The organism is Mesorhizobium sp. WSM1293, from assembly GCF_000513875.1.
GTDB lineage: Bacteria > Pseudomonadota > Alphaproteobacteria > Rhizobiales > Rhizobiaceae > Mesorhizobium > Mesorhizobium ciceri.
In genome coordinates this window covers 1,003,315-1,060,247 of sequence record NZ_AZUV01000001.1, presented here as the reverse complement: position 1 = coordinate 1,060,247, position 56,933 = coordinate 1,003,315, and the positions used below count along the sequence as shown (strand labels likewise).

The following is a 56,933-nucleotide window of genomic DNA, read 5'->3' as shown; positions in this document are numbered from 1 at the left end:
GCTGGCCGATCGCCGCAGTTCCCGAAAACAGTGCCGGACCGATCGAGCGGGCCGGGTTGAGCGACGTGCCGGTCACCGGGATGATGGCGAAGTGCAGCCCTGCCAGCGTCAGGCCGATGACCAGTCCGGCGAACGCCGTCGAGTGCTTTTCGGCCGTGACGCCAAGGATCACGGTGACGAAGGTGAAGGTGCCGATCACTTCCCACAGGAAGGCCGAACTGACACCCCATTTCGTCACATCCCAGCCATTGGCGCCGAAGCCGGTGGTGTGTCCGCCAACCTGGCCGGAGACGATGATCCACAACGCCAGTGAAGCAAGGACGCCGCCGATGACCTGCGCGATCCAGTAGGGGATGACGTCTTTGGCCGGCAGCCGGCCGGCAAGGAAGACGCCGAGCGTCACCGCCGGGTTGAGATGCGCGCCCGAAATGGGGCCGATCGCATAGGCCGCGGCGATGAGGCCGATGCCGAACGCCAGACCGATGCCTTCCTGGCCAAGCGGCAGCGCGCCGCCGAAGCCGCCCGTCACGACAGAAGCCGTACCGATGAACACCAATAGAAATGTGCCTAGAACTTCCGCCAGATAAGTCTTCATTGCCCTCTCCTCGTGTCGATCCGCCGGTTCACCTTTTCGCGCCGCGAATCACAATCGGAAGAGTATTCGCAACCAGAAAAGTTGGAAAGCAGAGCGGTTGTGCCGGCCGACCTGCTTGTGCGCGCCGGTTGCGCGCTCTAGAGCAGGGCCGGAATAATTTTCTGCGTGACGGAACAAGACAATGCGACTGGGCGGAAGGCTGGCTGCGGCCATCGAAGTGCTGGAAGACATCGGCCGGCGCCACCGGCCGGTGGCGGACGCGCTGAAGGATTGGGGCCTGTCGCATCGCTTCGCCGGCGGCGGCGACCGTGCGGCCATCGGCAACATCGTCTATGACGCCTTGCGCCACAAGCGTTCCGCGGGCTGGCTGCTGGGGCAGGACACGCCGCGCGCCATTGGCTTCGGCGCCCTGCTGCTCGAATGGGGGCAGACGGCCCAGTCGCTCAACGAGGCGCTGGATGGTGACAAGTTCGCACCGCCGCTGCTGACCGCCGCCGAGCTTCAGGCCATCGCCGACGGTCGGCTCGCCGATGCGCCGGACGCGGTGCGGGCGGATGTTCCCGACTGGTGCGCGCCGCTTTTCGAGCGAGCCTTCGGCTCGAGCTGGGCCGACGAGGGCGCCGCGCTGGCAACGCGCCCGCCGCTCGACCTCAGGGTCAACACCTTGCAGGCCAACCGCGACAAGGTGCTGGCCGAACTGACGGGAACCGGCGCGAAACCCGCGGCAATCGCCCCGCACGGCATCCGCATTCCGCCGATCGACGGCGATGGCCGGCACCCGAATGTGCAGGCCGAACCGGCCTTCCAGAAGGGCTGGTTCGAGGTCCAGGACGAAGGCTCGCAGATCGCGGCCGCCCTTGCCGGGGCCGAAGCCGGCATGCAGGTGCTGGATTTCTGCGCCGGCGCCGGCGGCAAGACACTGGCACTGTCGGCTTCGATGGAAAATCGCGGCCAGATCTTTGCCCACGATGCGGAGAAAGCACGGCTGGCGCCGATCTTCGACCGCATCCGTCGTTCGGAAAACCGCAATGTGCAGGTGGTCACCAAGCCCGCGGAACTCGCGCCGCTCGGCAACCACATGGACATCGTGCTGGTCGACGCGCCCTGCACCGGCAGCGGCACGTGGCGGCGCCGCCCCGACGCCAAATGGCGGCTGACGCAGAGGCAGCTCGATACCCGCAAGGGCGAACAGTCGGCGATCCTCGATGCGGCCAAAGCCTATGTCAAACCGGGCGGCCTGCTGGTCTACATCACCTGCTCGGTGTTTGATGAGGAGAATGGCGAGCAGATCGCGGCCTTTCGGGACCGTAACAGCGGCTTTGTTCCCGTCGACCACCGCCAGCTCTGGGACAGCCGTTTTCCCGGCCATCCGGCAGCCGCGCGCATCGGCGCCAAAGGCGACATCTCGCTGTCGCCGGCGCTGAGCGGCACCGACGGGTTTTACTTCTGTGCGTTGCGCAGGTCGGCCTGAATCCGATCGGATGTCGCCAATTCCTGACGGATGCGTGGCGCCAGCAGGCAGGCCAGGTCGATTGTGCAGTGCAGCAAAAGCATTTGCCTGCCGTCCATGCCTCTGCAATAAGCTTATCCGCATAAAGGAAGGCAGCGGCCATGGCAGCAAAGATCGTACCCGCCCCGGATTATGAGGATCGCGTCAGGACCTCCTTCGCGCGCCAGAAGGCGATGGCCACGATCGGCGCCGAACTGACGCTGGTGACGCCCGGCATCATCGAGATCGAGATGCCTTATTCGGCGGCACTCACCCAGCAGCACGGCTTCCTCCATGCCGGCGTCATTTCGACGGCGCTGGACTCGGCCTGCGGCTATGCCGCCTTTTCGCTGATGCCGGAAAATTCCGGCGTGCTGACCATCGAGTTCAAGGTCAACCTGCTGGCGCCGGGCAGGGGCGAGCGCTTCCTGTTCCGCGGCTCGGTGACCAAGCCAGGCCGCACCATCATCGTTGCCGACGGCCAGGCCTACGCCTTTGCCGCCGACGGCGAGGCCAAGCTGATCGCCACCATGACCGGAACGATGATGACGGTGGTCGGGCGTGATGGCATAGAAGGGTGAGTGGCCGGTTCGCCGCAGGCGAATTCATCGTGCCGGTGGCACGATGAAAGGCCACGGACGCCGGGAGCTGCCGGAGGCAGCGGGTCCCGGCGAGCGGCGGCGCAGATAAGCAGGTGATCGGGCGGAGAGGAGCAAATCATCATGACCGATAAAATTCGCCGCCTGTCGGGCAAGGACGTCCTCTTCGTCATGGCGGCGCAGGCCGAATACGGTCCGCATCTCAAGCAGCTGTTCACGCCATTGATGACAGGTGTCGGTCCGGTCGAGGCCGGCGTCAGGCTAGGCGCTGAACTCTCCTGGCTGAAGTCGCAAAAAGCCCTGCCCGACCTCGTCGTGTCGCTCGGCTCAGCCGGCAGCCGGACGCTGGAGCAGACGGGAATCTACCAGGCGGTTTCGGTCAGCTACCGTGACATCGACGCTTCGCCGCTCGGCTTCGAGAAGGGTGCCACACCCTTCCTCGAACTGCCGGTGATCGTGCCATTGCCCTTCAAGATACCTGATATCAAGCAGGCGACGCTATCGACCGGCGGCGCGATCATCACCGGTGCGGCCTATGATGTTGTTAACGCCGACATGGTCGACATGGAGACCTTCGCCTGCCTGCGCGCCTGCCAGTTGTTCGACATTCCGCTGATCGGGCTGCGCGGCATTTCCGACGGGGCGGCGGATCTCAGGCATGTCGGCGACTGGACCGAATATCTTGAAGTCATCGATGAGAAGCTGGCGGAGGCCGTCATGCGGCTCGAACAGGCCATCGGTTCGGGCACGCTTCTGAAAGATTCGCCGCATGAAGACGCCAGACGGCTCTGAAACTCGCAACCCATTGCGTCGACTCATTTCTTTCTCTAAACGCTCGCCATGAAAACAGCCAATCATCCCGATACCGTCCTGATTGTCGATTTCGGCAGCCAGTTCACCCAGCTCATCGCCCGCCGCATCCGCGAGGCCGGCGTGTTTTCCGAGATCGTGCCGTTCCAGTCGGCCGAAGCGGCATTCAAGCGCATCAATCCGAAAGCCGTGATCCTGTCCGGCGGCCCGGCTTCGACCGGCGATATCGGCAGTCCGCGCGCGCCGCAGATCGTCTTCGACGCCGGCGTGCCGGTGCTCGGCATCTGTTACGGCCAGATGGCTATGTGCGTGCAGATGGGCGGCGTCGCCGAAAGCTCCGACCATCGCGAATTCGGCCGCGCCTTCGTCGAGATCCAGAAGGACAGCCCGCTGTTCGAGGGCCTGTGGGCGCCCGGCCAGCGCCACCAGGTGTGGATGAGCCATGGCGACCGCGTCATCTCCTTGCCCAACGGCTTCGAGGTGTTCGGCAAATCGGAGGGCTCGCCCTTCGCCATCTTCGGCAACATCGAGCGCAAGATGTACGGCATCATGTTCCACCCCGAGGTGGTGCATACGCCCGACGGTGCCCGGCTGCTCAGGAACTTCGTCCACAACATCGCCGGCATCGAGGGCGACTGGACCATGCGCGCCTACCGCGAGCACGCGGTCGAGGCGATCCGCAAGCAGGTCGGCAAGGGCAAGGTCATCTGCGCGCTGTCGGGCGGCGTCGATTCCTCCGTTGCCGCGCTGTTGATCCACGAAGCGGTCGGCGACCAACTGACCTGCATCCTTGTCGACCACGGCCTGATGCGCAAGGACGAGGCCGCGGGCGTGGTGGCGATGTTCCGTGAGCACTACAATTTGCCGCTCATTCTGGTCAACGCGTCGGACCGTTTCATCGACGCCCTCGAGGGCGAGTCGGATCCGGAGAAAAAACGCAAGACCATAGGCCGGCTGTTCATCGAGGTGTTCGAGGAAGAGGCCAAGAAACTCGGCGGCGCCGAATTCCTGGCGCAAGGCACGCTCTATCCCGACGTGATCGAAAGTGTCTCCTTCACCGGCGGCCCGTCGGTGACGATCAAGTCGCACCACAATGTCGGCGGCCTGCCGGCGCGCATGAACATGCAGCTGGTCGAGCCGCTGCGCGAGCTGTTCAAGGACGAGGTCAGGGCGCTGGGCAAGGAGCTTGGCCTGCCCGAAAGCTTCATCGGCCGGCACCCGTTTCCAGGTCCGGGTCTTGCCATCCGCTGTCCCGGCGGCATCACCCGCGAAAAGCTGGAGATCCTGCGCGAAGCCGACGCCATCTATCTCGACGAGATCCGCAAGGCCGGCCTCTACGATGCCATCTGGCAGGCATTCGCCGTGCTGCTGCCGGTGCAGACGGTCGGCGTGATGGGCGACGGCCGCACCTACGAGTTCGTCTGCGCGCTGCGCGCCGTCACCTCGGTCGACGGCATGACGGCGGATTTCTACCACTACGACATGGCCTTCCTGGGGGCTGCTGCCACCCGCATCATCAACGAAGTCCGCGGCATCAACCGCGTCGTCTACGACGTGACGTCGAAGCCGCCTGGAACAATCGAGTGGGAATAAATATTGGTCGTTCGCCAGCATTCGGCGGCTATCGAGGAAGCCTCACTAAGCATTGAATTTTATCTGCTTTCGTCTCTACGTCTATCGCTGACTATCGCCCCTAAGCGGAATCATTTGGCGGTAGATCTGACGGCATTCCTTTTCGCGCCATCGTCCCTTGCAGACTGATGCCGTCACTGCACCGACTCAAGCATGTTGGCGTCTTTCGAGCTAAGGCATTGAATTCAATGGGCCGTCACAAAGCCTTGACGGTAAAACGAATGACGGTAAAATTAGGCATTGGACAACCCTAGATGCGCGCACCTGTCTCCCACTATGCTAACCGACATCGCACTTAAGAAGCTGAAACCAAAAGATAAAATATACAAAGTCACCGATCGTGACGGTATGTACGCGACCGTGGCTCCCACAGGGCAGATATCGTTCCGATATGACTACCGAGTGAATGGTCGGCGAGAGACAGTGACGCTGGGTCGCTATGGTGAGGGAGGCATCTCGCTAGCAGAGGCGCGTGACCGCTGTCTTGCCGCACGAAAAATGGTGGCAGCCGGAAAATCGCCTGCCCAGGAAAAGCAGCGTGACAAGCGGCGCCTGTCTGCGACGGCTACGTTCGGCGATGCCGGCAGAGTATGGTTTAAAGAGGCGAAGATGGCGGACAGCACGCGCTCCATGCGCAAAGCCGTCTTCGATCGAGACATCTTGCCGATTTGGGATAAAAGACTCCTGACAGAAATCACGTCGGACGACTTGCGGGCGCTCTGCGCAAAAGTCAGGGACCGTGGCGCACCAGCAACGGCCATTCACGTCCGGGATATCGTTAAGCAGGTCTATGGTTATGCCATTCTGCACGGCGAGAAGATAGCCAATCCGGCGGACGAGGTAGGACCGGCGTCAATAGCCACCTTCGAGGCGAAAGACCGCGCGTTGTCACCCGCAGAGATTCGAACCATGCTGAAAGAGTTGGAAAATGTGCCGACTTTGCCAACCATTCGGCTGGGCCTAAAGCTGATCCTTCTCACGATGGTTCGGAAAAGCGAGCTTCTGGACGCGACGTGGGATGAGGTCGACTTCGAGAACGCGGTATGGAGCATTCCCAAAGAGCGAATGAAGCGGAAGAAGCCACATAACGTCTACCTGTCCCGCCAGTCCGTCGACATCATGATTGCGCTCAAGACCTGCGCTGCTAACTCTCGATACGTGCTTCCATCTCGCTACGACGCCGACGAACCGATGTCGCGCGCGACTTTCAATCGGATCACCATGGCGATTGTGGACCGCGCGAAAAAACAAGATCTGCCGCTTGCTCCCTTTACGGTGCACGATCTACGGCGGACCGGTTCCACGCTCCTCAACGAGATCGGATTCAATCGCGACTGGATCGAAAAATGCCTCGCCCACGAAGACAGTCGCTCCTCCCGTGGCGTCTATAACAAGGCTGAATATGAACCGCAGCGGCGCCACATGCTGCAGGAATGGGCCGACATGATTGAAGCATGGGCGGCTGGCAATAAACACGCACCCACACTGCAGCCGATTTCCGGGGCAGTCGTCATCCTCGATCCGATTTGACGGGTCTCGTCTTTCGCGACCGCACGTCTGGTCCCCGGGTGAGTTCGATTGAACCAGCAGAGGACGCATTCCGCCGTTCCTGAATCCACGCTTCGACTTCTCCCAGGTCCCAAACAACGCAGCGGGGGGTCAGATTGAACCTTCGGGGAAACTCGCCTCGTTGTTCCATTTCATAAATGGTCGTGTCCGATAGTGGGACGATGCCTCGCAATTGCGATCGGCGAACAGTTCGCACGACCTGTCGCGCCTCAATGTGCGGTAGAACGGGAAGGGGGCGATCCGCTGGCGCGGCCTCTATGCCCTGGCAGCTTTCGCGTTGAGTTTGCTTCTGCCGTTTGACCATTTGCATACCGAAGGGCTCCTTCGGGCCAATGATCGCGCATCTGCTCCGATCTGTGTATAGCTCTCAACTACGACCCATCGTCTCTTTTGACCAACCGGCGAACTTTGCGATGGTCGGCAAGCCTAGGTCTTGCTCACGAGCACACCGACTTCGCGACTGTGTCTCGAAGGCTTCTGCCTCTTGGGTCTTTTAGGACCCGTTCTCTTCGCTCACGGTCAACCCTTTGCATGGCTCCACGTCGGGTGGATTCATGTAGTCCCGGAATCCAGGTCCTCATCGCTCGGATTCTCGGCTTGCTGAATGAACCTGATCGTCTCGGCGAAGTCGCGGCGCGTGACGGCCGATGATCGGGCCGACGTTGCTCATCTCATAACTGCCTCGCCGTGTTCGAGGACTGGATGGAGCACTAGGCCATCATTGCGGACTGGATCACGCGCTCCTAGAGCTGGGCCAGGTTCACCTGAAATATCCGAGGGACTTTGCTCACCCAGGACGGCCATGGCGTTCGCCACCTCCAGAGCGGAAACCAGAATCGTTTCCAGCAGAGTGCGGCGACATTCATCACGGTGATTGAGCGGACGGCGAACACGCCCTGGACATCGGTGGCGTCCAGCTTGCCCTGATCTCAATGCAAAGCAGGTCGTAGCTATAGGTGCGCGGCGGCCATGTCGAAATCCCCAAGTGACCATAAGCTTGCGCGGGACGCTCAGAAAGGTCGCTTGCGTCGCGCGATTGCGTGGGCTGGCAGGCCGCGGGAAGCGACCTCAGCCGCGATCAGCCGGCTGACCGTTTCCCTGACGCGTAAATCTCGACCGGCCGGAATGATCGGCGGCGGTAATCGAAAAAGCAGACAGGCCGTTTGAAGTCATGGTTCAATCCCTCGATCGGTTGGGGGCGAAACCCGGCCAGTAGTGGCCGTCAGGCGTCGGCCGTTTGCCGAAGATGGCCTGACCAACGCGCACGACAGTGGCGCCTTCCTCTATGGCTTCCTCGAAGTCTCCGGTCATGCCCATGGAGAGCCCGGTCAGCGCGGCGTTATGCTTCACGGCTTTGTCCCCGCAGCCCGCGCAGCAGAATGAAGCAAGCCCGCACCTTAGCCATGTCGGAGGAAAACAGCGCAAGTGTCATCAACCCGCATGGCCGGAGACGGGGAAGCTGATCGAGAGTCTCCACGAAGGGCAGCACTGCGTTCGGATGGAGGCCGAACTTGCTGTACTCGCCAGACGTGTTGACCTGCACATAGACGTCGAGGAAGCGATCTTCGCGCTCCGGACTGGAAGCGTATCTCGCTTGTCGTTTTTCATGCAGGGCTGCTGCCGCTCATTCGCCCTTTGGTCGACGAGCACCCACCTATGGCTATCGCCGCATCACCGCGCCAGCGCTCAGAAAGGGCTTCCCGAGGGAGTTCATTCGGGCACAAAGCCACTAGGAGCGTGTGGGCTGGTAGTCGGCAAGTGGTTTCAGCCCTTGAGCTGAACGCAGACGCAGCCGGAAAGCAGACATGGCTGGAAGAGGTGGTGCGACACGGATAGCAGCCAAGCAATTTCTTGAAAACATACCTGCAGCCGCTCAACGCCGCAAGCGCTTGTGGCTTTCGAACTTTCAATTCATGTTCAGACATAGAACTTGAACGGCTGGCGTTTCTCGCCCTTGGCCGACCCCATTGTCAGGACATCGCCGACCATCTTCGCAAAGCGAACCGTAACCGGCAGCCCATCGTTGAAGTTGCACGAGTTGTAGTTGATCTTGGTGAGACCCATGATGTCTTCAAGCACGGTGCTGATTTTCGGTTTGGGTTTCTTGGACCGCATCACCGTGATGTGAAGCGGGTTGGGCGTCTCGGGTCCAATGTAGGTGTCGAGCTGCGGCACGTAGCCTGTCGTCCACAGATACGCCGTCTGATCGTCGAGCAAGAGCGCTGTGCCGCGCAGCACCGGATAGTCGCCATCCCGAAAGAGCTTGGTCTCGCCCCCAGTTGGTCGGATCCTCACGCCGACGACATTTGTCTCCTTCGGCGCGGCCGCGACGAACGCATTCCACTCTTCATCGTTGAAATAGGTCTGTCCGTGAATGAACAGCTCCTTCGGCGGGCCGCCATGCTCTTCACTGTAGGTTTTCAGCACGAGTTCAAGCAAGTCCTTAGCCGCCGGCGCCTTGAGATGATACTCGTAGTCACCGGTCTTCCACGGACCATTGGCGCCGCGGAAAACGACGCCGTCACCCTCGTTGAGGAACATCTGAGCGGCGGAGCAGGCGTGCCCGTCAGGATCGTTCGGCAGGCTCTTGTAGACCATGCCGATGTAGCAAACGCCGGGCCGCACGTCCGCCAACCGCCATGGCGGTTTCGGCTGCGTCTTATAGTAGAGCCCGGTGGCGAGATTCCATGCGACCGTTGCTGCATCCTGCGTCTTACGGGTGGGGTAGTTGGCCTTGTTGAGGAAGGCGCCGGGCGCGAGCGTCGTCTCGCGCACCAGCTGCGTCGGCGCGATCCTCAGGAACTCGGCCTTGATCCTGCGATGGAAGTCGGGGACATCCTCGAAGATCGCCTCGTCGGACTGATCGATGGCGCCCATGGCGGACAACAGCGGCAGGTTTTCTTTCGCCTTCTGTCGCTTCTTGAAGTCGCCCAGCTCCATCGCAAGGCCGGTGCGCTTAGATTGCCGCCGGCAGCGCTCATAGACGATGTCCGGCAGAACAAGGACCCAGACGTCGATTGATCGCTCGTCGTTGCGGCGATGCTGCTCGACACGATCGATGTAGAGGCGGGCGACCTTGTCGACGGCCTCATTGAGATTGAAGATGCGCGTGGCGCGCTCAATATCCTTCAGCTGGATCGACAGCGCACTGCATTCATCCGGATCGAACGATATCCCGAAGGCCTCCTCGAGCCCAGGGAAGTTCGCCAGATGCAGGCGATCGGCCTTCTCACCCTTTCCGGGCGGTGGAAGCGGAACGACGGACTTCAGCTTGCGCGCCCAGGTACGAAAATGCGCAATGCCATCGCTGGTGCCGACCACCCCGACACGGATTTCGCGCGTCCTCTTCGCCTTAGCGTGAGGCCCGTAGAGGAACAAACCATCCTTCGGGTGAGGACTGCGCTGCGCATAGGCGAATTCCAGTAACGGCTCGTTGAAGTGTTCAACCTGGAGCGATTTCTCAGGAAACTTCATTCATCGGCCTCGTCATCGTTATCCGGGCGACCCAGCGTGCTGACGTCGGCCTCTTCTTCCTCGGGATCGAGAACATCGGGAAGTGCTGTGCTCACCGGCGATGTAAACAGCATCGGCGCGGCCTCGATCACCAGCTCGGCGTTTTGCGCGAGCGCCAGGCGGATGTTCGCGCTGTCGCCGGACAGGAGCTCAAGGAAAGCAAGCATGCGGCCCTGCCATTGCTTGTTTCGCCATCCCTTGCAGACGCTGCGTCGCAGGCGATGCAGCTTCTTGGGATCGTCGATATGGAGCCCGGCCGGCGTGTCGTTGTCGAGGGAGAACAAAACCCGCGCCTTTAGCTTCATATGCCAGAACGGCCAGAAATAGGGCAACGCGGTGACGCCGAACTGCCAGATATGCCCCTTGGCCACGTTGCGCAGCACCGAGGACCGCTGATCCCCCTGCCTGCCCCAAGGAATGCGTTGGCCGGTCCGTACCTGCGCGGCCGACGCGTGGAAGCCGATCGCGTTGGAGTAGTGATATTCGACGAAGCCCTTCTCCCTGCAGAAGGAGAACCAGGCCTGCTTGATCATCACAATGACCAGGTTCGATGCGACCTGACGCCCGATGCCAAGCCTCGAGTAACCGTTCTCGACGAAATCCAGCAACGGGATCTCGTGCTTCATCTGAAAACGGCCAGCGGATACGAACGCGATGTTGATCTCGGTCTGGTCCGCAAAGGTGATGAAGCCAGTGCCCTGCAGAGTGCATGGATACTTGAACTGTTCGATCGCCCGATCAAGCAACCGACTGTCGATCGCTCCAATACTCTCGTAGTAGCGAATGACATCGGGCGCCTCTCCGGCGCGCAGCCAGTTCGATGTCAAGCGCTCAGCTTCGTCGACGATCGGGACCGCGCCGCGGCGGCGGAAGGTTTCCCAGTTCGGATCGATCACTGCGGAACCGCCGGATCGCGGAACTTTCTGCCTTTGCAGGGCATCAAGGAGGCTGGCCACGCCTTCTCCCCAGCCACGGGCGAAATCGACTGGCATCGCATCCCCGAGACCTTTGACCTTCTTCCCCTGCTCGAGACGCAGCGGGATGATGAAGCGCGGATCGTCGATTTCCTTAGCCACCTCCAGGGCAACGTCGAGATCGTCCTGCACGTGCTGATCGGCGAGAGTCGCGTCGCGCAAGACGAGGAGGACTTTCGCCGCGCGATACTGCAAAGCCTGATTCACCTGTCGCCGCAATTTGTCGCCCGGCTGCAGAGTCAGGATGTCGGCGAAAACCCGATAGCCTTCAGCCTCGAGCTTGGGACCCAGCCACAGCGCAAGTTCGTCGTCGATCAGCGAGGCCTTGAGCAGAAAGATCGTGTCGCGCACCGCTGGCGCGGCAGCCGCGCCAGGCGCGGTTCCTTGCGCCGGCGGCAGCAGATTGGCGAGGACAGGAGGTACCGGTCCTGACTTCCCGAGCGCCTCTTCGAACGCTTCTTTGATCACCGATTTCAGAACGGGAGTGCTTTGCGCCCAAAGCTTCTGATGAGCTTTCTCGATCTCTGGATATTTGCGCAGCAGCGCATTGAGATCGCCGGGTCCGAATATGTCGCCGGGACCTTGCAGCGCAGGCCCGACGATCTCCGCCAATGCCGTTTTGTTTTTTGGCGTGAGCGAAGCCGACGTGACGAGGATGTATCGCGACGGCGCTAGGTCATCGATGGCTGTGCGCTCGCTCTTCATCTTGGATTTCAGCGCCGAGAAGCCCGACCGCTGGTAGTGCTTCGCCTGCAGCACAATGTCGCCGCCGGCAAGGGCATGTCGACCATCCATCGCGTCGTCCGGTCCCTCGGGAAAGGCCTCGAAACGCTTGTCGATCTCGCGACCTACGAGGTCGCGGGCTAAATCCTCAAACTCGTTATGGGACAAACTCGAGAAATCATAAGCCATGCGCCCAGATTGAGTGCCCATTTCGTGGGCAGTCAAGCAACCGAGCGCACAATTGCGTCGTGCGTCTGCATTACCAACAAAAAGATAAGCGCGCTTTCCCTGGCGATGCGGTCGGATGATCGTTCGCGCTTGGCAAAAGCGAACGGATTAGTCTATGGCTCTCGGCAGGGGGCGAGTTATGCGGCGGGTGCGAATCCTTCAAGTTGGCGATATTCACTATCCGGACTGGCATCCTTCCTCCAGCAACATCGATGCCAAGGATAGCAAGTTCGCTCCGAAAATAACGCAGAAGCTGCGCGCGTCTTCGCTGCGTGCCGTCTTGACGAAACTTCGGCGGCTGACGACTTCGAAGCCCCTGGATTCGATCGCCTTCATGGGGGATTTCACGAGCCGTGGCGACAAGACGTTCATCGCTTCGGCATTCCAGCATTTTACGTTGCTTTGCCGCGCACAGGGACGCAGTTCAAAGGCGCTTCCGTTGATATTCGTACCGGGAAATCACGATGTGAACCGTGATGACGCGCGCGAACTTGGACCGACTGAGAAATTCAGCGAAATGGCGAGTTTAGCCGCCCGCTTCGGTTGGCAGACCGTTCCCGTGGACCAGCCCGTGCATTTCAGACTTCCGACAGGATCCACTGGCGCAAACTTCATCCTCGTCAACACAGCGATAGGCAGTTGGGAGCTTCAGAACCTTCCTGCGTTCCTTCGTGATCGTCTCGAGGCACTCAGTCCTTCTACAGAACCCGTAGATCTCGGCTCGCCGGACACCTCTGGACATTCGCCCGCGACACCTCCCAGCGATCCAGACAAGGAGGCGTCCGACGACGAGTATTACGGTCAGATGGACACGCCATACATCTCGCGTGAGATGCTAGCAGGCCTACAGGAATTGCTCCAGCAGCCCGGCATACGTTTTGGCATCATGGTCGGCCATCACAATCTGCTGCCACAGAAGACTCCGCGCATTACGCCATACGCGGAGATGCTCAACAGCGGATTTGTCAGAACTCAGCTGCTGCAGGGCAACAAGCCTATCGTCTATCTGCATGGGCACATACATGCCGATCCGGTCGAGATCGTCAACGATCCAAGGTTTCCGGACGGCAAATTGATCTGCATCTCAGCACCAGAGATACAGTCAGGTTTCAATGAGCTCGTCTTCTTCACGACCGATCAGGGAGAGCTCGTCGGCATCCGACTTATACCCTACCGGACCAATGTCGCCGACGGGACGGTCATTGAAGGCGAACATTGCTTTATCTCGACAATGTCCAACGGCAAGGCCTTTTTGAACAACGACACGTTTGACCTGCTGCGCCGACTCCGCGACCATGCCAACAGGCGCGGGACTGGGTTACTCTTCTGGGACGAGATCACTGAGATTGCCGCCTCCGCCGAGCTCGGGCTAGATCTGGAAGACTCTCTTCTGATGCTCCAAGCGGCGCGCGCCGTCGAGATAGATGGCCTCACGAAGGCAAACTCGGCTTGGCGCATTAAGGTAAGGGACGAATAGCGATGCAGAATCCGTTCGGCCCCAACAGGATCGAGTACGAAAGCCGCCCGATACTGTGGTTCAGTCAGAAGTCGGCCTTGATTTCTGCCGCTGCCAAGCCGGTCTTCGTCGCAGGGACGAGAGGCAGTGGCAAGACCAGCATTCTTCGCTCGCTTTCCACAGTCCATATCCTCGAAGACAAAAGTCTCGCGGACCAAGTTGGCAAGCTCGGCTGGTATGGCGTCTTCTTCCAGCTCAATGAGACATTCTCGCCCCTAATCGACAACGCGGTTCTGAACCTCATTCCGGAGCACATACGGTTCGATACGGCCGCCGTGATCCCGCGGCAATTTGTAATCTTCTCTCACTATCTGGAGCTCAAGATAGTCGAACGCCTGCTCGACAGCATCGGCCAGCTCAGACGCGACGGCCACTTGAAATACCGGGCCTCCGAAGATAGGGACGTCGCCCTGGCACTGCATCGCGAAGTGCTGCACTTCATACCCCAACCTGCTCGTCTCGACTTCTTCAGCATCGATGAGCTGCGGGGTGGGGTGACCCGTTACGTCGACGAATGCTTCAACGCGTTCTTCTTTGCCGCCGATGCCGGAGCGGCCGGCTTCAGAGCGACAGACCCTGGCGCTATCATTAATAAGGTCGCGACCGCGATCACTCCACTTTTGAATGGCCCATCTTTCGCCGGTGACAGGGCGCCCTTCTTCAAAATCCTAATTGACGACTGTGAAGCACTGACACCGCTCCAGCAGCAGTTCCTGAACACGTTGGTGAGGAAGACGCGCGGCAACGTGAAATGGGTCCTCGCCTACATCGGCGGCCTCTACGACACGATCCGGACGATCATACCCGGCCAGTCGCTCTCGAATGCTGACCGGGACGTCGAGAATCTTGATTCAGTCGATCCGAGGGAGTTCGCCACGCTGTGCGAGAACGTGTCGTCGCTTCGGCTCTACTATGCGCTTCCTGACCATCTGCGGAGTGATCTCAAACGCAACGATGCGCTCAGCGCGTTTTCGCTCAAAAGCCGGCTGGGGCGGCTTTCCGTCAATGACATCATCGAGCGGGTTATCATATCGGGTCATTCCGAGGGCAGAGAAGAGCTTGTGGCACTCGCTGATGCAGCACGTGAATTCCTCTCCGTGAATTTGAGGACGGTGGATCAGCAGCAATTTCTTCTTGATCGAAAAGCGCGCCCTTATGCCGAAGGACTGGCGCTCGCGCTCATGAACCCGGAAATCAAGCGCCGGCCCATGAGCAAGGCGGATGCTTCGAATCTGAAGAGGTCGATCGCCCGGAAACAGGGATGGGCTTTTCTGAAAGCGTGTCAAATGCTCGGTCTGCATGACTACCCGTATGTAGGGCACCAGATCATCACATCATTGAGCGATGTCTGTATACGCGATTTCCTCGATATAATGGGAGAGATCTTCCGCCGCAGTGTTCCGAATTCCAGCGATCCACGAAAACTGGTGGAATTCATCAACTCGGATTTGCAGATTCATCTCGAACAGCAGAGACAGGCTGTGAACGCCGCCTCTCAACGGAAGCTTGATGGACTTCAGGCGCTTTCACATCCGTACGAAGAAGAGAGCGTGCGTATGGTGCGGGCGTTAGGTTACCTGACCGCTCGCCTCCAGACAGAGTTTGCCGAAGAAAATGCTCTAGGAACGACAGAGAGAGGCATTTTCAGGGTCGATCTAAATGAAATGCGCTCGCTGGTGAACCGACTAGAGCAACCCAGCGGAAAACTGGACGAGGTCCTGCGTCGGGCGGAAAGGGATGGGTTTATCCGGGAGGTCTCCGCCGCCGGCAACCTTGAGGTGGACCGCGCCGATCCCGCATCGAAGGAGATGATGATCAGATTGCATCGGCGATTTGCACCTTACTTCGGGTTCTCCTATCGCGGCCCGTACGAAATCAACACAATCCCTGCGGCGCGGATGGTCGACCTGCTTTTTACCAGGCATCGGCTCCCAGAAGACTGGGCCGACTCGGTGTTTAAGGAGCTCGTCGCGCGGCCCGCACTCAAGACCGAATTCCAGCACTCGCTTTTCGAGAACGATCTCGAATGACCGCTTCAACTGTCGAGTATCGAGTCTTCGGCCATCTGGCCGTCACCGAGAAGGCGAGAGATCCCGGTACATGCGAAACGATAGAGGCAGATATCGCCATCGTCGCGCTTGGCTGGGAAACGCGCTTCGCCGCGTTCGAAAACCATCTTGACCTGAAGGTCGGCAAGATCGTGGTTCTGGACTTTGCTCTGAAGGAAGCGAACGTCCCAGCCGTCGAAGAAAACCGGCGAAGGCTCATCGCAATGGGTAACCGATGGGGCGTCGAAGTGACTGTGATCACCCTCGAGCCTTCCATCGAGTATCAGAAAAACATCAATCTCCTCGACCACCTGCTCACTCAAATGGCCGCTTCATGTGGCTCATACGAAGGAAGCCTGCGGAGGGTTTTCGTCGAGTGCTCGACGATGCCGCGAATCTACATCCAATGGCTGATTGCGGTGGCATTCAAGAAAATGTCGATTCAGTCTCTCGAGTTCGGGTACGCCGAAGGTATCTACGGGAACGCGAGCGGCAAAGAGGATTTTTCCAGCGGCTTGGACCGATACGTCACCGTCCCTCATCTTCAAGGCAGCGGAGGAATGGGCGAAGAGAAAGTCCTGCTCGTGGGGATCGGAGGAGATGCCGACGTATTCTACGGATTGATCGATATCGTCAGTCCGGAACGGATCTCGCTCCTCGTGCCAAGAAGCGAAAAGAATGCGCATATCGATGCTTTGCTCGATCAGCAGGTGGCCAAGGTACGTGAAACCCACCGGCTCGAAGATGGCGAAGTTCGCGACATCCAGGCTTTCGGGCTGATGGCCCACCTCGATGCTTTCGAGACCTATCTCGACGGGTTCGGCTCGCGTGCGGTGGTGAACGTTTTTGTCAGCGGCCCGAAGGTTCAGGCCATCGCTGCTGCCGTGCTCGCCTGCTCCGACAGCCGCGTCCATCTCAAAGCAAGAATTCCCACCTCCTATACCCATCGCGAAGTCTCGGCGAATGGGCGGTACCATATCTACAGGCTGATCGACCTGACATCCCCTGCCTGCAGCCTTCCCGGGACGTTCTGACACTATTTTGCATTCGAGTAGCATCATGGTCCCAGTGGCCGTTCCTTCAGCGCATGTTCGTGTCGGCCCGATCCTGGGTACTAATTCTCACTTGGAAGCTGCTCTACATCAGGTAAGGGGGGGAAATGCAGACTGGCAGGATTCCGTCTAATTAGCGACTAGCTAAAACATATACTCAGGCGAGACTGTTCAGCATACAAATAGTGAGCGCTAGTCAATATGTTAGAGCTCTGTCGCAGTAGCGCACCAAGCTTTGGTGGGGTGGATGAGAAAATGAGACGACTGAATGTGTACAAGCTCAGTCTTTTCATCGAAGCTCTCGTTTTCGTCGTAAGTGCGTTCGGTGCGACGTGGCTTACCAGCTTTGTGAACGCGCCATGGTGGGCATATGTGATTGTCGCGGCCATCGTTATGGGCATGTTCGCAGCTGTGCGTTGGGCCCATTCTGAGCCACAACCTATGGGACTTTTGGCACACAATACCCTAGCGGACAAATTAGCGGACGCAGCCGTCTCATATGGCGTGACAGATTTGTATAACATGCAGCGGCTTGCAGATCAGAACCGGCGCAACAATGACACGGCGCTCACAATAAACAATGCCCCACACGATGTCGCTGGCGGCGAACTCAGGAGCGTCTTATTTATCGATTGGATTGCAACGTCACTGGCCAGCCGTCAGACAGCGGTTGTGCGAAAGGGTTCCGTTCCGGGTTATCCTGCTGGATCCATTCTGCCATGAACGCGCGCTGCGAAATTCCGTCAACGTTGCGGGGGAGCGCGATGACAGCAAACTGCCGTTTGGCGATATCATCCAAGCGCCGCGTCTGAAGAGAAGCGCAATCGGATTTTCTGCGAACGCTTCGAGTGATCCTTCTAATCCAGACGAGTTGACTGCTTTGCGCCTCATTGCGGACGTTCAGGCAAACTGTGTCTTCAGCCGAAAGCGGACGTTGCAGCCGAGTCTCCGGAAGACACTCGGCGCAGCCAGCGCCAGCCACGAGAAGTCTCGCGTTTATCCCACCACCTGTTTTCCGGGGCCGCGCGAACCGGGAAACTGCCAGCCCATATGACCAACAGTATCCATTACTGCGCATGCGAGCTCGACGACGTGCCCACGAACCTGATCGAGATAGGCGACGTCGATTGGTGTTTCGAAGACCCGGTTCTTACGGTCAACGTAGAACGGGATTGATCGACCTGCAGAATCCGGAATGCGCCAAGAGCCGTGGCACAGCACGTTGCGCAGCTCCGCGGCTCTTCGCAAATCATCGAGAAGATCCTGGAGGTTGGTAATTGTCGTATTGGGATGTTGGCGCGCGGCCTTGCCGTAAGCGTCGATCAAACCTCCCAAGGGATCGCTCAGCGCCTTTTGCAAGGTTGACAGCCACTTCTCGAATTCCGCCTCGATCTCTTGCGCAGGTACGTCGCGCGTGCCGGTGAACGCGAAGATCGCTTTAGCAATCGTCTCTTCGAGGAAGCCAAAAGTCGCAACGGTCCGGCCTAGTACTTCCCAGAAGGCTCCTGCGTGACGATGCGTGGGGAAGTCTTCCGGGAGTGCGTCCTGATCGATGATCGAGCGTCTCAAGTCATAGGGCATGCTGTGGACCTTGTTTGAACATTGAGGGTCTCCTGCGGTCCATTCCGCATCGCCGCCAGCTACAGCATGCGCCAATGAGCCGAGTGCGTCCGCTTAGACTTTGCGTGGATCCGGCAGTAGTCTGCTCCCAACCTGCGACCTAAGCCGTTCCAACTGTGACGGGTCGCCAACGATCCAGCGCCGCGAGCGGGCAGCAGTCTCAATATTGAGGTTTTGGACGTCATGGTCCGCCGCTGCAACTGAGGAAATGCCCGGCTTCGGATTGTCGGATGGCGTGAGAAGCAGGGCCGCACCGCGAGATAGAGGAGCCGATAAGGTCTGCATTGCACCTTTGTTGTAAAGCACCCCGGTGTCACCCAGGATGAAGCGAGCGGCAGCATCTGTCTTCAGGGCCCAGTCTAGCGAGAGGAGATGGTCGCGAATGATGTTTCGGCTGTCGGGACTGCGCACAGCGTCCGTGAATGGAAGCTCAGGCAGGCCTTCGCTGTCATCGAGAGCTGCAATGATGGCCTCAAGAGCATTTTCGGCGCCCTGCAAACTCAACGAGTGAATATGATTAAATTCGGCTTCGGTGACTGACGCGCCGGGATATTGGGCCTCCCATGCCTTACGAAACGTGTCGAAGTCCGGGGCGTCGAAGGCGGCCAACAAGTTCAGGGTCAACGCCTGAGCACGGGGATTGTAAGACGTTACAATGTCGGGGTCGCGTAGAACCTGGGCGGCCAGGAAAGAGGCAAACGCCTCCTTCGCCGGTTGGGTTAGATCGCCCTTGAGAATGCGATCGAAAACCGCGCTGCCCTCGGAATCGATCCGGTTGAGATCGACGGTTTCCAGCGTCGTGTCGTCGGCGCCTGACGGCTGAACAGTGTAGAGGTTGAAAATCTGCATCAACTGCTTGGAGGAGCGTTCGCTGATCCGGCCATTATCGTGATCATATGCCCAGAGCTTTCCATCCGTGCCGGCGAAGCGGCGTATCCAAAATTGCGGGACGAAGTGGTGCTTGCGCGGCTTGTCGTTCACGGTGGCTTCCTCAGGGAAGGATATGACAGGGTTGGTTTTCGGGCGTCATGATGGTCACGGCGCGCCGTGCACGGGTGGCGGCGACGTGGAGGTTGAAGCGCGCAGAACGCTCGCCGTCGGCGCTGGGTCTCTGCACATAGCGGGAGAACAGGCCCTCGAAGACTATGACTTCATCGAATTCCTTCCCCTTCGCCTTATGGATGGTCATCACGGTCACGCCCTGCTGGGGGCGGGTGGTGGCGGCGAACTGGTCCTCGACTACGGCGGCGGCCAGCAAGGCTCGAGCATTGTTGTAGCTGCCATAAGTGCGCCAGTCCTCGGCGAGTCTGGATTCGATTTGGGCGCCGCGCCTCAGCAGACGCATGTGGCGGGCTTCCTTCGCGAGCGCCCTGAGCTCGTCGCGGCCGCTCGCGTCGAGTTGGGCGCGCACGGCCCTCCAATCCGTCATGGGATCCCCGGTCAGCTGGATCGCCGCCATGCTGGTCAACAGGCTTCCGACGCCCGGGCCGATACCACGTGCTCCGAGCCCGTCCAGACCCCGACCCCGAACGGCTTGGGCGATCTCTCTGTACCGGCCTGCCTTTCGGATCGCCGTCGCGGATGCCTCTTCTGAGCGACCGAGTTCGAATGCAGCCAACCCCTCCAGGATGGCCGCGGCATGGGCCTGCTCGCTTGGTCGCGGTTCCATCAGCAGCGCAATCAGGTCTGCAGCCAGCATTGGGCCTTCGGCTGCTACCAAGATGTCGACCGGATAGGACGGAAATCCATGCGCCGCCTCGGCCATGTAGTCAAAGACCCTGACGGCCAGGACGTTGGCGGGTACGAGGACCGCCAAGGACCATTCCGCGTTCCGGCGCAGCCGAGCAACGGCTCGCAGGATTTCCTGTTTGAGCGGGCGGAGGCTGCGCCCACGATAGCGCGAAACTGAAACGCCTGCATAAGCAGCAGCCGTATATTCTCCGGCGACAATGTCATTGGCGAACTGAGCGATTGCCGTGCCGGGGCTACGATTGTTCTCCCCGGCGAAATCAAAGGGCGTGGGGTTGAACGCTGCGACAAAATCATCGAACCGGCCCGGGTGCGCGCCTTTGAAGTCGTAGATCCTCTGTTTCGGGTCGCCGAGCGCGATAAGGCGGCTATGCTGTCCAAGCTGGCTGATCATTTGCCACTCTTCGGCATTCGTGTCCTGAAACTCGTCGACGATGATCAGCGGATAGGCCCTGGCGTAAGCTCTCGCGAGCAGGGGCGCTGCTTGGAAGAGCTCGGTCAACAAGACCGGAAAGAGGTCGAAGGCGATCAGACCTTGCCTGTCGAATAACTCCCTTTGCCGGGCCGATCGGGCGTTGCCATCGAGACCTGCGAGATGCGCCCGGGCCTGGGCAGGCAAAAGTAGAGACACGCCTTGTTTGGCGCAGATCAGGTAGCCGTGGCTCTTCAGTATCGTCCAGGCGAAGCCGTGATAGGTGTTGATCTCGATACGTGACATCAGTGTGCGAGGCAGTGTGGCGGTCGCCTGTTCCGCGACGCGCGCTACAGTCGCCCGCGCGAAACTCAGGAATAGCGCCTTTCCCAGCGGGCCCAACCGCGCCGCATCGAGATCGGCACATGCTTTGGCGAGTGCGATCGTGGTCTTGCCCGATCCGGCGCCGCCCCGGACCAGGATATTGCCCTCTGTCCGGAGCAGGCGTTGTCTGTGTTCGCATAGGACCAACGCCATTGCGGTCACTCAAAGATATCGGGTTGTGCCGGCGGAGGTGGCGGTGGCGGGGGTGGTGGCGCGGCCAGATTCTTGAGTGCCGTGATGACCCGCAGCATGGTCGGCGGAAAATGCCCGATTTGGCATAGATCCAGGAAGACGGTGAGATAATCGTCGCCCTTCTTGTGCTTGAACAAGGCCACAAAGGCAGGTCGATAGTTCTCTTCCGGCGAGCCTAGTGGAGGCAAGAGATGATTCAAAGCCTGCGGCCATTCACCGGCACCGACGAAGAACTGGACGAACCAGGCTTGCATCGCAACCGACACCTCGGCCGCAAGCAGGTGCTCGAAGCCGGCATAGGGCTGTTCAAAGGCGGCGTCGCAGGAGGCGACGATCTCCTGGCGCTCGGCGTCAGCTTGTTGGTCGAAGATCGTGGCGACGGTTTTCCCGAGGCTTCGAAAGAACGCGGCAAATGAAGCGACCGCGGTTTGGCCGCCGGCGTCGAACGGTACCCATCCGAGTGCGTCCAACCGCTGGTAGTCTGCTGGTGCGAGCTCTGCGGCACGCCGGGCAACCGCGCTATAGGCGACCAGCTCGGTCTTTCCCTCAACCACGATGACACGCCGGGCGAGCATCGCCTCGCAGAAGCGCGTCCGAAAGCCATCGCGAAACGTCTTGAGCTTCAGATTCTCGGGAAGCGCTATATTCGATGCCGTGAGGATACCCGCTGCGTTGCGGGTCATCACCATCATCTGTTCCGGCTGAAACTGCTCGATCACATAAGGAGAGTGCGAGGTGAAGAGGGCTTGGGCTGCGATGCCTCTGACCTTATCGACGACGCGCTTCTGAACATGGGGTGGCAGCGAGAGTTCGGGCTCCTCCATGGCAAAGATGACGCGGCCGTTGCGACGCTCGGCAATCAACCCCAGCATGGCGAGCACGAGTGCATTGATCGTGCCTGAGCCTTGGTGCTGAAAGGGAGCGGCGTAGCCGGGAACACCGGTTGCGAGGAAGGATTTCAGGACGCGCCGGAGATCTTCGCGCGTCAGTTCCGACACACGAAGATGAGGCGCATCGGCCCATTCGCCTGGGACGATGTCGCGCATGGCGTCGCGAATGGCTGTCAGGATGCGACCGAATTCGGGATCATTGGCGCCGACGACGTCGAGGTCACGGAGCTGCCGAAGCAGGCCTTCCCACATGCGGGTGCGCACTTCGTAGGTCTTGAGGATGATGTCGAGGAGCGAACCGCGCTCCATGGAGAGCGCCCGGTTTCCGGTTCGCAGGGCACGAAGGTGAAGAAAACCGAATTCCCGTTTGTCGCTGGACCGGCACTCATTGATTGGCGCCCCGTCCTCATGTCGTGGTACGGCGAACCATGTCTTGGCCATGAAGTCGTCGTTCTCCGGGTCGTAGGCCCCTTCGAAGCGGATGCGGACCGCCGGCTCGATCCCCGGCTGACCGAGGTTTGCGCCCTGGCCGGGCCCGAGAAGTGAGCGGTCGGCCTGCCGCCAGAATTCGAGATTGTTGCGGAACTTCGTGCAGTGCTGCTCATCGAGGCCAGCGATGACGACTTCGACCACGATGCGCTTTTGTGGACCGCCTTCCACAGGCAGATAATCGCCGCCATAAAAGTCGTGTTCGTCAATGGCCTGCGTCCTCGCCAATCGGTCCGCACCGATGGCAAGCTCTATTGCTTCAAATACTGTCGACTTTCCGGTGTTGTTGTCGCCAAGCAGGACGGAAGTTCCAGAGAAAAAGATCTCAGCCCGCTTGATTCCCCGAAAATTCTCAATCTGGACACGAGCGATTCGCACAGTTTTCCCCGAAACCCTGCATGTTATTCATCCCACGCATAGCATCCCACGCAAGCCATGTCTGTCGAAGTATAGCGATTCGTTTGGTAGTCGCGCTCGCGCCATCTGCTGCCTGATCAGTCCTTCGCAATGGGGGCTATCCGTACCTGAATGTCTAGGACAGCGGTCGGAGGACGAACGACCGCAATCTGCAAGGCCGTCCCCGGAAGCACATCGTCTGCAGTCGGCCTATTAGGCGTCAGGGCCCTGCGGCGTTTCTTTCTCGGCCAATCAAGGCCGAGGAGAACGCACATGGGTCATTCTCAGTTCGATGATGCTAGTCGCGAGCGCGCGGCTTGGAATGCAGGCAAGCAGGTAGGGACCAAGCGCCCGCTCACGCAAAAGCAAATCTGGGCCGTTCGCTTTTACCTTGATCGCGAGAGGCGCATCCGTGATCGCGCTCTCTTCGATCTGGCGATCGACAGCAAGCTTCGTGGCTGCGACTTGGTCAAGATCAAAATCCGCGATCTGGTATCGGGTCCGGAGATCAGGGCTCGCGCGATCGTCGTGCAACAGAAGACCGGACGGCCGGTTCAGTTCGAGATCACGAGCGACGTACGCGCGAGCCTGCTGGCTTGGCTCGAGCGGCGTTGCGGCACAGTAGAAGACTATGCCTTCCCGAGCCGGGTCGATCCAGCGAGCCATATCAGCACGAGGCAATATGCGCGTCTGGTCGACGAGTGGGTGTCCGCCATCGGCTTACGCCCTGAGGATCATGGTACACATTCGCTCCGTCGCACGAAGGCGTCCATGATCTACAAGGCGACGGGCAACATCCGCGCCATCCAGATACTTCTCGGACACTCCAAGATCGAGAACACCGTGCGCTATCTTGGTGTCGACGTGGAGGACGCGCTGCTCCTGGCAGAGCGAACCGAAATCTGACATTGTGCGGTCATCCGCGGCCACGCGGATGACCGCTTTAAATACGGTGGGCGGCGTGGCTGTTGTGCTGCTGTGGGGTGGATTGCTGACCGACCGCTTTTGGCCATGAGTATTGGGAAAGCGGCCATTCAGGTGACCGTCGTACGTCGATGGCAACAGCGCTATCGGCCGTACAAGCAATCCTAATCGACGCCAGAAACAGATGTTCTGCGGCGCCAGGCCAATGCGCACGCACTGCGCCATAGAATGGCAAGCGCGCCTCGTTTTGCACAACCGACGGTGGTCGCTTGCGATCCATGGGCGATGTACGGAAGTGTATTATGAAAAGAGTTGGTGAATCTACCGCATGTTATGCTACAAGCCGCGCCCCTCTGACTGGAGAAAAGGAATGTGGGCGTACGTAGATGAGACAGGCAACACGCTGAATAACCTCTTCGACGAAGAGCAGCCGTTGTTTATCACCGCAGCCTTCATGACGAAGACAAATTTCGATCTCGTTGCGAAGGCGAGCATCGCTGCCATTGCCAAGAAGGTTGGTACGAACGCCTTGCATGCGAACGTCCTCGGTGTAGCCAAGATCGAACAGATCGCGCCCGACCTCCTGAAGCTCCTGAAAAAGACGGACTGCCGCTTCTTCGTCTCCCGCGTCGAGAAGAAGTACCTCGCCGCCTGCAAGGTGATCGACGTCTATTTCGATCAGGGTGAGAACAAGGCGGTGCCGTGGTCGGCTTACTGGCTCCGCCATCTGCGCCTTCTGCTTACGTTCAAGATGGCGACCTTCGTCATTACGCCGGAAATCGCGTCGATCGTTTGGGACTGCGTGACGGCCAAAAGTGAGTTTACCTCGAAGAAGCACTTCGTTCAGGGCGCAGAAGCTATGCTGGATAATGTTCAGTTCGTACCTGATGCCCGCAGCCGCGAGATCATCACTGACGCGCTTGAGTGGGCGATCGCCAATCCGGAGGAGTTCTCGACCCATATGTCAGAGAAGGCTCGGCGGTATCAGCATTCGCCGAATTTCGTAGCGTTCACGAGCCTGCTGGAGGGTCTGCAGAATGCGTCGGAGCGTTGGAAGCGGCCTGTTCGCGAGATTGTCCACGACAAGCAGGCTGAGGTCGAAGAGGTTTTTGCGACCTGGCATGCGATCGTCTCTAAGCCCGAGCTTGCGAATACAGAGGGACTTTTATGGCCAGGCGAAAGCAAGCCGTTGATGGTCCAGAAGGTGACCGGGAGCACGTTCCGGACGGCCACTGAAGAGGAGAGTCCAGGTCTGCAGGTGGTCGACGTCGTCCTGTGGTGCTTCAAGCGCGTCTTCAGTGGAAAGGAAATCGGACAGGACACTGCAAAACTGCTGAACTGGGTTATGCAGCGCGCTTACCAGAACGATTTCTCGTTCGAAGGCGTCGGTAGGCAGGTTGAAGCCGAGCTCGGCAAAATTATGGATGCCGACATGCCTGAGGAGCAACTCGCTGAAGGGCGCAAGCTGTCGGCGGACATGGAAGCACAGCGTCAGGCTCTCGTCGCCGCTCACGGCATCGAGAAGGCAGGTAGGCGAACTGAGGGTGTGGTATCACTTGACGGCAAATAGTTGTGGCCGGTCACCCGATTACGCCGACAGTCTGGCGTATCGGGAACGGCGACTTTCGCGAAACCGTCGATGACCTTGGAACGACCGCGATGGGGTCGGCTGCAGTATGTCGGCTTATCGCCAAGCTTGTCTTAAACCGGACAGTCCACAGTCGGCCCCATTGCCGCCGTTCCCGGAGCATGTCTCCGAACGATCCCGAACAAGGTTAGCTAAAGTTGCCTATTTGGCGCGTCACGGGAGCATGCGGGACGCTGCGGGAAGGTTTCTGATTTGGCCCACGAAAAAGACAATAGAATCAAAGACTTTAAGACGTCCTCCGGGCCCACCATTGCATTAAGCATCTGATTTTGTTTCATTTTTTAACCCGTTTGTTCTTCCTTTTTGGACTCGAACCCCTTTGAGTCTTCATGGAATCCACCCCACGCACCAAGACGGCGCCGGGAGACCAGGCAGCAGATCAAAGCTGTGATCGCGGCTCAAACCAGTGCTCATGACCATGTCTAGGCACAATTGGGCCTCGTACGTGACTGTTGTCATGTTGATGTGATATCGATAACATGCCTTTGAGTGAAGTTTGATCCCAATGGGTGGTTCATGAGCGATGCTGGACGCAGCAGAGACCTTGTGCCCGAGTGTCGAGCGCTTTCCTGGAGCAAACCACAGCTGGCCAGTGGAGCGGCATAATGGCCAAGGCTGCCACATCAAGGCCGAGCGAAAGCCACACGCCGACAATGGTCGACGTGGCGCTGCGGGCCGGTGTGTCGACCATGACGGTGTCGCGCGCCTTAAAGGAAGGCAGCCGGGTTTCCAAGGCGACGCGCGAAAAGATCATGGCCGCGGTCAACGATCTTGGCTACGTGCTCGATCAATCGGCCGGCAGCCTGTCCTCGCGCAAGACGGGATTTGTTGCAGCGATTGTCCCCTCGATCAACAATTCCAACTTCGCCGACACGGCGCGCGGCATCACGGATGAGCTTGAAAGCACCGGGCTACAGCTGTTGCTCGGCTACACCGACTATACGGTCGAAAAGGAAGAACAGCTGATCGAGGCGATGCTGCGCCGACGGCCGGAAGGCATCATCCTGACGGGCGGCGCGCATACCGATCGCGCCCGCCGCCTTCTGAAAAGCGCCGGCATTCCCGTGGTCGAAACCTGGGAGCTACCAGCCAATCCCATCGATCAGGTGGTTGGGTTTTCCAACGAAGAGGCGATGGGTCTGCTGGTCAAGACGCTCGCCAAAAAGGGCTACCGAAAGTTCGGCTACATCGGCGGGACGACCTCGCGCGACACGCGCGGCAGCCAGCGGCGCGAAGGCTTCGTCAGGGCCATCGAGGAGCTCGGCTTGCCGACCGGCCGCCTCGTTTCCTTCGGCGTGCCGCCGATCTCCATCGAGCAGGGCGGCCAGGCCGTCGTCAGCATGCTGGAACGCTGGCCGGACACGCAAGCGGTGCTTTGCGTCTCGGATCTTTCGGCCTTCGGCGCGCTGATGGAATGCAAGCGCCGGGGCATGCGGGTGCCGCAGGACATCGCCATCGCCGGTTTTGGCGACTATGAAGTCGCCGCTTTTTGCCACCCCGGCATCACCACCGTGAATGTGGACTGCTACGGCATCGGGCAACAGGCAGCCCGAAGACTGATCCAGGTGATCCGCGGCGACGAGAAACGGCACGGCCAAGAGATCGTCCTGACCGGCTATCGCGTCGTCGAGCGCGAAAGCACCTGACGTTCCCGGTATCTGTTCAGAAGGCGATCTGGACCTTCATCGATCTGTTGCGGTCGCCAGCGATCTCGAAGGCCGCAACCGCCTCGTCGAGCGGATAGATGCCTGTCAGCAGCGGTTTGACATCCACCCGGCGGTGGTTGATCAGGTCGACGGCGAGCGCAAACTCGTCGTGAAAGCGGAAGCTGCCGCGCATCTCTATCTCTTTGGCGACGATCAGGTTCTGCGGGAGAGACACGTCGCCGCCAAGACCGAGCTGCATCAGCACGCCGCGCGGCTTCAGCACATCGAGCCCCGCACGCACGGCGCGTTCGTTGCCGGAGGCCTCGAACATGACATCGAAACTGCCCTTCTCGACATTGTAGGCGGCGAGCTTTTCGCCATTGGTCGCGACATTGATCGTACGGTCGGCGCCGATCTCTCCAGCCTTTGTCAGCACGCCGTCCATGACGTCGGTGGCAACGATTTCGCGTGCGCCATGGGCTCGCGCGGCCAGGATGCAAAGCGCGCCGATCGGCCCGCAGCCGGTGATCAAAACGCGTTTGCCAAGCAGCGAGCCGGCCCGGTTCATGGCATGCAGCGTCACCGCGAAAGGCTCGGCGAAAGCGGCTTCGTTGATCGAAACGTGGTCAGCTATTCTGTGGCACTGCCACGCCTCGGCCACCAGACGCTGGCGGAACGCGCCCTGGATGTGCGGCATCGGCATGGCGCTGCCGTAGAAGCGCATGTTGAGGCACTGGTTCTGCATGCCTTGCAGACAATAGCGGCAGGCGTTGCAGGGCCGGCTGGGTGAGATGGCGACACGGTCTCCGATGGCGAGGGAAGAGACGCCGCCCCCAAGCGCCTTCACCGTGCCGGCTACTTCGTGGCCGAGGATCATCGGTTCGCGCAGGCGGATCGCGCCGAAGCCGCCATGATTGTAGTAGTGCAGGTCAGAGCCGCAGATGCCGCCGGCTTCGACTGATATCTCAACCTGTCCCGCGCCGAGGTCGCCCGGATCGGACTCCTCGATCCTCAAATCTTTGGCCGCGTGGATGACGATCGACTTCATGATGTGATCCTGTCTCAGACGACCGGCGTCAGCAAGGGCTGACCACTAAAATGGGCCGCGAGATTGTCGCGCACGAGCTGACCCATGGCCTTGCGGGTCTCCACCGTGCCGCTGCCATGGTGCGGCTGCAGCACGACGTTGGAAAGTTTTGCGAAGCGCTCGTCGATCGTCGGCTCGTTCCAGAACACGTCGAGCCCGGCGCCCTTGATCGCGCCGGATTCCAATGCCGCGAGCAGCGCGGTCTCGTCGACGGTGCTGCCGCGCGCAATGTTGATGAGTATGCCGTCCGGCCCGAGCGCCGCCAGCACTTCCGCATTGACGATGTTCCTGGTGCCTTCGCCGCCGGCCAGCGTCACCATCAGGAACTCGCTCCGGCGTGCCAGATCGACCAGATCGCCGACGAAGTCGTAAGGCAGGTCGTCGTGTTTGCGAGTGCCGAAATAGGCGATCTCGCAGTCGAAGGCAGAAGCGCGCCGGGCCACGGCCTTGCCGATGCGGCCCATGCCGACAATGCCGAGGCTTTTTCCGTAAACACGCGTGACCAGCGGCATGTTGGCCTTGCGCCAGCTGCCATCGCGCACATAGGCATCGGCCTGCGGAATCTGGCGCGCCACGGCGAGCAGCAGCCCGATGCCGATATCGGCCACGTCCTCGGTCAGCACATCAGGCGTGTTGGTTACACGGATGCTTTTTCCCCTGGCATAGGCAAGGTCGATTGCGTCGGTGCCCATGCCGTAGCAGGAGACGATTTCGAGCTTCGGCAATTTTGCCATCAGCGCGGCACTGGCGCCAAGTTCGCCGCGCGTCGCGATGGCACGGATGGCGTCGGCATGGCTTGATATCAACGCGTCCTTGTCGTCGGCCTGCCAAAGCTTGTGGACGCGATATTTCGCTTCGAGGTCTACCATGTCCCAGTCCGGATAGGGCCCGGTCATCAATATGTCGGTCACGGCATTGTCTCCCGCGCAACTGCATTTTTCCATTGACTATGTTATCGATAACATTCATGTCAATAGGCACTGGCGGCGGCGCGGCGGAAATCGTATCCCGCTTCAGGGACATTCCTCGGGAGGAGAACTTGAGCAGTTCGTTGTTCGATTTGACCGGCATACGGGCGCTGGTCACGGGTTCGGGGCAGGGGATCGGCCTAGCCCTGGCGGAGGGGCTGGCGCAGCACGGCGCCGAAATCGTGCTCAACGGTCGCAGCGCCGAAAAAGTCAAAACGGCCGCGGATGCGCTGACGGCAAAAGGATACAAGGTCCACAGCTCCGTCTTCGACGTCACCGATCATGCGGCAGTCGCGAATGGCATTGCCGAGATCGAGACGACGATCGGCGCCATCGACATCCTTATCAACAATGCCGGCATGCAGTTCCGCATGCCGCTCGAGGATTTTCCCGTGGACAAATGGGACGAGTTGCTGCGCACGAATATCTCCAGCGTTTTCTTTGTCGGGCAAGCGGTGGCGCGGCACATGATCCCGCGGCGGCGCGGCAAGATCATCAACATAGCATCGGTGCAAAGCGAACTGGCGCGGACCAACATCGCTCCCTATACGGCCACGAAAGGCGCGGTACGCAACCTGACGCGCGGCATGTGTGCCGATTGGGCCAAGCATGGCTTGCAGATCAATTCCATCGCGCCGGGTTACTTCAAGACGCCGCTTAACCAGGCGCTGGTCGACAATCCTGAATTTTCAACCTGGCTGACCAACCGCACGCCGGCGGGACGCTGGGGCGATGTCGGCGAACTGGTCGGCGCGGCGGTGTTTCTGGCTGGACCGGCCTCATCCTTTGTCAATGGACACACGCTCTATGTCGATGGCGGCATCACGACCTGTCTTTGAACCCGCGCTCATTGTCGTGATGGGCGTCAGCGGTTGCGGCAAGACCAAAGTTGGCGTCGAGATCGCGGCGCGGCTTGGCCTTGCGTTCGTCGAAGGTGACACGCTGCATCCGCGCGGCAATGTCGAGAAAATGTCTGCGGGCATACCGCTTGCCGACGACGATCGTTGGCCTTGGCTCGACTTGTTGGGCGCGGCCTTGCGCCATGCGCATGAGGAGGGCCGTGGGCTCGTCGTCAGCTGCTCGGCGCTGAAGAAATCCTATCGCGATCGGCTTCGTCATGCGGCGGGCGGGCCGCTGTTTTTCGTATTCCTGGAGGGGTCGCGCTCGCTGCTGCAAGCCAGGCTCGCCGCGCGCCGCGACCACTTCTTCCCGCCGGCGCTGCTCGACAGTCAATTCGCCGCGCTGGAACAACCCGGCGAAGAGCCGCTGGTGGTCACAGTGGACATCGACGCTCCGGTCGACAGCATTGCCGATGCGGCGCTGGAGGGCCTGGGCGCCTTCGGGATCGCCCCTGCAAGGATCAAGGAAAGAGGCTCGTTGATATGACGCAAGCTGCAAAAGTCGCCGTTGTCGGCGCCGGCATCATGGGAACGGCGATTGCCACCCGCCTGATCGAGGCCAGGCAGGCAGTTACGGTGTTCGATCTGGACAAGGCCAAGGTCGCTGCCCTGACCGCAAAGGGTGCGGCTGCCGCAGCGTCGGTCGCCGAGGCAACGCGGGCGAACAACTTCGTAGTCCTCAGCCTCAACCATGCCAATATCGTGCGTTCGGTGGTGTTCGGCGATGCTGGTGTCGCGGCTGCTGCGTCGCCCGAAAAGCTGCTGATCGACATGTCGTCGATCGACCCGGCCGACACTGCTGAGATGGCGAAGAAGCTCGCGGCTGAGACCGGCATGAAATGGCTCGATTGTCCGCTGTCGGGCGGCGTTCCCGGCGCGCTGGCCGGCCGGTTGACGGTCATGGCGGGCGGTGATCCTGCAGACTTCGAACACGCGCGCACGGTGATGCAGCATCTCTGCGCCAACTACACGCTGATGGGGCCGAGCGGGGCAGGGCAGACGACCAAGCTGATCAACCAACTGTTCTGCGCGGTGCTGTTCCAGGCCGTCGCCGAAGCCGTCAAACTCGCTGAAGCCGGCGGCGTCGATCCCAATGCCATCCCGGCGGCGCTCAAGGGCGGGCGCGCCGATTCCAGCATCATGCAGGAGTTCATGGCAAAGTTCGCCGCCCGCGATTTTTCAGCCACCGGCCGCATCGACAACATGCTGAAGGATCTGGATTCGCTGCAGGCCTTTGCGCTGAAAACCAAGACGCCGATGCCGATGACCGGGCAGGTGGTCGAGATCCATCGCCTGCTCTGCGCGGCCGGCCTGGGGCCAAGGGATTCGGCCGAGATGATGCGCTTGCTCGACGGCAAGACCAGCTAAGCGGCGAGCCGAATTTTGCTGCTTGACGCTCAGAAATGTTATCGATAACATCTTGTGGCGATCTTGGGAGGAACGCTTTGTGGCTGAAGAAAAACTGATCGAGTTCAAGTCGATTACCAAGGAGTTCGGCGGCACCCGCGCGCTCTCCGACGTGTCGCTCGATCTGCACAAGGGCGAGATCCTGGCACTGCTCGGCGAGAATGGCGCCGGCAAGTCGACGCTGATCAAGACGCTCGCCGGCATCTACCGTCTCGATGGCGGCAGTATCCTGTTTCGCGGTGAGCCCTATCACCGTCGTCCGCCGCGGCCGAACCAGCGTCAGTCCGTCGCCTTCATTCACCAGGATCTCGGCCTGATCGAATGGATGACGGTCGGCGAAAATGTCGGCCTTGCTCAAGGGTTTTCGCTGCGCTCCGGTCTCATCGACTGGCGCTCCACCGAAAAGCGGGCGCACGAGGCGCTGAAGCTGGTCGGCTGCGATTTCGATCCGACAACGCGCGTCCAGGACCTGACCCGCACCGAAAAATCGCTGGTCGCCATCGCCCGCGCTCTGGCCACCGAAGCCGATGTGCTGGTGCTCGACGAGCCGACCGCCAGTCTTCCGGCCGACGAGGTCGACCGCCTGTTCGACGCCATTCGTCCGCTCAAGCAGCGCGGCGTCGGCATGATCTATGTCTCGCATCGCCTCGATGAGATTTTCCGTATCGCCGACCGCGTCGCCGTGCTGCGCGACGGCAGGCTGGTTGGCCAGAAGAAGGTCGTCGACACCAGGCCGGACGAGTTGGTCGAGATGATCGTCGGCCGTCCGGTAAGCCAGGTTTTCAGCAAGGCTGAGACGCAGGCCGGCGAGACGGTGTGCGCCGTCCGCGACCTGGTCTGCGCCGGCGCCGGCCCGGTGTCTTTCGACGTGCGCAAGGGTGAACTGCTCGGCCTCGTTGGACTGCGCGGCGCCGGGCAGGAACTTGTCGGCCGCACGCTGTTCGGCTGCCAGGCCTTTTCCGGCACGGTGACCATCAATGGCGCTACGCCCGATCTGTCGAGCCCGATCGCGGCAATGGCGGCCGGCGTCGGCCTGATCGCCCGCGACCGAACGGAGGAATCGATCGCGGGCTCGTTGTCGATCCGCGAAAACAGCTTTCTCAATCCCGGCGCCGGCAAGCGCGGCCTGTTCTCCTTCCTCGCGCCTCACAAGGAGGCTGCGCTGGCGCAAGCGATCGGCGGCTCGGTCGGGCTGCGCCCCAACGATCCGAACCTGCCGATCGAGGCGCTTTCCGGCGGCAACCAGCAAAAGGTGGTCGTCGGGCGCTGGCTCCATACCGGCCGTACCTTGCTGATCGCCGAGGATCCAACGGCCGGCGTCGATGTCGGCGCCAAGGCCGAGATCTATCGGCTGATTGGCCGCGCGCTTGAAGCCGGTCTCGCCGTCGTCGTGGTGTCGACCGATTTCGAGGAGATCGCCCATATCTGCCATCGCGCCCTGGTGTTTTCGCGCGGACAGATCGTGCGCGAACTCACCGGCAACGACCTGACCACATCCGCCGTGATCATTGCGGCATCGGCTTCCGAAGCCGCCTGATTTTTCTGGGAGAAAAGCCCATGCAATCGATCGAATCCAGCGCACTCGAACCGACCCGAGGTGAAATGGCGGGTTTGCCGTTGGGGCAGAAGATCATCCGGCTGCTGCCGGTCTACGGGCTGGTGATCCTGACGGCGCTGCTGATCCTTTTGTTTTCGATCCTGCTGCCGAACACGTTTCCGACTCTGCTCAATTTGCGCTCGATCATCTCCGACAAGGCGATCATCGCGCTGCTGTCGCTGGCGGCAATGATCCCGATGGCGTCGGGTCGCATCGACCTCACCGTCGGCTACGGCATCGTGCTGTGGCACATCCTCGCCATCAGCCTGCAGACGATGTTCGGCGTGCCGTGGCCGCTGGCGGTGGTCATCGTGCTGCTTCTCGGCGCCGCGACAGGCTTCCTCAATGGTCTGCTGGTCGAAGTCGCTCGCATTGACTCTTTCATCGCCACGCTCGGCACCGGCACCGTCCTTTATGCGCTGGCGCTCTGGCATACTGGCGGTCGGCAGGTTGTCGGCGTGCTGCCCAACGGGTTCTACGCGCTCAATGGCACGATGGTGTTCGGGTTGCCGATCACCGGCCTCTATGTCTTGGCGATCGCCGTCGCGTTGTGGATCATCCTCGAATATCTGCCGATCGGCCGCTACGTCTATGCCATCGGCGCCAATCCGAAGGCCGCGGCGCTCAACGGCATTCCGGTGCGCCGCTTCGTCATCGGGGCCTTCATCTCGTCGGGCTTCCTGACGGCGCTGACAGGCGTGCTGCTTGCCTCCAAATTGCGCATCGGCCAGGCCAGCGTCGGGCTGGAATATCTGCTGCCGGCGCTGGTCGGCGCCTTTCTCGGCTCGACCACCATCAAGCCGGGACGCGTCAATGTCTGGGGCACGATGACGGGCGTCGTCATCCTGGCGGTCGGCATTTCCGGCATCCAGCAGTTTGGCGGCTCGTTCTTCGTCGAACCGCTGTTCAACGGCGTGACGCTGCTCGTCGCCATCGGCATCGCCGGCTACGCCCAGCGCAAGCGCGGCGCCGCGCACAGAGCCAAAACCAAGACCGTAGCGCAGTCCTCGAAGTGACCAGCCGAACCCATCCGGGAATAATGGAATGAGCGACTACGAGATTCTGGACGACCGCTTCCGAAAGCTGACGATCGGTCATGCCAAGCTCGAACGGCTGTGGACCGGGAGCCGCTGGGCGGAAGGACCGGTCTATGTTCCGGCGGCAAGGCATTTGCTGTGGTCGGATATCCCGAACGACCGGTTGCTGCGTTACGACGAATGCGACGGCTCGGTCAGTGTCTTCGAAACCCATTGCAACAACCAGAACGGCCACACGCTCGATCGCGAAGGCCGCGTCGTCGCTTGCGAGCATCGCGGTCGACGCATCTCCCGGCTTGAGCATGATGGACGATGGCAGTCGCTTGTCGAAGTCATCGACGGCAAGCGGTTCAATTCGCCCAACGATGTGGTGGTCAAATCCGATGGGACGATCTGGTTCACCGATCCGGTCTACGGCATCGACAGCCACTATGAAGGCATGATTGCTCGGCCGGAGATCGGCGCGTCCCATGTCTACCGGTTGGATGAAGCAACCGGCGAGGTGGCTGCAGTCATCACTGATCTGGTGCAGCCGAACGGACTGGCTTTTTCACCCGACGAGAAAATCCTCTACGTGTCTGATACCGGCGCAAGTCACGTTCAGGGCCTGCCGCGTGCAATCAAGATCTATGATGTCGCCACGGATGGCCGCTCGCTGCGATCGCGCGGCACGCTGGCAGAATGCGAGGCCGGATTCTTCGACGGGTTCCGCGTCGATCGCGATGGCAACATCTGGGCCTCGAGCGCCGATGCGGTTCGCGTCTATGCGCCGGACGGGACGCTGATCGGCCGCATTCTGGTTCCCGAAATCGTCTCCAATCTGTGCTTCGGCGGACCGAAGCGCAACCGCCTCTACATCACTGCCCAGACGTCGCTTTATTCCATCTATGTAAACGCGCATCCAGCCGGTTTGGGCCCGGTGGCTGGGCATATCAGCCAGTGACCTGGCGCCCTGCAAAAACCTGCGGAAGTCGAGTTCCGGAAACCAGACAATTTTTGAAACCAAGGGAGGTACCAACATGCAACGCAGAACATTTCTAAAATCATCCGTCGCCTTGATGACTATCGCAATCGCTGCTCCAGTCCCGTTCGCCGGCCAGGCACGGGCGGACGCGATGGCCGACGCCATGGCGGTGGTCGAAAAATATGCACAGAAAGTCACGGCATGGGACGGACCGACCACCGGTCCGAAGGCGCAGCCGGGCAAGACGATCGTCGTGCTCGCCGGCGATCTCAAGAACGGCGGCATTCTGGGCGTCACCACAGGCGTCGAGGAAGCAGCCAAGGCGATCGGCTGGGAGGTCAAGGTGATCGACGGCGCCGGCTCGATCGGCGGCCGCACCGCCGCCTTCGGTCAGGCCATGGCGCTGAAGCCGAATGGCATCGTCATCAACGGTTTCGACGCCATTGAGCAGGCGCCTGCGCTGGAACAGGCCAAGGCCGCCGGCATACCGCTGGTTTCCTGGCATGCCGGACCGGTGATAGGACCCGACGAAAAGAGCGGCGTCTTCGCCAACGTCTCGACTGACGCCATGCAGGTCTCCACGGCTGCCGCCGACTGGGCCTATGCCGATGCCAAGGGCAAGCCCGGCGTCGTTATCTTCACCGATTCGACCTACGCCATCGCCATCGCCAAAGCCGACAAGATGAAGGCCGAGATCGAGCGGCTGGGCGGCAAGGTGCTCGAATATGTCGACACGCCGATCGCCGAGACCTCGCAGCGTATGCCGCAGCTGACCACGTCGCTGCTGCAGAAATACGGCGATGCCTGGACGCATTCGCTGGCGATCAATGACCTCTATTTCGACTTCATGGGGCCTTCACTCGCGGCGGCCGGCAAGGCCGGCACCGATGCGCCGATCAATGTCGCCGCCGGCGACGGGTCGGAATCGGCCTATCAGCGCATCCGCGCCGGCCAGTTCCAGAAGGTGACGGTCGCCGAACCGCTTAACCTGCAGGGCTGGCAACTGGTCGACGAACTGAACCGCGCCATCGCCGGTGAAAAATGGTCAGGCTATCTGTCGCCGTTGCATGTGGTGACGGCCGACAATGTCGAGTTCGACGGTGGGCCGAAGAATGCCTTCGACCCCGACAATGGCTACCGCGACCAGTACAAGAAAATCTGGGGCAAATAAGCAAGCACCAAGGCGGGCGCATCACCCGATGCGCCCGCAACAGACATCTCAAGCGCACAAAGCCAGGAAAGCCTCGCCATGATCATTCGCTACGCCCTCTTCGAAGGTGAGATCCATCCCGGACAAGAGAGCGAATTCCGGCGCTTCGTCAGGGACAGGCTGGTGCCGCTGTGGACGCAATTTCCCGGCGCTGAGGAAGTGCGCGTTCTCCACGGCACGGCGCGCGACGAAGGTGCGCCCGCCTACGCGATGGCGCTCGCCATTCGCTACCCCGACATGGACACCTGTAACCGAGCGCTTCAATCCGACGTAAGATTTCAAAGTCGAGAGGTGACCGGTGAACTGCTGAAGATGTTCACCGGCCGTGTGCATCATCATGTTTTCGAAGCAAATGAGTACGCACCGGTCTGATTGGGATCTTGATCGGTAACGCTCCCATTGCTGCGATCGGCGAATGCCGGTATCGGTAGTTGCGTATCCATGATTTGAAACTGCGGACCAGACGTCGCCCCGTTGGCTGCGGAACCATACGGAACGATACGGGAAGATTTCCGATTTTGGCCCACGAAAAAGTCAATGAAATCAACGATCTTAAGACGCCCTCCGGGCCCACCATTACCTAAGTCTTTTATTATATTGTGTAATTATCGCCTTTATCCAGAAACGCACACCTGGAGCGGGCGACGTATCTATGGCGCAAAGACTCGGGATTCTTCTTCCAGATGCGAATCCCTGCCGGGCAGGTCGCAACCTTGGATCAACCCCTCTCCGGGTATGGCTCGGGGCACTGACAAAGCGCGAGACGCAGCGGCGGGCGACGACGCTCGCGGTCGTGGCAATCGGGGGCTGAACGCTGGCATGGACAGGGAGACGCTGACACGCAGCCTGAAAGCCTTGGTGGCGGAGCTTGAAGGACTCCGGCGCGACGAGTTTTCGGCGGGGCTTGGGGGCTCGGTGCTCACAGTGCCGCGCGCATTGGTTCAAATCCTGGAGAGGGACTGCCGCCGCCCCATGACATGAAGTGCCAAGACAACACCTTGGCTGGACCATCAAGCCGCCGGCACAAAAATCAGCATCGTCGGTCTGTAATGTCATCAAGAGCTTCGATCCTTGAAGCGGTTCCAGAGATGCATGCGGTTCGCGACCTGCACGGCGACCGGATGGAACGGAACCGGTTTCATGTTGGTGACCGGCAAAGGCATCTGCTCGTCCCGGCGCCGGCCTGCCGCCCAGCGGCCGATTTCCTGGCCAAGAGACATTGCCAATGCCACGCCGCGGCCGGAATAGACGCCGCCAAACACGAGGCCGGGTGCCAGGCGATAGAGGCGAGGTCTGCGATCAGGCACCACGGCAAAGGTGCCATGCCAGTATTCCACGATCGGCGGTTCGCCGCCGAATGCGCGAAAAGCCTTGCCCAGCATGCTCGAGACCTTGGCGCGACCGCGGTCGGCCTCGTCAAACCAGAATGTATGCGTGCCGCCGCTCACCAGCCGGCCGTCGACGTCGTAGTGGAAATAGCGGATGTCGTTGCGCATGTCGGACACCGCGGGGTTGCCGACAAGGATCTGGGTGCGCAGGCCTTCCGGCAGCGGGTTTGTCGCGGCCTGGAAGACCTTGAACGGCATCAGTGTCTTCTTCAGCCCAGCCCAGAGGTCGCCGGTAAGCGCATTCGTGGCAAGCACCACTTCTGGCGCCGTGACGCTTCCCGTTGCGGTGAAGACGCGCCAGCCGCCTTCCACCTTCTCGATGCGAGACGCCGCGGCGTTCTCGAAGATGGTCACGCCTTCGCGCTCAAGGGCGCCGGCAAGGCCAATGGTCATGGCGAACGGATTGATGTGGCCGGAATTGTGCACCATCCAGCCGCCGAGATAGGGGCTGCCGATGCGCGCGCTGGCTTCGGCCCGGTCAAGCCAGGAGACATTGGCGCCGAAGGCTTTCCACTCTTCGTAGAACTGGCGCGCGCGGGCAAGCGTGGTGTCGGTGTGAGCGGGCTGGATCCAGCCTTCCTGAACCTGGTGGGCGTCTATGTTAAAGCGCTGCATCAGGCCGAAGGCTACGCCGGCCGCATCCGCAACCATGCGATTGTAGCGCTCACCGATCGTCTTGCCGTAGACCGCCTCGAACTCCGCCGGCGAGGCCTTGGAATGGTGGGAGATGACAAGGCCGTTGTTGCGGCCCGACGCTGCCGATCCGATCTCGTTGCTCTCAAGCAGGATGACATTGACGCCGCTGTCGCGCGCGCCGAGTGCCGCGGCCATGCCGGTGAAGCCGCCGCCGACCACCAGCACGTCCGTCTTCAGGTCGCCTTGCGGTGCCGGTGCGGCCGGGCGCCTGTTCGCGGTCTTGCGCCACAGATGCGGCGTCTTCCAGTCGACCTCAAACATGAAGGACGTCCTCGCTGGCGCCGCCGAGATAGTGTTCCCTCAGGGCCGAATGCGCGGCCATTTCCTGCGCCGGGCCATGCAGCTTCACCTTGCCGGTGTTGAGCAGGTAGGCGTAGTCGCCGCATTCAAGCGCCAGCTGAACGTTCTGCTCGACGAGCAGGATCGAAATGCCGTTGCGCGACAGGTCGAGGATGATGCGGAAGATCTGGTGGACGATCTTCGGGGCAAGACCGAGAGACGGCTCGTCGAGCATCAGAAGCTTCGGCTCGGCCATAAGCGCGCGCCCGATCGCCAGCATCTGCTGCTGGCCGCCGGACATGCGGCTTGCCATGCCGTTGCGCCGTTCTTTGAGCACAGGAAACAGCTCGAACACCTCGGCGCGCAACGCCTCGAAACTCTTCCCGCCGCGACCGATATGGGCCGCGACCAAGTTTTCCTCCACCGTCAGGCGCTGGAAGATCTGGCGGCCTTCCGGGCAGTGGGTGATGCCGAGACGCACGACCTGTTCGGGCCGCATCCCGGTGATATCGCGGCCTTCGAAGGCGATGCTGCCGGCGGAGGGCCGCGCAACACCGGAGATTGAGTTGAGCAGCGTTGTCTTGCCGGCGCCGTTGGGACCCAGGATGACGACGATCTCGTGCGGATCGACGTCAATGCTGATGGCCTCAAGAACGCCGACGCGTCCGTATCCCGAGCTGAGCCCGGCGATCCTGAGCAGCGGCCCGGATGTCGTCGATGTCATTGGCGGTTCCCAGATAGGCGAGTTGGACGTCGGTGCTTGCCTGCACTTCGGAGGGCGTGCCCCGGAAGAGCAGCTTTCCGTGATGCATGACGATGATGCTGTCGCAGAGCGTCATGACGAGATCCATGTCGTGCTCGACGACGATCATGATCCGGTCGGGCGAACGCAACGCGGTGAGTTTTGCCGTCAGCTCCGCCGTCTCGTGGTGGTTCAATCCGGCGGCGGGCTCGTCGAGCAGCAGGACGCGCGGATTGGCGACCAAGGCGCGGGCGATCTCCAGCATGCGCTGTCGGCCATAGGGCAGGCCCCCGGCATCGACGTCGGCGTAGCCCTGAAGGTCAAAAAACCTTAGGATTTCCATGCATTTCTCACGCCGGCGCCGGCGCTGGGCGTTGGCATAGGGTGGCCAGATCACTTCGCTCCAGGCGGCCGCAACCTCGGCGGGATAGAAACAGACTTCAAGGTTCTCGATCGCCGACATCTGGTCGAAGAGGCGGATGTTCTGATAGGTGCGGGCAATTCCCGAATTGGCGATCTGGTATTTCTTGAGTTTGTCGAGACGCTTGCCGTCGAGCGTGATCGAGCCCGACGACACTGTGTAGGAACCAGCCGTCATGTTGATCAGCGTCGACTTGCCGGCGCCGTTCGGTCCGATCACGCCGTGGATCATGCCGGGAGCGAAGTCGGTCGACACGTCGTCGATGGCGACGACCTCGCCATACACCTTGCGAAGGCTCTGAAAGACCAGCGTCATTTTCCGAAAAGCCCTCGGATCAGTTTCTCCGGCCCGAAGCTGCGCGGCACGATGCCGGCCGGGCGCGCGATGATCAGCGAGATCATCAAAAGACCGAGGAAGAGGATGCGCCATTCGGCGAATTCGCGCAGCAGCTCCGGCAGCAGGATCAGGATTGCCGCGCCGGCGACGATGCCGAAGATGTTGCCGATGCCGCCGACCACGATCATCAGCACGATCAGCACCGATTCCTGCAGCGTGAAGCTTTCCGGGCTGACGAAACGCTGCGATGCGGCGAAGATCGCGCCGGCTATGGAACCGATCGTGGCCGAGGTGGCGAAAGCGGCAAGCTTGGCATTGGTGGTGTTGATGCCGATGCCGCGCGCGGCGTCCTGGTCCTCGCGGATCGCCGCCCAGGCCTTGCCGAGGATGGAGCGCTCGAGCCGCCAGACCACGGTGCCGACGATGAGCACGGTGATCAGCAGCAGCCAGAAGAAGTCGATCGGCCGGGCAATCTGTATGCCGAGGATCGACGCCTTGTCCAGCCGGGCAATGCCTTGCGGCCCTCCGGTCAGCCAGTCGAGATTGTTGATGATGATGCGGATGATCTCGCCGAAGCCAAGTGTGACGATGGCCAGATAGTCGCCGCGCAATCGCAACACCGGAATGCCGAGCAATATGCCGGTGACCGCACCCAGGCAGGCGGCGACGAGCAGGATGAGCAGGAACGGCATATGCAGGCCGAGCTGCGGGCTTGCCAGCAGCCCATAGCTGTAGGCGCCGACCGCGTAGAAGGCGACGAAGCCGAGATCCAGCAGCCCGGTATAGCCGATCACGATGTTCAGGCCGATGCCGAGCAGGATGTAGATCAGCAGGCTGTTGAGGACACGGACATGGTAGTTGGGCAGGAAGGGCGTGGCCATGATCAGCGCGATCGCGATGGCGAAGACGAGCCAGGAGATGGTCCGGTTCGCACGCGGCCGGGCCGCGGCGAGAGTGTCGGCGGCGGCCATCAGAATTCCCTCTTGTACACGGTGCTTTCCTCGGAGACGGCCTCGCCGAGTATACCGGCAGGACGGACCAGAAGCACGAGTATGAGGATCGCAAAGGCGAGAACGTCGCGATACTCGGTGCCGAGCACGCCGTTTGTGACAATGGGCAGCAGCGCGGTTCCCCACACTTCGATAAAAGCCAGGATGAAGGCGCCGAGCATGGCGCCGGGGATTGAACCGATGCCGCCGAGGATGGCCGCGGTGAAGGCCTTCAGCCCGATGACGGCGCCCATGCTGGGCGACATGATGCCATAGTAACTGGAATAGAGGATGCCGCCGGCAGCGCCGAGAAGCGGCCCGACGAAGAAGACCATCGAGATGGCGCCGTTGACGTTGATGCCAAGCAGTTGTGCGGTCGGTCGGCTTTCCGATACGGCGCGCACGATGATGCCGATACGGCTCCGGTTGACCAGGACATGCAGGCCGAACATCAGCACGAAGGCGGCGATCAGGATGCCGATCTGCATCAAGGTGATGGTGCCGCCCATCACCTGATACCGGACGACGGGGAAGAAGCTGGGAAAGGCGACCGGCTGTGGGCCGGCCAGGATCTGCACCCCGGTGACGAGCGACAATGAGACGCCGAGCGAGGACAGCATCGGCGCGAGCCGGGTGGAGCTTCTCAGCGGTTTGTAGGCGACCCTTTCGATGCCGACGCCAATGAGGCCGACGAGGAAGATCGCCACGAGAAAGGCCGCGGTCAGCGCCAGCGCGCCCGACATCCCGACATCGCCGACCAGCAGGCTGAGCGCCAGAAACGCTACATAGGCGCCGAGCATGAACATCTCGCCATGGGCGAAGTTGATCATGCGCAACACGCCGTAGACCATGGTGTAGCCGAGCGCGATCAAGGCGTAGATCGAGCCGATGGTCAGGGCATTTACCGTTTGTTGGATAAGATTTCCCAGCATGGGCCGGCGTCCTGTGCCTGCAACCCCATGGACCGGTCGAACCGGGAAGGGGAATGGTCGACGTGGCCGCCCGTACTTGCGGCAGGCACGCCCGTCAACAGGTGAAGGAGCCGCTTCGCGCGTAGCGATGCGGCTCCGGCGGTCTGGCTGCTATTTCGAACCGACGAGATGGAAGCCCGTTCCCTCCACCTTGTAGAGGTAGGATGGGGCGACTTTGAGTTCGCCGGTTTCGTCGAATTCCAGCTCGCCGACGACGGTCTTCGCCTTGACTGCATGCAATGCCGCGTTGAGGTCCTCACGCGTGAGGCCTTTCGTCGTCTTCAGCACCTGTTCCAAAATCTGGCCCTGTACATAGCCGTAGATCGAATACGGGCCGGCTTCCTCACCATACTTCGCCTTGTAGAGTTTGGCGAAATCGGCGATCTCGGGGGAGGCATCCATCGGCGGCACCTGGATCGCGACAAGCGTGCCCTGGATATTGGCTTCGCCCGCCTGTTTGATGAGGTCCGGCGTGTAGCCGCCGTCCGGCACCATTAGCACGGCGGCGATACCTTGCTCGTGCATCTGCTTGGCAAACAGCGCAAGCTGCGGCATGACGGCGCCGAGATAGATCGCATCGGGCTTCTTGGACTTGATCTGGGCCAGCACAGCGGTGAAGTCCACATCGGACGGCGCCACGGCAATGGTATCGAGGACCTTGCCGCCGCCGGTCTCGAAGTTCTTGGCGAAGATTTCGGAAATGCCCTGGCCGAAGACCTGCTTGTCGTTGACGATCACGGCTGTCTTGGCGCCGAGCTTGCCCAGCGCATATTCGGCTGGCAACAATGCGCCGGCCAGATCGTTGGCCACCGGGCGCACCATGAACTTGTAGCCCTGCTTGGTGAGAGACGGATTGGAGCCGAAGGTCATGGTCGGCAGCGTGCAGTCTTCATAGATCGGCAGCGTCGACTGGGCGACGCCGGAATTGAAGTTCACCAGGCCAAGCACGACCTTGTCATTGTCGCAGAATTTCTGGGCGACGAGCGTTCCCTCGCGCGGGTCGGCCTTGTCGTCCTGCTGGTCATAGGCAATGGTGACGCCATTGACGCCGCCATCGGCGTTCAGCCTGTCGACGTAGAGCTTGAAGCCATTGTGCCAGGTGCTGCCGAAATAGGCCTGCGCGCCCGAGAGCGGCGCGGACATTCCGACGGTAATCTGCTCGGCCATGGCCGGCGCTGCAAAAAGCGAGGCGCCGAGAAGAAGTGTGGCGATAGATTTTTTCATCATGGTTCCCCTTAGCTGCTGACTACGACAGGGGGAGGCCGTTGCGGTCTTCTTCCCCGTGTAAGCCCATCGAAGCAGACAAAGGGATCGTCGTCAAGAAAGTGTCGACACTATTGCGTTCAATTTTGTGCTCAGATATCGATTATGCGTCGCGAGCCCTTCGGCGACGCTTCAGCTCGGCGCCATTGTCGGGCGCGAAAACCTTGAGCAAGGCGTCCTTGAGCGCTTGCTGCGTGGCGGAGACGGTCATTTCGATATGTTCGCGCAACAGTTTCGCGCCGTTCTCGGCATCGCGCTTGACGGCAGCCTCGACGATGGCCGAATGGGAGGTGATCTGCGCCTTGTCATGCGAAGGATGTTCGATCTGGATGCGGCGGATGAAGCGGATGCGTGCATTGATGGAGCTGAGCTGGCCGACAAGTTCCGGATTTCCGGAGAGTTCGGCGATGAGCAGATGGAAGCCTTCGTCCTCGGCCAGGATGACATCCGGCGGCTGGTCCGGGTAGGCGTCGACGATCGCTTCCCAGTAGCTCCGCAGCCGGTCGATTTCGCTGTCGTCGGCGCGCTCGCACATCAGTTTGAAAGCAGCGCACTCGATGATCGAGCGGAACTCGTAGAGATCGAGCAGGCCCTCGGTGCTGAGGCTTCTGACGAAAAAGCCTCGATTGGGCGTGAGCGAAACGAAACCCTCGGAGGCGAGCCGGTTCAGCGCCTCGCGGATCGGTGTGCGCGAAACGCCGAGGCTGCGCGAAAGCTGGACCTCGTTGATGCGTTCCCCGGGCTTCAGCTTGAATTCGACCAGGAGCTTGCGGATGGTGTTGTAGGCGCGTTCGCTGCTATCGGCTGCGCGGCGCGTCTCCGCTTCAGCGGCAAGGGACGGGTCGCTATCGGCACTGGTCTCGGCTCGTTCGGTCACGACGGTTCTCATCTGATTTGTATGCAGGCTGTGTCGACACTTTTTAGAGCGCCTTTCTTTCCCAACTTGCTGTGAATGGCAAGCAGCAGGTTCAAATCCGGGGACAACAATGATTGTAGGCATTCTTGGGGTCGGGCATCTGGCGACGTCCATGCTGGTTGGGTTCTTGCGTTCCGGGCTTGATCCCGCGGCGATCGTGCTGTCGCCGCGGGGCAAGGCGGCGGCGCTCTCCGCCCGGCACGGTTTTCGGCTGGCAATCGACAATCGCGATCTCGTCGAACAGTCCGATGTCGTCATTGTTGCGGTGCGGCCCGCGCATGCGCCGGACGCGGTCGCTGGCCTGCCGTGGCGCACGGACCAAACAATGGTTTCGGTTTGCGCCGGCGTGGCGCTATCGCGGTTTGCTGTCGCGCCTGCGCGCGCGGTGCGCGCCATGCCGTTCACGGCTTCCGAAATCTGTGCCAGTCCGACGATCTATTTCCCCGACCTCGAGCAGGCGCGGGCGGTCCTCGACCGGCTTGGCCCCTCGATCGCTCTGGCCAGCGAAACGGACTTCGAGTTGGCGACGGTCAATGCCGCCATCTATGGCTGGGTGCAGGATCTGATCCGCAGGACGACTGAATGGTCGAGCGCGCGAGGTCTCGATCCGGCAATTGGCCGCCGGCTGACGGCGATGACGTTCGTGGCCGCCGGGCGGCTGATTGAGGAGAAAGACCAGCCGATGCATCAGATGCTCGAGGAGTTGGTGACACCGGGCGGCATCACCGAGCGGGGTCTGCAGGTGCTTTCGGCGCGCGGAGTGCCTGCGGCCTGGGAGGAGGCCTGCACGGCCGTGCTCGACAAATTGACCGAGCCGGACTGAGGCGCCGCGTCGCTGATGCCACGCATGCTCATCGTTGCGGCGCGGGCGGATAGGTATGGCCGCCGGGCGCCTGTTCGCTCGGCGCGACGGTCAGTTCGGCGATGTCGACATGATCCGGCATCCGCAGCGCGGTAGCAAGCACGGCGGCAATGTCGGCCGGGCCGAGCGGCCGCTGTTGCGAGTACATGCGCTTGTGCAGGTCCTCGCGGTCGCCGTCGAAGGCCTTCAGATAGAAATCCGTTTCCACACGGCCCGGGGCGATCTCGGTCAGCCGCACGCCGGTGCCCGCGAGATCATAGCGCAGGATGCGACCGGCCTGGGAAAGGCCGGCCTTGGCCGCACCGTAGGTCGTCGTGCCGGGAAAAACGCCGCTGGCTGCCGTGCTGGTCAGGTTGAAGATGTGGCCACGCTTGCGCGCGATCATGCCCGGCAGCAACATGCGGATGAGTTGCAAGGGTGCGGTGAGGTTCAGCGCCACCACCTCGGCTGTTTCCTCCGCGCTCTGTTCGTGCAGGGGGCGCACGGTCGCCAGACCGCCGGCATTGTTGACCAGGACATCGATTTCCGCCGCGCCGAGCGCAGAAGCGATCGCCTCGTTGTCGCGCACATCGGCGACAAGCGGTTTCACGCGTGGCCCGAGCCTCTCCTGCAGGACCTGTAGCGCGCCACGGCTGCGCGCCAGCGCATGGACGGTCAATCCTTCCGTGACCAAGCTCTCGACGATTGCAGCGCCGATGCCTTTCGAGGCGCCGGTGACGAGGGCAGTGCGGTAGTCCATTGCCGTTCTCCTGAACCGTGATGATCAGAGCAATTCCAGGAAAAGTGTGAAACGGTTTTCTGTCCGGAATTGCGTCAAAACAAAGAGTTAGAGCGCGCCGCGTTCGGCTACCGTTTTCAAAATGCCGACCAGGCCTGCCTCGCGCGCGGCCTTCAGTTCCTCGTGGCTGCGCCCGCCCACCGCCGCATTTGTCGAAGCCGTGATCGCGCGGATGGTCTCGCTGTCAAGCTTTGCGTCGAGCAGCGTGTCCCAGATCGCCTGATAGGTCGGGCCGTATTTGCGCAGGAAGTCCTCGATGCCATCGGCGTTGAGGCTGTTGGAGATGAACGAACCTTGCAGGGTCCATTTCGCGCCCGGCCCATACATGAAGGCACGATCCACGTCCTCGACCGAGGCGACGCCGTCTCGCACCAGAGCGATCGCCTCGCGCCACATGGCGCCCATCAGGCGCAAGGCGATATGGCCGGTCACCTCCCGGTTGAGCGTTACCGGCTTCTTGCCGATGGCTTCGTAGATGGCGTGTGCCCGGGCGATCGCCTGCGGATCGGATGCCTTGCCGCCGACGATCTCGACCAGCGGCATCAGATGCGCCGGATTGAAGGGATGACCGAGCACGACGCGGCCGGGCAGGCGGCACTCACCCTGCATGTCGGACACCAGCAGGGCCGAGGAGGATGAAGCAATCACGACCTCATCGCCAATATGGTCTTCGATGTCGGCCAGCAGCCGGCGCTTGAGGGCCAGGTCTTCCGGACCGTTCTCCTGCACGAAATCGACGCCTTCGAGCGTCTCGGCGAGCGTCGGAAAAAGATGGATCTCGCCGGGCGCGTACGAGGTTCCTTTCAACGCATCGAGGTCGGCCATGAGTTCAGGCAGCACCTCATTGAAAGCCTGTTCGCGCCGCTCAGTCGGATCAAACACGCGCACCGTGTGGCCGGCATGGGCAAAGCAAGCCGTCCAGCGCTGCCCGATGACGCCGAAACCGACAATGCCGATGGTCAGTTTTTCCATCACCCGACCCTCCTGCCGTCAAGCGCTGCGCGGAAGGCCTCGTTGAGGTCGTTCCACGGGATGAGAAGATCGAGCCAGGCGCCGATCCGCCCGGTAGCCAGGATCGCCTCGTCGATCAAGGCACCGAACGGATAGTTGCCGTCCATCGCCGCTTTGAGCCGGAAAAGCAGGGCAGGCGTTTCCTCCATGTGGCAGAAATCGCGCAGCCGGGTCGCGGTCTTGTCGAGCGCGATTGCTGCCGCCTGGCGCAGCACCAATTCGTCCTTCCGGCCGCGCTCGGCGCGGATCCACCATAGGAGTTCGTGCAGCACCCGCGCTTCCGATTCTGCGGTGAAGACGGGACCTGCCGGGTGCATGATGGCGCGTGACGCGGTGACCCGGCTGATGTCGGCGGGACAGGACACCCACAGCGCCTTGCGAGCGGCAATGATATCCTGTGGCAGCGACGATGGCGGCGAAGGCTCGGACACGCCGCCATCCGACCGGACAAGCGTGCCTTCCAGGACACGGCGACCCTGGTCCCGCTTCAGTGCCGCGGCAAGCTCGGCAATGCCTTCCACCGGAGCGTCGAGATGGCCGAGGACGGTGATCTCGGCATTTTCCGCCTGGAGCGGCGCGAAGGTGATTTCGAGGAACTGCCGCACCGGCCAGTAGATGAAGGCGCCGGCGGTCGCGGAAAGCACATGCGTAGCACCCTCGATATCCTCGACGAAGGGAGCATGCCAATAGATGTGGCTGCCGGCGATCTTCGGCGTGTGCAGTTGCAGGCGCATGGGCAAGGCCGAGAGCAGCGCGCGGCGCGTGCGCTCGGCATCGCCAGTCAGGCGCAGCGGCCAGTTGCGCCCCTCGGCAGAGAAAATCAGGTCCATCTTACTTTCCAGGATTGAAGAAGGAGACGGGTTTGAGGATCTGGTTGCGCATGTCGAGAAGATAGTCGGTCTCGATCACCTTGCGCCGATAGGCCTGCCATTCGGGATCGGCCTCCATGCGGTCGCGCCGGTCCTCTCGATCGGCAAGGCTCTCATATTTCCACAAATGCACGGTGCGCGAGAGGTCGCCGATATGCGTCTGGAAGAAGCCGAAGGGCTCGCCCAAATAATGCCGCTGCATCGGCAGGCCGACGTCCTCGTAGAGTTTGAGGAAATGCGACAGCTTGTTGGGGCGGGCGGTATAGGTGCGATGGTCGAAGATCATATCGGGCACTCCTTCTGACATTCTGTCGTGGCGCCCTTGACGCGGGCGCGATGGTCTTGTCGGCTCAGCCGGCACTTCGCACCGTCTCGGCGATCAGCCGGGCGGTGAGCGCCGGTGCCTCGATCTGCGGTGCATGGCCGATGCCATCGAGAAGATGAACGGCAGTGAAGCCCGGCGCGCGGGCCGCATGGGCGACCGGGATGACGCGATCGAGCCTGCCCCAGATGAGCCGCGTCGGGACGGCGAGTTCGCCAAGCGCGCCCGCGAGATCGAAACCCTGCGTGCCGTCCGGGAACAGGCTTTCGGCCATCGCAGTGAGCGCGTCGCGATTGCCGGTCTTTTCCAGCTGTCTGAGTGCGGCCTGCGCATAACCGACCGGCAGGGCCGAGGGGTCGCCGACCATGACCGCCAGCCATCGCTCAAGCGCCTGGACGGTTGTTGCGCGGGCGAGCCCGGCAAGGAAGCCCGCATTGATCTCGGGGCCGAGCCCGCCAGGGGCAAGGAGTGTGACAGAGCGTACCGTAAAACGGCCCAGTCGTGCGAGCGCCAGAGCCGCCGCGCCGCCGAGCGAATGGCCGACGAGATGGGCATTGCCGACGCCCATGCCCTCCAGCCGGTCGGAGAGGAGGAAGGCGATCTCCTCGATGCTGCTTGCAGGTCTTGCCGCTTCCGTACCATGGCCGGGCAAGTCGAGGCTGATCGTCTCGATCCCCGGCCCGAGCAACGGGACAACCTGCCGCCACACGGAGCGATCCGCCCCGAAGCCGTGGATGAGGACCACCGGCACCGTCTGCCGGGCCGGCGCGGCGACAGGTGATGCCTGGACTGCGGCTGGCGCCCGCTGGCCTGCACCGTCCTGTTCGTTCGTGCGAGCGGCAAGGGTGGCATCGATGTCGCGCTTCTTGATTCGTCCGCGCGGCCCGCTTCCCGAAATGGCGGCAAGGTCGAGCCCGGCCGCAGCGGCAAGCCGCCGGGCCAGCGGGCTGGCGATCGGGCGGCTGCCAGGCTGCCGGATGGAGGAAGAGGCTTCGTCAGCCACAAGCTCGCGCGGATTGGCTGCCGCGGCGGCTGCTGTCGCCGGCCCGACCGAGGCTGGCTGGCCAGCCATCGGTTTCTCGTCCGCGATCGTGCCGAGCACGGCGCCTACCGGCGCTTCCTGTCCCTCGGCGAAGAAGATTTCGGCCAGCCAGCCGTCGCGGTCGGCTTCGATCTCGGTTGCTGCCTTGGCTGTCTCTACGGTGACGAGAAGATCACCGGTCTTGACCGGATCGCCCGATTTCATCGCCCAGGCGATCACCAGTACGGTTTCCATATATTCGCCGCCGGCGCTGTCGATGCTGATCGGATGGGTCGCCATCGCCGCCGCCTCCGTCACTTCAGCGTCTTCAGCGCGGCGGCGCGGATCTTCTCGGCACTTGGCAGCATCGCCGTTTCCAGCGGCTCGGAATAGGGGATCGGCATGTCCGGCAGCGTGACGCGCGCGACCGGCGCGTCGAGCTCGTCGAAGGCGTGATCCATGATCGTTGCCGAAAGCTCGGCGGCGTAGCCGCAAAAGCGCCAGCCCTCGTTGACCACCACGGCATGGTGCGTTTTCGCGATCGAGGCGACGATGGCGTTGACATCCAGCGGGCGCAGCGACCGGAGATCGACGATCTCGGTCGAAACACCGTCGGCTGCGAGAAGATCCGCGGCTTTCAGGGCCTCGACCACCATCTTGGAGGTGGCGAATATCGAGATATCGCTGCCTTCGCGCAGGGTTGCCGCCTTGCCGAGCGGCACGGTCACATCGCCTTCCGGCACCTCGCCGCGGGTGTTGTAGAGCAGCTTGTGTTCGAGGAAGACCACCGGCTGGTCGTCGCGGATCGCGGCCTTCAGCATGCCCTTGGCGTCGGCGGGCGTCGAAGGAGCAACGACCTTGATGCCGGGTATGTGGGCAAGCATGGAATCGAGCGACTTGGAGTGCTGCGCACCGGCACCGGCGCCGCCGCCGCCCTGCGTACGCAGCACGAACGGCATCTTGACCTGGCCGTTCCAGATGTAATTGTAGATCGAGGCCTGGTTGACCAGCGCATCGAGCGTCAGCGGCACGAAATCCGCATACATGATTTCAAGCACCGGTCGCGTGCCGGTCATGGCGGCGGTCACGGCCATGGCGGTCAGCGCCTGTTCGGAGATCGGCGTGTCGCGCACCCGCGTTCCGCCGAATTCCTCCATCAGCCCCTTCGTCACCTTGAAGACGCCGCCATAGCGGCCGATGTCCTCGCCGAAGACGAAAACGGAAGGGTCGGCCTGCATCTCTTCGCGCAGTGCCGCATTGAGCGCTTCGGCATACCGCATCATGGCCATGTCAGTGTGCCTCGCTGTAGGGGTTGCAGGCCTCGTCGAGCGAGAATTCGGGCAGGGGATCGGACAGCGCGGTCTCGAATGCCTCGGCCACCTCGGCCTTGGCCGCCGCCTCGATGTCGGCGAGCTTGGTCTCGCCGACATCGCCGAGAAGTGCGTTGCGCGAAACCAGCAGCGGGTCGCGTGCCTTCCAGGCGGCGATGTCTTCCGGCTTCTGGTAGCCGCCCATGTCGGAGGTGGAGAAACCTTCGACGCGATAGGTCTTGCATTCGACCATGCCGGGGCCTTCGCCGCGCCTGGCGCGCTCGACCATGGCCGACACGGCGCGGTAGACAGCCATCGCGTCATTGCCGTCGACGATCTCGGCCGGCATCGCGTAGCCGGCGGCGCGGATCGACAGGTCCTCGACCGGCGACTGGACTTCTGAGGGAACGGTCAGGCCGAACTGGTTGTGTTCGAGCACGAAGACGACCGGCAATTTCCACAGCCCCGCCATGTTCATGGCTTCGTGGCAGATGCCGGTTTGCGCGGCGCCGTCGCCAAAGACGCACATGGCGACATTGCCGGTGCCGAGGATCTGCATCGACAGCGCCATGCCGGTGGCGGCTGGAATGCCTGCGCCGACAATGGCATTGCCGCCGATCACGCCCTTTTCGGCATCGGCCACAAGCATGTGGCCGGCGCGCCCGCCGCAGGCACCGGTGGCCCGCCCGAAGATCTCGGCCACCACCGGGTGTACGGCCATGCCCTTGCCGATATAGACCGCGTGGCCACGATGGGTGGTGGCGACCTTGTCGCCGGCCTCCAGCACGGCGGTCGCGGCGACGCCGACGGCTTCCTGGCCATCGCAGCGATGGATCGGACCGCGCGTGCGTCCTTCCTTGTGAAGCGCCCCAAGGCCCTCTTCGAGATGCCGCACCAGCAGCATCCGGCGATAGATTTCCAGATGTTGTTCGACGGAAGGAGTGTTTTTCACCGATATCCCCGAGTTCGTGCCGAAATTAAATACAAAAGTGTCGACACTTTGCAAGCGCTTCTGCAAGATAGGGCAAAACAAGTTTGTGAAAAGGGGATCGATCATGCGTTTGAAGGGCAAAGCGGCCATCGTCACCGGAGCCGGCGCCGGTATCGGCGCGGCCGTCACGGAACTGTTTGCGAAGGAGGGCGCGCGCGTTCTGGTCGTCGATCGCGACGGCGCGCGGGCCGGCGAGGTGGCCGGCAGGACCGGAGCGCTGGCCTGGGAGGCGGACGTCTCGGACGAAGTCTCCGTGGCGACGATGGTGCGCCGCGCGCAAGAGGCCTTCGGCCGGGTGGACATTCTGGTCAACAATGCCGGTTACGGCATACGCGGTTCGGTTGTCACCACCGCGGCGGCGGATTGGGACGCGCTCATGGCCGTGAACCTCAAGGGCGTCTTTCTCTGCTCCAAATATGTCATTCCCGTCATGGCCGAGCGCGGCGGCGGGGTGATCGTGAACACCGCCTCCAACGTGGCCCATGTCGGACTTGCCGATCGGGCAGCCTATGTCGCCTCCAAGGGCGGCGTCGCGGCGCTGACGCGTGCCATGGCGCTTGACCATGTTGCGGACAAGATCCGCGTCAACGCCGTGGCGCCGGGTGTGACCTGGTCGAGCTATTTCGAAACCATGCTGGAAACCCATCCCGATCCTCAGGGGTTTGTCGCGGCATTGAACGCGCGCTCACCGATGAATCGCGTCGCGCAGCCAGTTGAAATCGCAAATGCAATCCTGTGGCTCGCCAGTGACGAATCCTCTTTCGCCACCGGCTCGATCCTGACAGTCGACGGCGGCATGACCGCCTGGTGAGGCACGCCCCTGTCGCAAGACGAAGCCTGCCCGTTTCAGGCAACGGGCCGGATGGAACGCAGGGCACTCAGCATCTCGTCGAGGTCGGCGCAGGGCAGGCAGCCTAGGTCTGCTATATCCTTGGTCACGTCGACCGGCAGGCCCGAATTGGACTCCTTGGGCACTTCGTTCAATCGTCCGCCGATGAGCACCGGCAAGGCAAGTCCGCGTGCCGCCATCGCTGCTTTCACCGCCTGTGCATAACGCAGCGCCACGCCATTGTAAGTGCTGACGGCGATGGCATCGGCCCCGGTTTCGGCGGCGCGGGCGACGAGTGGCTCCGGGTCGACGGCCACACCGGCATCGGCGATGACGATGCCCAGGCCTTCGAGCGCCTGTTCGACGAGATATTTTCCGTGCTCATGCACGTCGGTCGTGCCGATGCAGACGGTCAGGGGTCTAGGGCTTTCCAGCGGCTTTTGCGTCGCGACCCAGGCGACGGCCTTGTGGTTGAGCTCGCGGGCCCATTCGGCATGGATCAGCGGCGTGCGTCCGCGGATGCCGTCCGCGCCCGGGCCGAACAGCGCCTCCATGCGCTTCGGCCCCATGCGGCGGATGGCGAACATCAGCGCGGCCGGGTCTTCGGTATCCACCCCGCGCTCGGCCAGCCCCTTCATGACGGCACCGGCAAAGCGACGCCCGCCTTCGACCAGCACATCGGCCATCGCCTCCACCCTGGCCCAGTCGAAGACGGGGTCGTAGAAGGGGGCGTGGAGCGTGAGCCGGTGCGCGAAGGTTTGTGCGTCGATGATCTCGTCGACATCGGGAATGCGCTGGTTCTCGGTTACCGGTACCGGATTGATCGCATGGCCGGAGGGCCATCGCCCGACAGCCAGTATGTCGGCCAGGAGATAACTCGCCAGGCTTGCGTAATTGCCTGCCGGGGTCGACTGGTAGGAAACGGTGTTGCCGAAGATCATGGTGCCTGGCGTATCGCTGACCCGCACCAGTGCGGCATGGAAGGCAGCGCGCGACAGCGGATCACTGAAGTGGTGGCCGTAGCAATGGCCGAGCCGCGCGCCGATCAGATCCTCGACGATGTGCTTTTCGACCAGCACCATGCCGAGCGCGCAGGCCATGTCGATGAACAGCCCGGCGAAGCCGTCGTCGAGATTGGAATGGACAAGGATTTCGGCATCCTGGGCCGCGATCAGGCCGAGGGCGGTGACGGTCGCTTCGGTGGTCGCCACATCATCGTCCCAGTAGGGCAGCCGGAAGGTGAAATACTGCCCCAGATTGCCGATGGCCGTTGCACCGGCGGCGATCGCGGCGCGGGTGTTTTCCACCGCGCCCGGCAGGCCGAGCATGAAGTCGCCGAAATGCGCGGCAGCGGGCGCGGCGTTGGTGATGCGGGCGAAATCCTCGGGGCCGGTGAGCACGATGCCGGTGCCGCGGGCGGCCTTTGCACGCATGGCTTGGGGATATCCCATCGACCAGTCGAGTGTGATGCCGAAACGGTCGACCGTTACCCCTGCCTTGCGGCATTGCTCATGCACCTCGCCGATCGCCGCCACGGTGCGGTCGACGCTTCTGAAGCCGATGTGGGCGTGCTGCATGACTCGCTTTTCGGCCGCTGCCTTGCGCTTCCATGCGGCTTCGGACGGCATCCCAGTCTCGGTGAGGAAGCGGCAGCTGCCGAGGCGCCAGTCGCGCGCCATGACGCGTCCTTCGGCGAGGAGGTCGGCACCAGGCTTGAGGCGCGGGTCGAGGAGGGCGGGGGCGATTTCAGCGGTCATGATACTAGCTGTCGGCCTTGGCAATGAAATGGCGAATGATGGCGGCAAAACCTTGGTGGTCGGCGAGGGGATGAAAATGCGCACCGGGAATTGAAACAAACCGGGCATCCGATATCGAAGCGGCGATCGCCTCTGAAAGGGCTGATGGCGTCAGGATATCGCCGGTGGCCGCAATCACCTGAACCGGGGCGTCGAGGCGCGGCAGATCGGCAAGGCGATCATGGTCGAGCAGCATGCGCACGCGCGCAGCACTGACTGTCAGCGGCGCCAGGGTGCCAGGGGCGGCGGCGACGGCTGCGTCGAGCTCCCCGGCATGCGTTTCGAGGTAGGACGGTTCGTGGCAGAGCACATGGCCGAGGCGCTGATAGGTTTCGGCCAGGCCGGCCTCCAGCAGCTCGGCGCGAGCGCTGAAGAGCGTGCGGAAACGGTTGTCGGCTCGCGCCCAGGAACTGCTGATCGTATAGCTCAGGCCAAGTTCCGAATGATCGAGCGCCAGCACCTGCGCGATGGCGCCGCCAGTGGAATGCCCGACAATATGGGCGGGACCGCCCGTCTGCGCCAGCAGGCCGGCAATGTCGCTGGCGATCAGGGGAATGGAATAGGGGCTTTCGGGGCGATCGCTGCGACCGGCGCCGCGATGGTCGGTGACGATGATGCGATGGTCGGCCTCGAGAAGGCGTACGACGCCGGCCCAGAACCTTCCGTCACCGCCAAGTCCGGGGATGAGGATGAGGCGCGGGCCGGCGATTCCCGATGTCTTGTAGTGGATACGGCAGCCATCGGCGGCGGTGAAGAAGGGCATCAGCTGAGGCCCTCCCTGTCGAGCAACTCGCCGAGCGCCGCGACGAGACTGAGCGCCGTGAGCATCGAGGTCTTCGGATTGCTGGCTGAGGGCGCGTTGACGAGGCGGAAGGAAGCGGTGCCGGCGGTGCTCTCGACCTCGATTTCATGTGTGTTGCCGGCAGCCTTCGGATCGGCAACCACGCGCACTATGACTTTGTCGATACCTGCAGCGAGCGCCACGGCGAAGGCGGCGTTGAGGTTTTTCGGATAGAGCTTTGCCGCTTGCGCCGGCGTGCCTTCGAAGAGCGATACCGCGTCGTGCTCGGCTGACAGGCCAAGGGTGGCAAGCTCGACTTCCCAGGCCGCCGGCGGCTTGCGCGAGGTGTAGCGCACCCGCGCCTCGGGAAGCGCGGCTATCGCCCTGAGGTAGTCGAGGCCGCCCAACGCGCCTGACGGCAGGACCAAGCGTGCGCCGCCGTTGCGTGAAGCATCGGTCAGCCTCGCGGCAAGGATCGGATCGGCGAACGCACCGATCGAAGCGATGATGGTCGGGATGCCGGCGTCGAGAAGCGCGGGCACATAAGCGGCCACCGCCTCCTGGCTTGCCGCCTCCACCACCGCCCGGGGGCGCGGACCGATCAGCGCGTCAAGCTGCGTGACAGTGCTGACATTAGCCGGCAAGTCGCGGCGGGTACCTTCGCGCATCAGCGCCACCCAGCAAACCGAGTCCACTGGGAAAGCCGAGACGATCTCGCGCGCGATCGTGCCGAAGCCGATGAGGCCGAGCGTCACCATCCGAGGCTTCTTCAGGGATTCTGCTTCAGGGGATCGAACTTGTCGGCGAGGTCTGCCCCGAACACCGTCTTGCGCTCGATTTCCAGGACGTTTTCGGGGCGCGGGAAATTGGACGGCACGCGGTCGCCTGGCTTGCGCGGCTTGCCGATCAGGCGAAAGAAGTCCTCGAGCCCGTTCGGCACGATCAACCAGATCCAGCGTAGGCGCGTGTCGCCATCATTGATGAACATGTGCCGGACATTCTTGGGCAGGAACACCACGCTGTCCGGTTCCAGTGGATATTCCTTGCCCTCGATGACGGCGCGGCCACGGCCTTCGATGACATAGACCGTCTCTTCGTTGCGGTCATGCGTGTGTTCGCGCACATAGCCGCCGGGCGCTACCGACTGCGTGCCCAGCGCGAAGGGGTGCTCCATGCCGACGATGTGCGGCGCGAGCGCCACGTCGATATGGCCGTTTGCGGGAACCGGCTGCCAGTAGCTTTCGCGCGTTTCGGTTCCGGAAACATGGATGCCAGAGGGCGCGGGTGGAAGGTTGGTGTCGTCCATGGCTCTGCCTGTCGAATGGAACTGCGAAGGTCGTTCGGGCGCGTTGCTGACCTGGAGAGGGTACAGCGCAAAAAGTGTCGACACAATAGTAGACAGATTAAATTTTGTGCCTCTATAGTGCTGTGTCGATGATGGCAGGGGAATGCCGATGGGCGAGTACGATGTTCTGGTGATCGGTTCGGGATCGGCGGCCTGCTCGGCAGCGCTGCGGGCCGCCAAGGGTGGCCTCAAGGTGCTCGTCATCGAAAAGAGCGAATGGCTGGGCGGCACCTCGGCCATGTCCGGTGCCGGGGTCTGGATACCCGCCAACCATGTCGCGGCCGAAGCCGGCATTGCAGACAGCCGCAAGGATGCGCTCGCCTATCTGCGTGCGGTCGCGCCCGAAGGGTGGGAGCAGAAGGAAGACGCGCTCTGGGGCGCGTTCGCCAAGGCCGCGCCGGACATGCTGCACTTCCTGTCCGTCAACACGCCGCTTGATTTCCGCCTGATCAACGAGCCGGACCCCTTTGCCGAAGCGCCAGGCGGCAAGCTCTACGGCCGCATGCTCTCGCCGAGGCCGCTCAGCCGCCGTATCCTGGGCAAGTTTGCGCGGAGCCTGCGCCGCTCCACCTTGCCGCACAGCTTTACCTACCAGGAGATCGTCGACCTCGATCTTTATCACCATCCCATCCGCGCCGGGTTCAAGGTCTGGCCGAAGCTTCTATGGCGGTGGCTGACGAATTCCGGCGGCCAGGGCACGGCACTGATGACCGGGCTCATCAAGGGCTGCCTCGATGCGGGCGTCACCTT

General features: G+C 61.8%; 51 protein-coding genes and 1 pseudogene (2 of these 52 only partly in view). 23 read left to right on the top strand and 29 right to left on the bottom strand.

The annotated features are described in order from the left end of the window. Positions 1 to 595: the 5' portion of an MIP family channel protein gene (locus M729_RS0105360; RefSeq protein ID WP_013530368.1), read on the bottom strand. 83 nt of this gene lie to the left of the window's left edge; only the first 595 of its 678 coding nucleotides appear in the window; its start codon is at positions 593 to 595; the stop codon falls past the left edge of the window. A gap of 181 nt (positions 596 to 776) precedes the next feature. On the opposite strand from M729_RS0105360, the gene M729_RS0105355 reads away from it, so the two are divergent. The 5 genes from M729_RS0105355 (at position 777) to M729_RS0105330 (ending at position 6,655) form a co-directional block, all read left to right on the top strand. Beyond that, complete coding sequence (locus M729_RS0105355) at positions 777 to 2,066, top strand: RsmB/NOP family class I SAM-dependent RNA methyltransferase (RefSeq protein ID WP_027160980.1); 1,290 nt, start codon at positions 777 to 779, stop codon at positions 2,064 to 2,066. Between the two features lie 140 nt (positions 2,067 to 2,206). Then, positions 2,207 to 2,665: a PaaI family thioesterase gene (locus M729_RS0105345; RefSeq protein WP_013530371.1), complete on the top strand. Its 459-nt coding sequence runs from the start codon at positions 2,207 to 2,209 to the stop codon at positions 2,663 to 2,665. Between the two features lie 141 nt (positions 2,666 to 2,806). Further along, positions 2,807 to 3,475, top strand: coding sequence for a 5'-methylthioadenosine/S-adenosylhomocysteine nucleosidase (locus tag M729_RS0105340; protein ID WP_027160979.1), 669 nt, complete (start codon positions 2,807 to 2,809; stop codon positions 3,473 to 3,475). A gap of 48 nt (positions 3,476 to 3,523) precedes the next feature. Further along, positions 3,524 to 5,086 (top strand): glutamine-hydrolyzing GMP synthase, encoded by a 1,563-nt coding sequence (guaA, locus tag M729_RS0105335; RefSeq protein ID WP_024502342.1) that lies wholly within the window; start codon positions 3,524 to 3,526, stop codon positions 5,084 to 5,086. Positions 5,087 to 5,401: 315 nt separating this feature from the next. Beyond that, complete coding sequence (locus tag M729_RS0105330) at positions 5,402 to 6,655, top strand: site-specific integrase (RefSeq protein WP_027160978.1); 1,254 nt, start codon at positions 5,402 to 5,404, stop codon at positions 6,653 to 6,655. Here the strand turns inward: M729_RS0105330 and M729_RS1000000136895 are convergent. From M729_RS1000000136895 to M729_RS0105310, 4 genes and pseudogenes are all read right to left on the bottom strand, one after another. Continuing rightward, positions 6,636 to 6,998: an AlpA family phage regulatory protein gene (locus M729_RS1000000136895; protein WP_348626660.1), complete on the bottom strand. Its 363-nt coding sequence runs from the start codon at positions 6,996 to 6,998 to the stop codon at positions 6,636 to 6,638. The two genes, M729_RS0105330 and M729_RS1000000136895, sit on opposite strands and share 20 nt — an antisense overlap. An 872-nt stretch (positions 6,999 to 7,870) precedes the next feature. Beyond that, positions 7,871 to 8,261: pseudogene (locus M729_RS1000000139150) on the bottom strand (alanine racemase); the annotation flags it as partial. Positions 8,262 to 8,611: 350 nt separating this feature from the next. Further along, positions 8,612 to 10,168, bottom strand: coding sequence for a hypothetical protein (locus M729_RS0105315; protein WP_027160976.1), 1,557 nt, complete (start codon positions 10,166 to 10,168; stop codon positions 8,612 to 8,614). Then, the gene (locus tag M729_RS0105310) at positions 10,165 to 12,093 is read right to left on the bottom strand and encodes a toll/interleukin-1 receptor domain-containing protein (protein WP_027160975.1); all 1,929 of its coding nucleotides are present in this window, start codon (positions 12,091 to 12,093) and stop codon (positions 10,165 to 10,167) included. The genes M729_RS0105315 and M729_RS0105310 overlap by 4 nt, the downstream gene beginning before the upstream one ends. Before the next feature lie 154 nt (positions 12,094 to 12,247). Here M729_RS0105310 and M729_RS0105305 point away from each other — a divergent pair, with 154 nt between their 5' ends. The 4 genes from M729_RS0105305 (at position 12,248) to M729_RS0105290 (ending at position 17,471) form a co-directional block, all read left to right on the top strand. After that, the gene (locus M729_RS0105305) at positions 12,248 to 13,609 is read left to right on the top strand and encodes a metallophosphoesterase (protein WP_027160974.1); all 1,362 of its coding nucleotides are present in this window, start codon (positions 12,248 to 12,250) and stop codon (positions 13,607 to 13,609) included. A 2-nt stretch (positions 13,610 to 13,611) separates the two neighbouring features. Further along, a complete protein-coding gene (locus tag M729_RS0105300) occupies positions 13,612 to 15,678 on the top strand; it encodes a hypothetical protein (protein ID WP_027160973.1) in 2,067 nt (688 codons plus the stop codon). Then, positions 15,675 to 16,730 carry a hypothetical protein gene (locus M729_RS0105295; RefSeq protein ID WP_027160972.1) on the top strand — a complete coding sequence of 352 codons (1,056 nt, stop codon included), beginning with the start codon at positions 15,675 to 15,677 and terminating at the stop codon, positions 16,728 to 16,730. Before M729_RS0105300 ends, M729_RS0105295 begins: the two co-directional genes overlap by 4 nt. Positions 16,731 to 17,003: 273 nt before the next feature. Then, positions 17,004 to 17,471 carry a hypothetical protein gene (locus M729_RS0105290; protein WP_027160971.1) on the top strand — a complete coding sequence of 156 codons (468 nt, stop codon included), beginning with the start codon at positions 17,004 to 17,006 and terminating at the stop codon, positions 17,469 to 17,471. 273 nt (positions 17,472 to 17,744) lie between these two features. Here M729_RS0105290 and M729_RS0105285 read toward each other — a convergent pair whose 3' ends face one another. The 4 genes from M729_RS0105285 to M729_RS0105270 all read right to left on the bottom strand — a co-directional run bounded on the left by M729_RS0105285 (position 17,745) and on the right by M729_RS0105270 (position 22,862). Then, a complete protein-coding gene (locus M729_RS0105285; RefSeq protein ID WP_027160970.1) occupies positions 17,745 to 18,329 on the bottom strand; it encodes a hypothetical protein in 585 nt (194 codons plus the stop codon). 93 nt (positions 18,330 to 18,422) lie between these two features. Continuing rightward, positions 18,423 to 19,349, bottom strand: coding sequence for a DUF4238 domain-containing protein (locus M729_RS0105280; RefSeq protein ID WP_027160969.1), 927 nt, complete (start codon positions 19,347 to 19,349; stop codon positions 18,423 to 18,425). A 10-nt stretch (positions 19,350 to 19,359) separates the two neighbouring features. Beyond that, the gene (locus M729_RS0105275) at positions 19,360 to 21,066 is read right to left on the bottom strand and encodes an ATP-dependent helicase (protein WP_027160968.1); all 1,707 of its coding nucleotides are present in this window, start codon (positions 21,064 to 21,066) and stop codon (positions 19,360 to 19,362) included. A gap of 5 nt (positions 21,067 to 21,071) precedes the next feature. Beyond that, positions 21,072 to 22,862, bottom strand: a complete 1,791-nt coding sequence (locus M729_RS0105270) for an AAA family ATPase (protein WP_027160967.1) — start codon at positions 22,860 to 22,862, stop codon at positions 21,072 to 21,074. A 291-nt stretch (positions 22,863 to 23,153) separates the two neighbouring features. On the opposite strand from M729_RS0105270, the gene M729_RS0105260 reads away from it, so the two are divergent. The 3 genes from M729_RS0105260 (at position 23,154) to M729_RS0105250 (ending at position 27,098) form a co-directional block, all read left to right on the top strand. Further along, positions 23,154 to 23,786, top strand: a complete 633-nt coding sequence (locus M729_RS0105260) for a tyrosine-type recombinase/integrase (protein WP_027160966.1) — start codon at positions 23,154 to 23,156, stop codon at positions 23,784 to 23,786. Positions 23,787 to 24,174: 388 nt separating this feature from the next. Beyond that, positions 24,175 to 25,374, top strand: a complete 1,200-nt coding sequence (locus tag M729_RS0105255) for a DUF3800 domain-containing protein (RefSeq protein ID WP_027160965.1) — start codon at positions 24,175 to 24,177, stop codon at positions 25,372 to 25,374. Positions 25,375 to 26,057: 683 nt separating this feature from the next. After that, positions 26,058 to 27,098, top strand: coding sequence for a LacI family DNA-binding transcriptional regulator (locus M729_RS0105250; RefSeq protein ID WP_032808008.1), 1,041 nt, complete (start codon positions 26,058 to 26,060; stop codon positions 27,096 to 27,098). Between the two features lie 16 nt (positions 27,099 to 27,114). Here the strand turns inward: M729_RS0105250 and M729_RS0105245 are convergent, their stop codons facing one another. Continuing rightward, a complete protein-coding gene (locus M729_RS0105245) occupies positions 27,115 to 28,146 on the bottom strand; it encodes an L-idonate 5-dehydrogenase (protein ID WP_027160963.1) in 1,032 nt (343 codons plus the stop codon). Positions 28,147 to 28,160: 14 nt separating this feature from the next. Continuing rightward, a complete protein-coding gene (locus M729_RS0105240; protein WP_050596183.1) occupies positions 28,161 to 29,129 on the bottom strand; it encodes a 2-hydroxyacid dehydrogenase in 969 nt (322 codons plus the stop codon). A 95-nt stretch (positions 29,130 to 29,224) separates the two neighbouring features. Between M729_RS0105240 and M729_RS0105235 the strand changes: the two genes are divergently transcribed. The 8 genes from M729_RS0105235 to M729_RS0105200 all read left to right on the top strand — a co-directional run bounded on the left by M729_RS0105235 (position 29,225) and on the right by M729_RS0105200 (position 36,639). Further along, positions 29,225 to 29,992 carry an SDR family oxidoreductase gene (locus M729_RS0105235; protein WP_027160961.1) on the top strand — a complete coding sequence of 256 codons (768 nt, stop codon included), beginning with the start codon at positions 29,225 to 29,227 and terminating at the stop codon, positions 29,990 to 29,992. Beyond that, positions 29,961 to 30,539, top strand: a complete 579-nt coding sequence (locus M729_RS0105230; RefSeq protein WP_027160960.1) for a gluconokinase — start codon at positions 29,961 to 29,963, stop codon at positions 30,537 to 30,539. Before M729_RS0105235 ends, M729_RS0105230 begins: the two co-directional genes overlap by 32 nt. Continuing rightward, positions 30,536 to 31,420 carry an NAD(P)-dependent oxidoreductase gene (locus M729_RS0105225; RefSeq protein WP_027160959.1) on the top strand — a complete coding sequence of 295 codons (885 nt, stop codon included), beginning with the start codon at positions 30,536 to 30,538 and terminating at the stop codon, positions 31,418 to 31,420. The genes M729_RS0105230 and M729_RS0105225 overlap by 4 nt, the downstream gene beginning before the upstream one ends. Before the next feature lie 79 nt (positions 31,421 to 31,499). Next, the gene (locus tag M729_RS0105220) at positions 31,500 to 32,996 is read left to right on the top strand and encodes a sugar ABC transporter ATP-binding protein (protein ID WP_027160958.1); all 1,497 of its coding nucleotides are present in this window, start codon (positions 31,500 to 31,502) and stop codon (positions 32,994 to 32,996) included. Positions 32,997 to 33,016: 20 nt separating this feature from the next. Then, positions 33,017 to 34,072: an ABC transporter permease gene (locus M729_RS0105215; RefSeq protein WP_027160957.1), complete on the top strand. Its 1,056-nt coding sequence runs from the start codon at positions 33,017 to 33,019 to the stop codon at positions 34,070 to 34,072. 28 nt (positions 34,073 to 34,100) lie between these two features. Beyond that, the gene (locus tag M729_RS0105210; protein ID WP_027160956.1) at positions 34,101 to 35,036 is read left to right on the top strand and encodes an SMP-30/gluconolactonase/LRE family protein; all 936 of its coding nucleotides are present in this window, start codon (positions 34,101 to 34,103) and stop codon (positions 35,034 to 35,036) included. 76 nt (positions 35,037 to 35,112) lie between these two features. Beyond that, positions 35,113 to 36,228: a substrate-binding domain-containing protein gene (locus M729_RS0105205; RefSeq protein ID WP_027160955.1), complete on the top strand. Its 1,116-nt coding sequence runs from the start codon at positions 35,113 to 35,115 to the stop codon at positions 36,226 to 36,228. Positions 36,229 to 36,306: 78 nt separating this feature from the next. After that, entirely contained in the window at positions 36,307 to 36,639 is a 333-nt protein-coding gene (locus M729_RS0105200) for a hypothetical protein (protein WP_027160954.1), read from the top strand. Between the two features lie 683 nt (positions 36,640 to 37,322). On the opposite strand, the gene M729_RS01000000134685 is transcribed toward M729_RS0105200, so the two are convergent. From M729_RS01000000134685 to M729_RS1000000138280, 7 genes are all read right to left on the bottom strand, one after another. Then, on the bottom strand, positions 37,323 to 38,612 hold the full coding sequence (locus M729_RS01000000134685) for an FAD-dependent oxidoreductase (protein ID WP_032808007.1): 1,290 nt from the start codon (positions 38,610 to 38,612) through the stop codon (positions 37,323 to 37,325). Next, positions 38,605 to 39,354 (bottom strand): ABC transporter ATP-binding protein, encoded by a 750-nt coding sequence (locus M729_RS0105185; protein ID WP_050580477.1) that lies wholly within the window; start codon positions 39,352 to 39,354, stop codon positions 38,605 to 38,607. The genes M729_RS01000000134685 and M729_RS0105185 overlap by 8 nt, the downstream gene beginning before the upstream one ends. Further along, positions 39,278 to 40,108, bottom strand: coding sequence for an ABC transporter ATP-binding protein (locus M729_RS0105180; protein ID WP_024504007.1), 831 nt, complete (start codon positions 40,106 to 40,108; stop codon positions 39,278 to 39,280). The genes M729_RS0105185 and M729_RS0105180 overlap by 77 nt, the downstream gene beginning before the upstream one ends. Then, a complete protein-coding gene (locus M729_RS01000000134680; RefSeq protein WP_024504006.1) occupies positions 40,105 to 41,100 on the bottom strand; it encodes a hypothetical protein in 996 nt (331 codons plus the stop codon). Before M729_RS01000000134680 ends, M729_RS0105180 begins: the two co-directional genes overlap by 4 nt. Beyond that, entirely contained in the window at positions 41,100 to 42,050 is a 951-nt protein-coding gene (locus M729_RS0105170) for a branched-chain amino acid ABC transporter permease (protein ID WP_245267542.1), read from the bottom strand. Before M729_RS0105170 ends, M729_RS01000000134680 begins: the two co-directional genes overlap by 1 nt. A gap of 150 nt (positions 42,051 to 42,200) precedes the next feature. After that, positions 42,201 to 43,313, bottom strand: coding sequence for a branched-chain amino acid ABC transporter substrate-binding protein (locus M729_RS0105165; protein ID WP_024504004.1), 1,113 nt, complete (start codon positions 43,311 to 43,313; stop codon positions 42,201 to 42,203). A gap of 142 nt (positions 43,314 to 43,455) precedes the next feature. Then, positions 43,456 to 44,229: a GntR family transcriptional regulator gene (locus tag M729_RS1000000138280; protein ID WP_024504003.1), complete on the bottom strand. Its 774-nt coding sequence runs from the start codon at positions 44,227 to 44,229 to the stop codon at positions 43,456 to 43,458. Between the two features lie 109 nt (positions 44,230 to 44,338). On the opposite strand from M729_RS1000000138280, the gene M729_RS0105155 reads away from it, so the two are divergent. Further along, the gene (locus M729_RS0105155; RefSeq protein WP_027160951.1) at positions 44,339 to 45,091 is read left to right on the top strand and encodes an NAD(P)-binding domain-containing protein; all 753 of its coding nucleotides are present in this window, start codon (positions 44,339 to 44,341) and stop codon (positions 45,089 to 45,091) included. A 28-nt stretch (positions 45,092 to 45,119) separates the two neighbouring features. Here the strand turns inward: M729_RS0105155 and M729_RS0105150 are convergent, their stop codons facing one another. The 7 genes from M729_RS0105150 to M729_RS0105120 all read right to left on the bottom strand — a co-directional run bounded on the left by M729_RS0105150 (position 45,120) and on the right by M729_RS0105120 (position 51,393). After that, a complete protein-coding gene (locus M729_RS0105150) occupies positions 45,120 to 45,869 on the bottom strand; it encodes an SDR family oxidoreductase (RefSeq protein ID WP_027160950.1) in 750 nt (249 codons plus the stop codon). An 87-nt stretch (positions 45,870 to 45,956) separates the two neighbouring features. Then, the gene (locus M729_RS0105145; protein ID WP_027160949.1) at positions 45,957 to 46,880 is read right to left on the bottom strand and encodes a 3-hydroxyacyl-CoA dehydrogenase NAD-binding domain-containing protein; all 924 of its coding nucleotides are present in this window, start codon (positions 46,878 to 46,880) and stop codon (positions 45,957 to 45,959) included. Further along, complete coding sequence (locus M729_RS0105140) at positions 46,880 to 47,749, bottom strand: hypothetical protein (protein WP_027160948.1); 870 nt, start codon at positions 47,747 to 47,749, stop codon at positions 46,880 to 46,882. Before M729_RS0105140 ends, M729_RS0105145 begins: the two co-directional genes overlap by 1 nt. Position 47,750: 1 nt before the next feature. Beyond that, on the bottom strand, positions 47,751 to 48,074 hold the full coding sequence (locus tag M729_RS0105135) for an NIPSNAP family protein (protein WP_024503998.1): 324 nt from the start codon (positions 48,072 to 48,074) through the stop codon (positions 47,751 to 47,753). Positions 48,075 to 48,138: 64 nt separating this feature from the next. After that, entirely contained in the window at positions 48,139 to 49,431 is a 1,293-nt protein-coding gene (locus tag M729_RS0105130; RefSeq protein WP_156949271.1) for an alpha/beta fold hydrolase, read from the bottom strand. Between the two features lie 14 nt (positions 49,432 to 49,445). Continuing rightward, positions 49,446 to 50,420, bottom strand: coding sequence for an alpha-ketoacid dehydrogenase subunit beta (locus M729_RS0105125; RefSeq protein ID WP_024503996.1), 975 nt, complete (start codon positions 50,418 to 50,420; stop codon positions 49,446 to 49,448). A 1-nt stretch (position 50,421) separates the two neighbouring features. Next, positions 50,422 to 51,393 carry a thiamine pyrophosphate-dependent dehydrogenase E1 component subunit alpha gene (locus tag M729_RS0105120; protein ID WP_027160946.1) on the bottom strand — a complete coding sequence of 324 codons (972 nt, stop codon included), beginning with the start codon at positions 51,391 to 51,393 and terminating at the stop codon, positions 50,422 to 50,424. A gap of 103 nt (positions 51,394 to 51,496) precedes the next feature. On the opposite strand from M729_RS0105120, the gene M729_RS0105115 reads away from it, so the two are divergent. Then, complete coding sequence (locus M729_RS0105115) at positions 51,497 to 52,243, top strand: SDR family oxidoreductase (protein ID WP_024503994.1); 747 nt, start codon at positions 51,497 to 51,499, stop codon at positions 52,241 to 52,243. Between the two features lie 35 nt (positions 52,244 to 52,278). Here M729_RS0105115 and M729_RS0105110 read toward each other — a convergent pair whose 3' ends face one another. The 4 genes from M729_RS0105110 to M729_RS0105095 are packed head-to-tail and all read right to left on the bottom strand — an operon-like array spanning position 52,279 to position 56,144. Beyond that, positions 52,279 to 54,018, bottom strand: coding sequence for a cobalamin-dependent protein (locus tag M729_RS0105110; protein WP_027160945.1), 1,740 nt, complete (start codon positions 54,016 to 54,018; stop codon positions 52,279 to 52,281). A gap of 4 nt (positions 54,019 to 54,022) precedes the next feature. Continuing rightward, entirely contained in the window at positions 54,023 to 54,820 is a 798-nt protein-coding gene (locus M729_RS0105105; protein ID WP_027160944.1) for an alpha/beta fold hydrolase, read from the bottom strand. After that, entirely contained in the window at positions 54,820 to 55,596 is a 777-nt protein-coding gene (locus M729_RS0105100) for an aspartate dehydrogenase (protein ID WP_032808005.1), read from the bottom strand. The genes M729_RS0105105 and M729_RS0105100 overlap by 1 nt, the downstream gene beginning before the upstream one ends. 11 nt (positions 55,597 to 55,607) lie before the next feature. Next, on the bottom strand, positions 55,608 to 56,144 hold the full coding sequence (locus M729_RS0105095; RefSeq protein WP_024503990.1) for a cupin domain-containing protein: 537 nt from the start codon (positions 56,142 to 56,144) through the stop codon (positions 55,608 to 55,610). A gap of 148 nt (positions 56,145 to 56,292) precedes the next feature. Between M729_RS0105095 and M729_RS0105090 the strand changes: the two genes are divergently transcribed. Continuing rightward, a protein-coding gene (locus M729_RS0105090; protein ID WP_198032079.1) for an FAD-dependent oxidoreductase crosses the window boundary here: on the top strand, positions 56,293 to 56,933 show its 5' end (the start). Its footprint extends 964 nt past the window's final position; only the first 641 of its 1,605 coding nucleotides appear in the window; it begins with the start codon at positions 56,293 to 56,295; its stop codon lies beyond the right edge, outside the window.

Excerpts from the sequence above, each read along its gene's own strand:
- M729_RS0105255 (WP_027160965.1), top strand. The coding sequence starts at position 24,175 with ATGTGGGCGTACGTAGATGAGACAGGCAACACGCTGAATAACCTCTTC.
- M729_RS0105240 (WP_050596183.1), bottom strand. The coding sequence starts at position 29,129 with ATGGAAAAATGCAGTTGCGCGGGAGACAATGCCGTGACCGACATATTG.
- M729_RS0105165 (WP_024504004.1), bottom strand. The coding sequence starts at position 43,313 with ATGAAAAAATCTATCGCCACACTTCTTCTCGGCGCCTCGCTTTTTGCA.
- M729_RS0105200 (WP_027160954.1), top strand. The coding sequence starts at position 36,307 with ATGATCATTCGCTACGCCCTCTTCGAAGGTGAGATCCATCCCGGACAA.
- M729_RS0105250 (WP_032808008.1), top strand. The coding sequence starts at position 26,058 with ATGGCCAAGGCTGCCACATCAAGGCCGAGCGAAAGCCACACGCCGACA.
- M729_RS0105225 (WP_027160959.1), top strand. The coding sequence starts at position 30,536 with ATGACGCAAGCTGCAAAAGTCGCCGTTGTCGGCGCCGGCATCATGGGA.
- M729_RS0105300 (WP_027160973.1), top strand. The coding sequence starts at position 13,612 with ATGCAGAATCCGTTCGGCCCCAACAGGATCGAGTACGAAAGCCGCCCG.
- M729_RS0105310 (WP_027160975.1), bottom strand. The coding sequence starts at position 12,093 with ATGGCTTATGATTTCTCGAGTTTGTCCCATAACGAGTTTGAGGATTTA.
- M729_RS0105290 (WP_027160971.1), top strand. The coding sequence starts at position 17,004 with ATGAGACGACTGAATGTGTACAAGCTCAGTCTTTTCATCGAAGCTCTC.
- M729_RS0105205 (WP_027160955.1), top strand. The coding sequence starts at position 35,113 with ATGCAACGCAGAACATTTCTAAAATCATCCGTCGCCTTGATGACTATC.
- M729_RS0105355 (WP_027160980.1), top strand. The coding sequence starts at position 777 with ATGCGACTGGGCGGAAGGCTGGCTGCGGCCATCGAAGTGCTGGAAGAC.
- M729_RS0105275 (WP_027160968.1), bottom strand. The coding sequence starts at position 21,066 with ATGGCGTTGGTCCTATGCGAACACAGACAACGCCTGCTCCGGACAGAG.
- M729_RS0105095 (WP_024503990.1), bottom strand. The coding sequence starts at position 56,144 with ATGGACGACACCAACCTTCCACCCGCGCCCTCTGGCATCCATGTTTCC.
- M729_RS0105215 (WP_027160957.1), top strand. The coding sequence starts at position 33,017 with ATGCAATCGATCGAATCCAGCGCACTCGAACCGACCCGAGGTGAAATG.
- M729_RS0105230 (WP_027160960.1), top strand. The coding sequence starts at position 29,961 with ATGTCGATGGCGGCATCACGACCTGTCTTTGAACCCGCGCTCATTGTC.
- M729_RS0105180 (WP_024504007.1), bottom strand. The coding sequence starts at position 40,108 with ATGACGCTGGTCTTTCAGAGCCTTCGCAAGGTGTATGGCGAGGTCGTC.
- M729_RS0105210 (WP_027160956.1), top strand. The coding sequence starts at position 34,101 with ATGAGCGACTACGAGATTCTGGACGACCGCTTCCGAAAGCTGACGATC.
- M729_RS0105150 (WP_027160950.1), bottom strand. The coding sequence starts at position 45,869 with ATGGACTACCGCACTGCCCTCGTCACCGGCGCCTCGAAAGGCATCGGC.
- M729_RS0105285 (WP_027160970.1), bottom strand. The coding sequence starts at position 18,329 with ATGCCCTATGACTTGAGACGCTCGATCATCGATCAGGACGCACTCCCG.
- M729_RS0105130 (WP_156949271.1), bottom strand. The coding sequence starts at position 49,431 with ATGGCGACCCATCCGATCAGCATCGACAGCGCCGGCGGCGAATATATG.
- M729_RS0105105 (WP_027160944.1), bottom strand. The coding sequence starts at position 54,820 with ATGCCCTTCTTCACCGCCGCCGATGGCTGCCGTATCCACTACAAGACA.
- M729_RS0105140 (WP_027160948.1), bottom strand. The coding sequence starts at position 47,749 with ATGGACCTGATTTTCTCTGCCGAGGGGCGCAACTGGCCGCTGCGCCTG.
- M729_RS1000000136895 (WP_348626660.1), bottom strand. The coding sequence starts at position 6,998 with ATGGTCAAACGGCAGAAGCAAACTCAACGCGAAAGCTGCCAGGGCATA.
- M729_RS01000000134680 (WP_024504006.1), bottom strand. The coding sequence starts at position 41,100 with ATGGCCGCCGCCGACACTCTCGCCGCGGCCCGGCCGCGTGCGAACCGG.
- M729_RS0105100 (WP_032808005.1), bottom strand. The coding sequence starts at position 55,596 with ATGGTGACGCTCGGCCTCATCGGCTTCGGCACGATCGCGCGCGAGATC.
- M729_RS0105330 (WP_027160978.1), top strand. The coding sequence starts at position 5,402 with ATGCTAACCGACATCGCACTTAAGAAGCTGAAACCAAAAGATAAAATA.
- M729_RS0105110 (WP_027160945.1), bottom strand. The coding sequence starts at position 54,018 with ATGACCGCTGAAATCGCCCCCGCCCTCCTCGACCCGCGCCTCAAGCCT.
- M729_RS0105315 (WP_027160976.1), bottom strand. The coding sequence starts at position 10,168 with ATGAAGTTTCCTGAGAAATCGCTCCAGGTTGAACACTTCAACGAGCCG.
- M729_RS0105245 (WP_027160963.1), bottom strand. The coding sequence starts at position 28,146 with ATGAAGTCGATCGTCATCCACGCGGCCAAAGATTTGAGGATCGAGGAG.
- M729_RS0105185 (WP_050580477.1), bottom strand. The coding sequence starts at position 39,354 with ATGACATCGACGACATCCGGGCCGCTGCTCAGGATCGCCGGGCTCAGC.
- M729_RS0105155 (WP_027160951.1), top strand. The coding sequence starts at position 44,339 with ATGATTGTAGGCATTCTTGGGGTCGGGCATCTGGCGACGTCCATGCTG.
- M729_RS0105305 (WP_027160974.1), top strand. The coding sequence starts at position 12,248 with ATGGCTCTCGGCAGGGGGCGAGTTATGCGGCGGGTGCGAATCCTTCAA.
- M729_RS0105295 (WP_027160972.1), top strand. The coding sequence starts at position 15,675 with ATGACCGCTTCAACTGTCGAGTATCGAGTCTTCGGCCATCTGGCCGTC.
- M729_RS01000000134685 (WP_032808007.1), bottom strand. The coding sequence starts at position 38,612 with ATGTTTGAGGTCGACTGGAAGACGCCGCATCTGTGGCGCAAGACCGCG.
- guaA (WP_024502342.1), top strand. The coding sequence starts at position 3,524 with ATGAAAACAGCCAATCATCCCGATACCGTCCTGATTGTCGATTTCGGC.
- M729_RS0105115 (WP_024503994.1), top strand. The coding sequence starts at position 51,497 with ATGCGTTTGAAGGGCAAAGCGGCCATCGTCACCGGAGCCGGCGCCGGT.
- M729_RS0105145 (WP_027160949.1), bottom strand. The coding sequence starts at position 46,880 with ATGGAAAAACTGACCATCGGCATTGTCGGTTTCGGCGTCATCGGGCAG.
- M729_RS0105345 (WP_013530371.1), top strand. The coding sequence starts at position 2,207 with ATGGCAGCAAAGATCGTACCCGCCCCGGATTATGAGGATCGCGTCAGG.
- M729_RS0105260 (WP_027160966.1), top strand. The coding sequence starts at position 23,154 with ATGGGTCATTCTCAGTTCGATGATGCTAGTCGCGAGCGCGCGGCTTGG.
- M729_RS0105170 (WP_245267542.1), bottom strand. The coding sequence starts at position 42,050 with ATGCTGGGAAATCTTATCCAACAAACGGTAAATGCCCTGACCATCGGC.
- M729_RS0105135 (WP_024503998.1), bottom strand. The coding sequence starts at position 48,074 with ATGATCTTCGACCATCGCACCTATACCGCCCGCCCCAACAAGCTGTCG.
- M729_RS0105340 (WP_027160979.1), top strand. The coding sequence starts at position 2,807 with ATGACCGATAAAATTCGCCGCCTGTCGGGCAAGGACGTCCTCTTCGTC.
- M729_RS0105125 (WP_024503996.1), bottom strand. The coding sequence starts at position 50,420 with ATGGCCATGATGCGGTATGCCGAAGCGCTCAATGCGGCACTGCGCGAA.